This window comes from Streptomyces sp. NPDC056296 (assembly GCF_042268605.1).
Lineage (GTDB): Bacteria > Actinomycetota > Actinomycetes > Streptomycetales > Streptomycetaceae > Streptomyces.
Genome location: NZ_JBHJRX010000015.1, coordinates 1 through 56,391 on the forward strand (window position 1 = coordinate 1; position 56,391 = coordinate 56,391).

Annotated in this window: 49 protein-coding genes and 1 pseudogene (1 of these 50 only partly in view); 25 read left to right on the forward strand and 25 right to left on the reverse strand. The window is 71.3% G+C overall.

The features are described from left to right. The 3 genes from ACFCZF_RS13540 to ACFCZF_RS13550 all read left to right on the forward strand — a co-directional run. Window positions 1-685: 3-hydroxyacyl-CoA dehydrogenase family protein (locus ACFCZF_RS13540; RefSeq protein WP_376671784.1), on the forward strand; the 685-nt coding region annotated here is incomplete at its 5' end. Between the two features lie 174 nt (window positions 686-859). Further along, window positions 860-1,183 (forward strand): STAS domain-containing protein, encoded by a 324-nt coding sequence (locus ACFCZF_RS13545; protein ID WP_003973611.1) that lies wholly within the window; start codon window positions 860-862, stop codon window positions 1,181-1,183. 279 nt (window positions 1,184-1,462) lie between these two features. Continuing rightward, on the forward strand, window positions 1,463-4,117 hold the full coding sequence (locus ACFCZF_RS13550; RefSeq protein WP_376671785.1) for an ATP-binding protein: 2,655 nt from the start codon (window positions 1,463-1,465) through the stop codon (window positions 4,115-4,117). A gap of 85 nt (window positions 4,118-4,202) precedes the next feature. On the opposite strand, the gene nucS is transcribed toward ACFCZF_RS13550, so the two are convergent. After that, the gene (gene nucS / locus ACFCZF_RS13555; protein ID WP_375914539.1) at window positions 4,203-4,874 is read right to left on the reverse strand and encodes an endonuclease NucS; all 672 of its coding nucleotides are present in this window, start codon (window positions 4,872-4,874) and stop codon (window positions 4,203-4,205) included. Window positions 4,875-5,153: 279 nt separating this feature from the next. On the opposite strand from nucS, the gene ACFCZF_RS13560 reads away from it, so the two are divergent. Further along, window positions 5,154-5,546, forward strand: coding sequence for an SCO5389 family protein (locus ACFCZF_RS13560; protein WP_055421911.1), 393 nt, complete (start codon window positions 5,154-5,156; stop codon window positions 5,544-5,546). A 79-nt stretch (window positions 5,547-5,625) separates the two neighbouring features. Here ACFCZF_RS13560 and ACFCZF_RS13565 read toward each other — a convergent pair whose 3' ends face one another. Continuing rightward, entirely contained in the window at window positions 5,626-6,654 is a 1,029-nt protein-coding gene (locus tag ACFCZF_RS13565; RefSeq protein WP_376671786.1) for an LLM class flavin-dependent oxidoreductase, read from the reverse strand. Window positions 6,655-6,907: 253 nt separating this feature from the next. Between ACFCZF_RS13565 and ACFCZF_RS13570 the strand changes: the two genes are divergently transcribed. Next, window positions 6,908-7,240 (forward strand): ATP/GTP-binding protein, encoded by a 333-nt coding sequence (locus ACFCZF_RS13570; RefSeq protein ID WP_375914545.1) that lies wholly within the window; start codon window positions 6,908-6,910, stop codon window positions 7,238-7,240. A 6-nt stretch (window positions 7,241-7,246) separates the two neighbouring features. Here the strand turns inward: ACFCZF_RS13570 and ACFCZF_RS13575 are convergent, their stop codons facing one another. The 7 genes from ACFCZF_RS13575 to mce all read right to left on the reverse strand — a co-directional run bounded on the left by ACFCZF_RS13575 (window position 7,247) and on the right by mce (window position 17,289). Next, a complete protein-coding gene (locus ACFCZF_RS13575) occupies window positions 7,247-8,116 on the reverse strand; it encodes an ABC transporter permease (protein WP_376671787.1) in 870 nt (289 codons plus the stop codon). Beyond that, window positions 8,113-9,399, reverse strand: a complete 1,287-nt coding sequence (locus ACFCZF_RS13580; protein ID WP_376671788.1) for an ABC transporter ATP-binding protein — start codon at window positions 9,397-9,399, stop codon at window positions 8,113-8,115. Before ACFCZF_RS13580 ends, ACFCZF_RS13575 begins: the two co-directional genes overlap by 4 nt. A gap of 142 nt (window positions 9,400-9,541) precedes the next feature. Then, entirely contained in the window at window positions 9,542-10,318 is a 777-nt protein-coding gene (locus tag ACFCZF_RS13585) for an ABC transporter permease (protein ID WP_376671789.1), read from the reverse strand. Next, window positions 10,315-11,292: an ABC transporter ATP-binding protein gene (locus ACFCZF_RS13590; protein WP_376671790.1), complete on the reverse strand. Its 978-nt coding sequence runs from the start codon at window positions 11,290-11,292 to the stop codon at window positions 10,315-10,317. Before ACFCZF_RS13590 ends, ACFCZF_RS13585 begins: the two co-directional genes overlap by 4 nt. 96 nt (window positions 11,293-11,388) lie before the next feature. Beyond that, window positions 11,389-12,324, reverse strand: coding sequence for a cellulose-binding protein (locus ACFCZF_RS13595; RefSeq protein WP_121749238.1), 936 nt, complete (start codon window positions 12,322-12,324; stop codon window positions 11,389-11,391). Window positions 12,325-12,532: 208 nt separating this feature from the next. Beyond that, window positions 12,533-16,615, reverse strand: coding sequence for a polarized growth protein Scy (scy, locus tag ACFCZF_RS13600; protein WP_376671791.1), 4,083 nt, complete (start codon window positions 16,613-16,615; stop codon window positions 12,533-12,535). 233 nt (window positions 16,616-16,848) lie between these two features. Beyond that, on the reverse strand, window positions 16,849-17,289 hold the full coding sequence (mce, locus tag ACFCZF_RS13605) for a methylmalonyl-CoA epimerase (RefSeq protein WP_121749240.1): 441 nt from the start codon (window positions 17,287-17,289) through the stop codon (window positions 16,849-16,851). A 149-nt stretch (window positions 17,290-17,438) separates the two neighbouring features. On the opposite strand from mce, the gene ACFCZF_RS13610 reads away from it, so the two are divergent. The 3 genes from ACFCZF_RS13610 to ACFCZF_RS13620 all read left to right on the forward strand — a co-directional run bounded on the left by ACFCZF_RS13610 (window position 17,439) and on the right by ACFCZF_RS13620 (window position 21,301). Beyond that, window positions 17,439-18,662 carry an acetyl-CoA C-acetyltransferase gene (locus ACFCZF_RS13610; protein ID WP_376671792.1) on the forward strand — a complete coding sequence of 408 codons (1,224 nt, stop codon included), beginning with the start codon at window positions 17,439-17,441 and terminating at the stop codon, window positions 18,660-18,662. Window positions 18,663-18,717: 55 nt separating this feature from the next. Further along, entirely contained in the window at window positions 18,718-19,674 is a 957-nt protein-coding gene (gene meaB / locus ACFCZF_RS13615; protein ID WP_376671793.1) for a methylmalonyl Co-A mutase-associated GTPase MeaB, read from the forward strand. A 214-nt stretch (window positions 19,675-19,888) separates the two neighbouring features. Next, window positions 19,889-21,301, forward strand: a complete 1,413-nt coding sequence (locus tag ACFCZF_RS13620; RefSeq protein ID WP_376671794.1) for an MFS transporter — start codon at window positions 19,889-19,891, stop codon at window positions 21,299-21,301. Here ACFCZF_RS13620 and ACFCZF_RS13625 read toward each other — a convergent pair. Next, window positions 21,259-21,900: pseudogene (locus ACFCZF_RS13625) on the reverse strand (PepSY domain-containing protein); the annotation flags it as partial. The gene ACFCZF_RS13620 and the pseudogene ACFCZF_RS13625 sit on opposite strands and share 43 nt — an antisense overlap. A gap of 134 nt (window positions 21,901-22,034) precedes the next feature. Between ACFCZF_RS13625 and ACFCZF_RS13630 the strand changes: the two are divergent. Next, on the forward strand, window positions 22,035-22,703 hold the full coding sequence (locus tag ACFCZF_RS13630; protein WP_376671795.1) for a response regulator transcription factor: 669 nt from the start codon (window positions 22,035-22,037) through the stop codon (window positions 22,701-22,703). Continuing rightward, complete coding sequence (locus tag ACFCZF_RS13635) at window positions 22,700-24,136, forward strand: ATP-binding protein (RefSeq protein WP_376671796.1); 1,437 nt, start codon at window positions 22,700-22,702, stop codon at window positions 24,134-24,136. The genes ACFCZF_RS13630 and ACFCZF_RS13635 overlap by 4 nt, the downstream gene beginning before the upstream one ends. 25 nt (window positions 24,137-24,161) lie before the next feature. Here ACFCZF_RS13635 and ACFCZF_RS13640 read toward each other — a convergent pair whose 3' ends face one another. The 4 genes from ACFCZF_RS13640 to ACFCZF_RS13655 all read right to left on the reverse strand — a co-directional run bounded on the left by ACFCZF_RS13640 (window position 24,162) and on the right by ACFCZF_RS13655 (window position 26,798). Then, entirely contained in the window at window positions 24,162-24,638 is a 477-nt protein-coding gene (locus ACFCZF_RS13640) for a MarR family winged helix-turn-helix transcriptional regulator (protein WP_375914843.1), read from the reverse strand. A 101-nt stretch (window positions 24,639-24,739) separates the two neighbouring features. Then, the gene (locus tag ACFCZF_RS13645; RefSeq protein WP_376671797.1) at window positions 24,740-25,516 is read right to left on the reverse strand and encodes an AIM24 family protein; all 777 of its coding nucleotides are present in this window, start codon (window positions 25,514-25,516) and stop codon (window positions 24,740-24,742) included. After that, window positions 25,513-26,163 carry an AIM24 family protein gene (locus tag ACFCZF_RS13650; RefSeq protein WP_376671798.1) on the reverse strand — a complete coding sequence of 217 codons (651 nt, stop codon included), beginning with the start codon at window positions 26,161-26,163 and terminating at the stop codon, window positions 25,513-25,515. The genes ACFCZF_RS13645 and ACFCZF_RS13650 overlap by 4 nt, the downstream gene beginning before the upstream one ends. A 2-nt stretch (window positions 26,164-26,165) precedes the next feature. Then, entirely contained in the window at window positions 26,166-26,798 is a 633-nt protein-coding gene (locus tag ACFCZF_RS13655) for an AIM24 family protein (RefSeq protein WP_310871187.1), read from the reverse strand. A 165-nt stretch (window positions 26,799-26,963) separates the two neighbouring features. Between ACFCZF_RS13655 and ACFCZF_RS13660 the strand changes: the two genes are divergently transcribed. From ACFCZF_RS13660 to ACFCZF_RS13680, 5 genes are all read left to right on the forward strand, one after another. Next, window positions 26,964-27,308: a DUF3817 domain-containing protein gene (locus tag ACFCZF_RS13660; protein ID WP_376671799.1), complete on the forward strand. Its 345-nt coding sequence runs from the start codon at window positions 26,964-26,966 to the stop codon at window positions 27,306-27,308. Next, the gene (locus tag ACFCZF_RS13665) at window positions 27,305-27,598 is read left to right on the forward strand and encodes an MTH1187 family thiamine-binding protein (RefSeq protein ID WP_375914831.1); all 294 of its coding nucleotides are present in this window, start codon (window positions 27,305-27,307) and stop codon (window positions 27,596-27,598) included. The genes ACFCZF_RS13660 and ACFCZF_RS13665 overlap by 4 nt, the downstream gene beginning before the upstream one ends. A 76-nt stretch (window positions 27,599-27,674) precedes the next feature. Continuing rightward, window positions 27,675-28,184 carry a MarR family winged helix-turn-helix transcriptional regulator gene (locus tag ACFCZF_RS13670; protein ID WP_121749250.1) on the forward strand — a complete coding sequence of 170 codons (510 nt, stop codon included), beginning with the start codon at window positions 27,675-27,677 and terminating at the stop codon, window positions 28,182-28,184. Between the two features lie 99 nt (window positions 28,185-28,283). Next, on the forward strand, window positions 28,284-28,625 hold the full coding sequence (locus ACFCZF_RS13675; RefSeq protein ID WP_376671800.1) for a DUF3817 domain-containing protein: 342 nt from the start codon (window positions 28,284-28,286) through the stop codon (window positions 28,623-28,625). Between the two features lie 132 nt (window positions 28,626-28,757). Next, the gene (locus tag ACFCZF_RS13680) at window positions 28,758-30,458 is read left to right on the forward strand and encodes a methylmalonyl-CoA mutase (protein ID WP_376671801.1); all 1,701 of its coding nucleotides are present in this window, start codon (window positions 28,758-28,760) and stop codon (window positions 30,456-30,458) included. 93 nt (window positions 30,459-30,551) lie between these two features. Here ACFCZF_RS13680 and ACFCZF_RS13685 read toward each other — a convergent pair whose 3' ends face one another. Continuing rightward, on the reverse strand, window positions 30,552-31,187 hold the full coding sequence (locus ACFCZF_RS13685; RefSeq protein WP_376671802.1) for a TetR/AcrR family transcriptional regulator: 636 nt from the start codon (window positions 31,185-31,187) through the stop codon (window positions 30,552-30,554). A gap of 239 nt (window positions 31,188-31,426) precedes the next feature. On the opposite strand from ACFCZF_RS13685, the gene ACFCZF_RS13690 reads away from it, so the two are divergent. From ACFCZF_RS13690 to ACFCZF_RS13705, 4 genes are all read left to right on the forward strand, one after another. Then, window positions 31,427-32,404 (forward strand): tetratricopeptide repeat protein, encoded by a 978-nt coding sequence (locus tag ACFCZF_RS13690; protein ID WP_376671803.1) that lies wholly within the window; start codon window positions 31,427-31,429, stop codon window positions 32,402-32,404. 653 nt (window positions 32,405-33,057) lie between these two features. Further along, window positions 33,058-33,702 carry a DUF6230 family protein gene (locus tag ACFCZF_RS13695; RefSeq protein WP_376671804.1) on the forward strand — a complete coding sequence of 215 codons (645 nt, stop codon included), beginning with the start codon at window positions 33,058-33,060 and terminating at the stop codon, window positions 33,700-33,702. Window positions 33,703-33,819: 117 nt separating this feature from the next. Then, window positions 33,820-34,440, forward strand: a complete 621-nt coding sequence (locus ACFCZF_RS13700) for a DUF6114 domain-containing protein (RefSeq protein WP_376671805.1) — start codon at window positions 33,820-33,822, stop codon at window positions 34,438-34,440. Further along, window positions 34,430-35,896, forward strand: a complete 1,467-nt coding sequence (locus ACFCZF_RS13705) for a hypothetical protein (protein ID WP_376671806.1) — start codon at window positions 34,430-34,432, stop codon at window positions 35,894-35,896. The genes ACFCZF_RS13700 and ACFCZF_RS13705 overlap by 11 nt, the downstream gene beginning before the upstream one ends. A gap of 144 nt (window positions 35,897-36,040) precedes the next feature. Here ACFCZF_RS13705 and pyk read toward each other — a convergent pair whose 3' ends face one another. The 3 genes from pyk to pta form a co-directional block, all read right to left on the reverse strand. Then, window positions 36,041-37,471, reverse strand: coding sequence for a pyruvate kinase (gene pyk, locus ACFCZF_RS13710; protein ID WP_376671807.1), 1,431 nt, complete (start codon window positions 37,469-37,471; stop codon window positions 36,041-36,043). Window positions 37,472-37,587: 116 nt separating this feature from the next. Next, window positions 37,588-38,793 (reverse strand): acetate kinase, encoded by a 1,206-nt coding sequence (locus ACFCZF_RS13715; RefSeq protein ID WP_376671808.1) that lies wholly within the window; start codon window positions 38,791-38,793, stop codon window positions 37,588-37,590. Next, entirely contained in the window at window positions 38,790-40,883 is a 2,094-nt protein-coding gene (gene pta, locus ACFCZF_RS13720; protein ID WP_376671809.1) for a phosphate acetyltransferase, read from the reverse strand. The genes ACFCZF_RS13715 and pta overlap by 4 nt, the downstream gene beginning before the upstream one ends. A 239-nt stretch (window positions 40,884-41,122) precedes the next feature. Here pta and ACFCZF_RS13725 point away from each other — a divergent pair, with 239 nt between their 5' ends. After that, the gene (locus tag ACFCZF_RS13725; RefSeq protein WP_376671810.1) at window positions 41,123-42,148 is read left to right on the forward strand and encodes an ATP-dependent 6-phosphofructokinase; all 1,026 of its coding nucleotides are present in this window, start codon (window positions 41,123-41,125) and stop codon (window positions 42,146-42,148) included. 329 nt (window positions 42,149-42,477) lie between these two features. Beyond that, window positions 42,478-42,990, forward strand: coding sequence for a hypothetical protein (locus ACFCZF_RS13730; RefSeq protein WP_376671811.1), 513 nt, complete (start codon window positions 42,478-42,480; stop codon window positions 42,988-42,990). Window positions 42,991-43,032: 42 nt separating this feature from the next. On the opposite strand, the gene ACFCZF_RS13735 is transcribed toward ACFCZF_RS13730, so the two are convergent. The 6 genes from ACFCZF_RS13735 to ACFCZF_RS13760 form a co-directional block, all read right to left on the reverse strand. Further along, on the reverse strand, window positions 43,033-43,746 hold the full coding sequence (locus tag ACFCZF_RS13735; protein ID WP_376671812.1) for a helix-turn-helix domain-containing protein: 714 nt from the start codon (window positions 43,744-43,746) through the stop codon (window positions 43,033-43,035). A 123-nt stretch (window positions 43,747-43,869) separates the two neighbouring features. Then, complete coding sequence (locus ACFCZF_RS13740; RefSeq protein WP_376671813.1) at window positions 43,870-44,727, reverse strand: carbohydrate ABC transporter permease; 858 nt, start codon at window positions 44,725-44,727, stop codon at window positions 43,870-43,872. 1 nt (window position 44,728) lies between these two features. Next, window positions 44,729-45,727, reverse strand: coding sequence for a carbohydrate ABC transporter permease (locus ACFCZF_RS13745; protein ID WP_376671814.1), 999 nt, complete (start codon window positions 45,725-45,727; stop codon window positions 44,729-44,731). Then, window positions 45,724-47,094 carry an ABC transporter substrate-binding protein gene (locus ACFCZF_RS13750; RefSeq protein ID WP_376671815.1) on the reverse strand — a complete coding sequence of 457 codons (1,371 nt, stop codon included), beginning with the start codon at window positions 47,092-47,094 and terminating at the stop codon, window positions 45,724-45,726. Before ACFCZF_RS13750 ends, ACFCZF_RS13745 begins: the two co-directional genes overlap by 4 nt. Window positions 47,095-47,210: 116 nt before the next feature. Then, window positions 47,211-47,912, reverse strand: a complete 702-nt coding sequence (locus ACFCZF_RS13755) for a response regulator (RefSeq protein ID WP_376671816.1) — start codon at window positions 47,910-47,912, stop codon at window positions 47,211-47,213. After that, entirely contained in the window at window positions 47,909-49,801 is a 1,893-nt protein-coding gene (locus ACFCZF_RS13760) for an ATP-binding protein (RefSeq protein ID WP_376671817.1), read from the reverse strand. The genes ACFCZF_RS13755 and ACFCZF_RS13760 overlap by 4 nt, the downstream gene beginning before the upstream one ends. Before the next feature lie 154 nt (window positions 49,802-49,955). Between ACFCZF_RS13760 and ACFCZF_RS13765 the strand changes: the two genes are divergently transcribed. The 4 genes from ACFCZF_RS13765 (at window position 49,956) to ACFCZF_RS13780 (ending at window position 54,609) form a co-directional block, all read left to right on the forward strand. Beyond that, on the forward strand, window positions 49,956-51,353 hold the full coding sequence (locus tag ACFCZF_RS13765) for a cation:dicarboxylate symporter family transporter (RefSeq protein ID WP_376671818.1): 1,398 nt from the start codon (window positions 49,956-49,958) through the stop codon (window positions 51,351-51,353). 137 nt (window positions 51,354-51,490) lie between these two features. After that, complete coding sequence (locus ACFCZF_RS13770) at window positions 51,491-51,889, forward strand: MerR family transcriptional regulator (RefSeq protein ID WP_376671819.1); 399 nt, start codon at window positions 51,491-51,493, stop codon at window positions 51,887-51,889. A gap of 11 nt (window positions 51,890-51,900) precedes the next feature. After that, entirely contained in the window at window positions 51,901-52,215 is a 315-nt protein-coding gene (locus ACFCZF_RS13775; protein ID WP_376671877.1) for a thioredoxin family protein, read from the forward strand. 177 nt (window positions 52,216-52,392) lie between these two features. Continuing rightward, window positions 52,393-54,609, forward strand: coding sequence for a HelD family protein (locus ACFCZF_RS13780; protein WP_376671878.1), 2,217 nt, complete (start codon window positions 52,393-52,395; stop codon window positions 54,607-54,609). 12 nt (window positions 54,610-54,621) lie between these two features. On the opposite strand, the gene glgB is transcribed toward ACFCZF_RS13780, so the two are convergent. Further along, window positions 54,622-56,391, reverse strand: the 3' portion of a protein-coding gene (gene glgB, locus ACFCZF_RS13785; protein WP_376671820.1) for a 1,4-alpha-glucan branching enzyme. Its footprint extends 738 nt past the window's final position; only the last 1,770 of its 2,508 coding nucleotides appear in the window; its start codon lies off the right edge, out of view; the stop codon is at window positions 54,622-54,624.

Below are 56,391 nucleotides of genomic sequence, written 5' to 3' on the forward strand. Positions count from 1 at the left end.
GGGGAAGCTCGCCGCCGACGACGCCGAGGCCGCCCTCGCGCGCATCACGGCGACCACCGACATGGACGCCGTCGCCGACGCGGACGTCGTCGTCGAGGCCGTCTTCGAGAAGCTGGAAGTCAAGCACGAGATCTTCCGCGCCCTCGACAAGCTGGTGAAGGACGAGGCGATCCTCGCGTCCAACACCTCCGCCATCCCGATCACCAAGATCGCGGCCGTGACGGAGCGCCCCGAGCGGGTCGTCGGCGCCCACTTCTTCTCGCCGGTCCCGATGATGCAGCTGTGCGAACTGGTGCGCGGCTACAAGACCAGCGACGAAACGCTCGCCACCGCGCGGGAGTTCGCCGAGTCCACCGGCAAGACCTGCATCGTCGTCAACCGCGACGTCGCCGGCTTCGTGACCACCCGCCTCATCTCCGCCCTCGTCGTCGAGGCCGCGAAACTGTACGAGTCGGGCGTCGCCACCGCCGAGGACATCGACCTCGCCTGCAAGCTGGGCTTCGGCCACGCCATGGGACCGCTGGCCACCGCCGACCTGACGGGCGTCGACATCCTGCTGCACGCCACCGGCAACATCTACACCGAGTCCCAGGACGAGAAGTTCGCCCCGCCGGAGCTGATGCGCCGGATGGTGGACGCCGGTGACATCGGCCGCAAGAGCGGGCAGGGCTTCTACAAGCACTGAGGTCGCATCGGCCCCGGGAAACGTCACACGCCGGGGTGAATTCGGTATCGGTTCGCTTACAGGCGGCAACCTCCGATCGTTTCGGCCAGTCAGAGGTTGCAACACCTGATATCGCCGAGAGACCACAACGAAGAAACGAAGAGACGACAAAAAGACGCACGCCGGGGAGCGCATATGCACATCAGGGGCGACCACGTCGAGCTGGTCGTCGGGGGCCGCCTCGACGTCCGCAGCGCGGCGGACGCCCGTACGGTCCTGCACTCGGCCGTCGACGACGGAGTCGGCGACCTGGTGCTGGACCTGTCCGAACTGGACTCCTGGGACGCCACCGGACTCGGCGTGATCATGGGGGCCCACCGGCGGGCCGGCCGCTGCGGCCGGCGGCTGGTGCTGCGCGGCGTACCGCCGCAGATGCAGCGCCTGCTGGTGGCCACCCGGCTGCACCGGATCCTGGCCATCGAGGGCGGCATCGGCGTGGAGACCCTGCCCAGGGTGTGACGCCACGGGCCGGTGCGGCCCGGTGGACCGGGGAGACCCGGACACCGCTCGGCGAAACGCCCGGCGCACGCAATCCTCACGAGACTGTGACGTCTCGGACGGGTCGGCACCCCGGACTGTCGGAGATACTGAGCAAAGGTTTAGGGTCTGGCTGCCCGCCCTCTTGCGAACCCATCTGGCGGGCCCGGACCAGAAGCGACAGCGCGGTGTGCGGCAAGGCCGGGAGAGGGTGGTCCCGACCGGGGCCCTGCACACGACGCTTTTGGGGGGCTTGAACCTATGGACCCGAACAACCGGGGACCCGAGGAGCACGGCCAAGACGGCGACCACCAGGCGCCGCGCCCACGCCCGCCCAGGGACCCCCTCACCACCGACTTCGGACAGCCCGCGCTCGCCCGCACGGTGCAGCTGGTGTCCGGCGACTTCCTGCTCACCGTCAATCCCGTCGACGGCAGCGAGATCGAGGTCTGCCCGCCCGGCGAGCGGCCCGCCCGGCCCGAGAAGCTCACCGCGGCCGAACGCGCCGAGGCGGAGCGCGCCGCGAGGCCGCCCGTCCCGCCGGGACCGGTGCGGACCGTGCTCGGCCTGCTGGCCCGCGAGGACGAACGCGAACGCCTGGTGCGGCTGCTCGCCCGCGGCCGTTCCGTCCGCCTCACCGGCCCCGCCGGCTCCGGCCGCACCAGCCTCCTCGACGTCGTCGCCGAGGACTGCGCGGGCCTCGCACCCGACGGCGTCGTCCGGCTCAGCGGCTTCCGCCGCACGGCCGACGACCTCCTGTACGACCTCTTCTACGCCGTCCACCGCGCACCCCTGCACCGCCCGGACCGGGAGGAACTGCTCGGCCACCTGAGGGAGGTCGGCGCGGTCGTCGTCCTGGACGACGTCGAGTTCGGCGGCAGCGCCCTCGACGAGCTGCTGGACGCCACCCCCGAGTGCGCCTTCCTCATCGGCGCGACCCCGGACGTGCCCGCGCCCTTGGCCGACTCGGCCGTGGAGGAGGTCTTCCTCACCGGCCTGGACCGCTCGGACGGCGTGGAGCTGCTGGAGCGCGCCGCCGGCCGGACCCTCACCGAGGAGGAGGCGAACTGGGCCGGCGACCTCTGGTTCGAGTCCGAGGGCCTGCCGCTGCGCTTCGTCCAGGCCGGTGCCCTGCTGCGCCGGCGCGACCGGCAGCGGGCGGGTGCCGACGCCGTCGACGAGTTCGGTGTCTTCGTCGACGCCCGTCCGGCCGACGACACGCCCTACGACGCCGCCGAGGCCGACGACGTACCCCTGCCGTCCCTCGGTGAGGCCGCCGCGCCCGCGCCGCTGCTCGCCTCCCGGCTCAGCGCCTCCGCCCGCACCACCCTGGAGTTCGCCGTCGCGCTCGGCGGCGAGGTGCCGCACCAGGCGCATCTGCCCGCGTTGGTCGGCGACACCCACGCGGACGCCGCCCTCGGCGAGCTGGCCGACTGCGGACTGGTCTCGCCGGTCGGCTCCCGCTACCGGCTCGCCGCCGGGGTGCTCACCCAGCTGGAGAGCGCCGGATACGCCGACGACGTACGGGAACGGGCGCTGGCCGCCGCCCAGCACTACGCCTGGTGGGCCGGGCACCCCTCGGTCACCCCGGAGCGGGTCTGCGCCGAGGCCGACGCCGTGCTGGCCGCCCTGGCGGTGCTGGTGCCGGCGACGACCCCGCCGGCGGACGACGAGGAGAGCCCCGCCGTCCAGCTGGCCCGCACCGCGGCACCGGCGTTCGCCGCCGGGCTGCACTGGAGCGCCTGGGAACGGACGCTGCGTTCCGGCACCGAGGCCTCCCGGCTCGCCGGTGACGTCGCGGAACAGGCCTACTTCCACCACGAGCTCGGCGTCCTCGCGCTGTGCGAGGGATACCTCGACCGGGCGCGCGCCGAGCTGGAGGCCTCCATCGGGCTGCGCGGCGCGCTCTCCGACAAGCGCGGCGCCGTCGCGGGCCGCCGTGCCCTCGCGCTGGTCGCCGACCGGACCGGGGACACGCCCGGGCTCGGCACCGGCGCGGGTGCGTTCGGTGGAGCGGGGGCCGTCGCCGGACTCGGCGTCGTGGGCCTCGGCCCGACCGCGGGGGAGGAGGTGCCCGACGCCCGGAACGAGGAGTCGGCGTCGCCGCCCGCGGGCGTACCCGCGCCCTTCCCGCCCCTCCAGCCGCCCCCGCAGTCGCCGACCCTGGTCACCAGCCGGGAGGCGTCCACCGGGCCGTCCCGCAAGGCGGGCGTCGGCATCAAGGGCTTCGCGCGGCGCAACCTCGTCGCCGCCGGGGCGGGCGCGCTGCTCGTCGCCGTGCTCGGCACGGTGGTGACCCTCGGCGCCACGTCGGAGAACGACGCCGGCGATCCCTCGGACCAGGTCGGTGTCAACCCGTCGGCCAGCCAGGGTGTCGACGACGGCAGCCTGGGCGCGGACCGGCCGTCCGACGACGGCGCGAACCCGGGAGACACCGGCCGGCCCACCGACCCCGGCCCGGACGGCACCGTCGGCACGTCGGACGACCCGACGCCGAGCGAGTCGGCGAGCCCGTCGGACGGCCCGAGCGACTCGGGCGAGCCCGACGACCCGAACTCACCGGACCCGGGGGACTCGGACGAGCCGGACGACCCGTCCTCGTCGTCCAAGCCGCCCACGTCCAGCGAGCCGCCGCCGGACCCGTCCTCGCCGGATCCCACCGACAGCGAGCCGGACCCGGACCCCACCACGCCGACCGGCGACCCCAGCCCCAGCCCCAGCCCCAGCCAGACGGAGACGGACGATCCGTCGACCACCCCGTCCACGTCCGACACGGCCAGCGGCCCCGGCACGCCCACCACCACCGCCGGCTCCCCCGCGGGCACCGCGACCGCCTCGCAGAGCAGCACCGCGACCAGCGGCACGGGCACGGGCACGCCGAGCGGCTCGGGTCCGGAGACGGGTCGGATCATCTGACGCCGCGGATCCACCGACGCAGCGAGAGGGCCGAGTCCGCACACACACGGACCCGGCCCTCTCGTACGTCGTACGTGACGCCCGCTCAGAACAACCGCAGCTTGTCGTCCTCGATGCCCCGCATGGCGTTGTAGTCCAGCACCTGGCAGCCGATGCCGCGGTCCGTGGCGAGCACGCGGGCCTGCGGCTTGATCTCCTGGGCGGCGAAGACGCCGCGCACCGGGGCGAGGTGGGGGTCGCGGTTCAACAGCTCGAGGTAGCGCGTGAGTTGCTCCACGCCGTCGATCTCGCCGCGCCGCTTGATCTCGACCGCGACGGTCCGGCCCTCGGCGTCCCGGCACAGGATGTCGACGGGGCCGATGGCGGTCATGTACTCGCGGCGGATGAGGGTGTAGCCCTCGCCCAGCGTCTCGATACGGTCGGCGAGCAGCTCCTGGAGGTGCGCTTCCACGCCGTCCTTGATCAGGCCCGGATCGACGCCCAGCTCGTGCGAGGAGTCGTGGAGGACCTCCTCCATCGTGATGATGAGCTTCTCGCCCGCCTTGTTGACGACGGTCCAGACGCCCTCCTCCTCGCCCGTGCCCTCCTTCAGGGTGCAGGGCGGCGACATCCAGTTGAGGGGCTTGTAGGCCCGGTCGTCGGCGTGGATCGAGACGCTGCCGTCAGCCTTGACCAGGATCAGCCGGGGAGCCGAGGGCAGGTGGGCGGTGAGCCGCCCGGCGTAGTCGACGGAGCAGCGGGCAATGACGAGACGCATGGTCGGCAACGCTACTCGACGTGCCCGGCCCGACGCGATTCGCCCGTGCCCCGGTGGCCCCGGGTGCTGTCCCACTTCTCCCATTGGCCCCGTCTTGCGCACTGGCCGATTGTGCGCCTACCGGATGGTGCCCATATGGGCATTCTCCTGGTGCGGTCACGATCGGTTGCTTACGGTATTGAACGGGAGGTCGCGAGGTGTGTACGCAGCGTGTTCAAATTCGCCCTCCCTCTAACTGTCCGGCAACCCCTGCCAGTCGGGGGTGCGAGAGGAGAACCCATGTCGCTCGACGTCTCACCGGCCCTACTCGAACAGGCCGAGCGAGGCGAGGTCGACGAAGCAGCCTTCGTCGACTGCGTCCGGACTTCCCTGCCTTACGCATGGGAGATGGTCAGCTCCCTGGTGGCACAGCTGAAGGTCGACGGCGGAGCGTTCGCCGACAACCAGACGCCCCCGCCGGACGAGCAGGCGCGCGGCCAGTTGCTGCGTGCGCTGGCGAGTGACGCCATCCGCGGTGCACTGCAGCGGCACTTCGGGGTGCGGCTGGCCTTCCAGAACTGCCACCGGGTGGCGGTGTTCCCGTTGGACTCCTCCGTCGACGAGAAGCTGACCCGCTTCACCTCGGTACGCAGCCAGGTGCTGAACCAGTCGCCCGAGTTCCGCGACTGCTGACGCCACGGTCGTCCGCTTGCCGTTCCGTACGCGGGAGGTGCAGTTCTGTACCGGAGCGGCAAGCTCCCCGCCCACTGCCTCAGCGGAGCTGGGGGAGGACCTCGGCGCCGAGCCGCCGTACGTTCTCCTCGGTCGCCGCGAGGTCGCCGGACCCCTCGACGAGCAGGGCGAAGCGGTTGATGCCGGTCCGCTCGCCGGTCGCCGCGAGCCGGTCCGCGCACAGCCGGGGCGGGCCCACCGGGTGCAGTCCGCAGAGCAGTTCGGTGTACGCGTGCGGGTCGCGCATCTGCCGGGCGCGGCCGTCCACCGTGACGTGGGCGCCCAGGCCCTGACGCAGCCAGCCGGGCATCGCCTTGAGCAGGGTCTCCGCCGCGTCGACGCGCCGGTCCGCGATCTGGCAGACGCCGGCCGAGACATGGGCCGCGCCGTGGATCTCCGCCGCCGGCCGCCCGGCCGCGCGTGCGTGCTGCCGCCACAGGGCGACCATCTCGGCCTTCTCCTCGTCCCCGACGTGCATCCCGAGCAGCATCGGCAGCCCCCGCTCGGCCGCCATGCGCACGCTCGCCGGGGACGTGCAGGCGACGACGACCTCGGGGCCCGCGCCCTCCGTCAGGGACTCCGACGGGCGCGGTACGACGGGCACCTCGCGGAACCGGAAGCGTTCGCCCGAGGCGCCGACGGCTGGTTCGCGCAGCCAGCGGACCAGCAGATCGAGTGACTCCGGAAAGTCCTTCTCGTACGCCTCGAGGCCCGCGCCGAACACCTCCAGGTCCACCCACGGGCCGCCCCGGCCCACGCCCAGCGAGAACCGGCCGCCGCTCGTGACGTGCAGCAGCGCCGCCTGCTCGCCGAGGGCCACGGGGTGGACGGTGGGCAGCACGCTGACCGCGGTGCCGACCCGGATGCGACGGGTGCGGCCCAGCAGCAGCGCGGCCAGGGTCACGGCCGACGGACACGTGCCGTACGGCACGAAGTGGTGTTCGGCCAGCCAGACCGTGTCCAGCCCCGCCTCCTCGGCGACCTCGGCCGAGCGGACCGCGCGGTGCAGCGCCTCCCCCTGGCCCTGGCCCGGGAACTGGGCGCCCAACACGAAACTTCCTACACGCATTGCTTTTCCTGCTTCCTCGGCTCCGACCCGGAGCTCCCCCACAGGGCATAACCGTCTGACACGTGCCGAGGACACGGCCGGGCAGAGAGATTTGCGGATTGTCTGCAGAATCAGCCGTTGTCGAGGGCCGGTGACGCCCCCCGCAACGGCCCCGCACGGGGGAGATACGGCGGTTGACGGCGTACGCGTACCCCTGTCCGTGCCGCGTAGGCTGGACGCGCCCTATTCCCTGTATAGCTCCGTGAGGTGTCCTGTGTCCCCGCGTCGCAACCGACCCAAGGGAGCCGGTTCGTCCGGCCGGAGCGCCGAGGACGACGGCTCCGGCCGCTACGGCGGCTGGCAGTCGTCGGAGAGCTGGCAGGGCGAGGAGTGGAGCGTACGGCACGTGGCGGGCTCGAGCGCGCAGGGGAAGTCGTACCGCTGCCCGGGCTGCGACCAGTTGATCCCGGACGGTGTCCCGCACGTGGTGGCCTGGCCGGCGCACTCGGGCGTCGACGACCGCCGGCACTGGCACAAGTCCTGCTGGAACGCGAAGGACCGCCGCACCACGCGGGTGCAGCGGTCCCGTAACGCGCCGAAGTTCTGAGCCCTCCTACACGTCCCGCTTCTCCAGCAGCGCGAACGCGCCGGCGAACGCGGCGGCCGTCACGCCGAGCATGATCCACAGCGGGTCCCAGCCGGACGGGCCGGACTCGCTGAGCGAGTTGGCGTAGAAGATGCTCATCTGGTTGGGGATCGAGTACTCGAACAGCGCCTGCTGCACGTCCTTCAGCGACTCCGAGAACATGAACAGCGCGATCACCAGCGGGGCGAGCAGGAGCCCGATCATGATCGTGATGGCACCCGCCGAGTGGCGGATGATCGAGCCGATGGCCAGCGAGAGCAGCCCGAGCAGCGCCACGTACAGAGAGACGCCGACGGTGCCCTTGAGCCACTCCGCGCCGGTGGGGTCCGTGGCGCCGTTGCCCTCCAGCATGGCCACGTGCAGCAGGCCGATGAGGGAGACGGACACCAGCGTCACCACGAAGGCCACCAGGAAGAACACGATCCCCTTGGCGGCGAGGACGCGGCCGCGGCTGGGGCAGGCGGTCATCGTGGTCCGCACCATGCCGGTGCCGTACTCCGAGGCGGTGGTCAGCACGCCGAGGGTGATGAGGCAGATGCAGCCGAGCAGCAGGCCGAAGAAGCCGAGGCTGAGCGCGGGCTCGCCGGCCAGGTCGGACGAGGAACTCGCCACCACCAGACCGGTCAGCAGGCCGATGCCGACGACCAGCAGGACGAACACGCCCAGCGTCCAGATCGTCGAACGCACCGACTTGATCTTCGTCCACTCGGAGGCGAGCGCGTGCCCCAGGTGCGTGCGCACCACCGGGATCGGTGACGTGTACGTGGGGTACGGCGACCCGGGCGCCGCCTGCCAGTCGGGTGCGGCCTGCTGCATCGGGGGCTGGGGCGTGCTCATCGGGCGTCCTCGGGCTTGGTCGGGTCGGTGACGGGCGCGGGGGCGGGAGTGGGCGAGGGGGCGACACCGGGCGGCGCGGGGACCGGAGCGGGCGCCTGCGGCGCCTGCGGGGCCTGCGGCGCCTGCGGGGCCTGCTGTGCCGCGTACGGGTTGACGGGCTGAGCGCCCGGCACCGCGCCGGGCACGGCCGGGGCGCCGTACGGTCCCGCCGGGGCCTGGCCCGGCGCGCCCTGGGGCGCCGGGAAGGGCTGACCGCCCTGCTGGGGCGGCGGCGGGGCGTACCAGCCGGGCTGGCCCTGCCCGGGCACCGGCATCGGCGGCTGCGCGCCGGGCGGCAGCGGCTGCTGGAGCCCGGCCTTCTGGTCGGCGGTCGACCGGTAGTCGACGGCGCCCTGCGTCATCCGCATGTAGGCCTCCTCCAGCGAGGCCTGGTGCGGCGACAACTCCCACAGCCGTACGTCACTGCCGTGCGCGATGTCGCTGATCCGGGGGAGCGGCAGCCCGGTCACCCGGAGCGCGCCGTCCTGCTCGGACATGACGTGCCCGCCCGCCTCGGTCAGCGCGGACGTCAGCTTCTCGCGCAGCTGCGGATCGCTGTCCGGCGTCCGCACGCGCGCGAAGTCGGCCGAGTTGGCCGAGATGAAGTCCTTCACGCTCATGTCGGACAGCAGCTGACCGCGCCCGATGACGATCAGGTGGTCGGCGGTCAGCGCCATCTCGCTCATCAGGTGCGAGGAGACGAAGACGGTACGGCCCTCCGCCGCGAGCGCCTTCATCAGGTTGCGCACCCAGTGGATGCCCTCGGGGTCGAGGCCGTTGACCGGTTCGTCGAACAGCAGCACCTGGGGGTCGCCGAGCAGCGCGGCGGCGATGCCGAGCCGCTGGCCCATGCCGAGGGAGAAGCCCTTGGAACGCCGCCTGGCCACGTCCTGGAGGCCGACCACGCCGAGCACCTCGTCCACGCGCCGGGCCGGGATGCCCGAGAGCTGGGCCAGGCTCAGCAGGTGGTTGCGGGCGGCCCGGCCGCCGTGCACCGCCTTGGCGTCGAGCAGCGCGCCGACCTGGCGGGCCGCGTTGGGCAGCTTGCGGTAGGGGTGGCCGCCGATGGTCACGTGCCCGGCGGTGGGGTTGTCCAGGCCGAGGATCATGCGCATCGTCGTCGACTTGCCCGAGCCGTTGGGCCCGAGGAAGCCGGTGACGGCGCCGGGCCGTACTTGGAAGGAGAGGTTGTACACAGCGGTTTTGTCGCCGTAGCGCTTGGTCAGGCCGACAGCCTCGATCATGCTCCGCACCCATCGGAAGGTTCAGGACAGCAGGGCACACGCCCCCGTAAGGGTTAGGAGGATATCGAGGCGCTGACGGTTCCGTTCAAGCCCGGGCAAAATCCGGGCGTGAAACGGAACCCTTCCAGCGTCTGCCCGATCCTCAGGCGTCCCGCCTCTTCAGCACAACGTACCCGCCGACGAGGGCCGCGATCACCCACAGGGCCATGATCCCGAGGCCGCCCCACGGGCCGTAGGGGACGTCGTCGTCGATCGGCGCGACCACCTGCATGATCTTGCTGCCGGCCTGGTCGGGCAGGAACCGGCCGACCTTCTCCGTCGCCGGGACGTTGCCCAGGATGTTGGAGATCAGGAAGAAGAAGGGCATCAGGATGCCCAGCGACAGCATCGGCGAGCGCAGCATCGCGGCGACGCCCATCGAGAACACCGCGATGAGCGTCATGTACAGGCCGCCGCCGATGACCGCGCGCAGCACGCCCGGATCGCCGATCGACGCCCTGAGGTCGCCGAGCATCGCCTGGCCGAGGAAGAAGGTGGCGAAGCTGGTGATCATGCTCACGATGAGGGCGAGCCCGGTGGCCACCGCGATCTTGCTGAACAGGAAGGTGCCGCGCCGCGGGACGGCGGCCAGCGAGGTGCGGATCATGCCGGAGCTGTACTCGTTCGCCACGACCAGCACCCCGAACACGATCATCGCCAGCTGGCCGAGGCTCGTTCCGGCGAAGCTGATGAAGGTCGGGTCGAAGGTGAGCTGGTCCTGCTCGCTCATGTTGCCGAACTCGCTCTTCGACAGCGCCGAGATCAGCATGCCGAGGGCGATGGTGACGACCACGGCGAGGCCCAGCGTCCACACGGTGGACGCGACCGACCGGATCTTGGTCCACTCGGACCGTACGGCCTGTGTCGCCGCCATGCTCATCCCTTCCTCCAGTCGCTGCCCCACTGCTGTTGCTGCTGCTGCGGTGGCGGCACCGCAGCGGGCGGCTGCCCGTCGTGCGCGTGGTACTCCACGGACTCCGCGGTCAGCTGCATGAACGCCTCCTCCAACGAGGCCCGCTGCGGACTCAGCTCGTGCAGCACGATCTGGTGCCGCGCCGCCAGCTCCCCGATCGCCTCCGACTTGTCGCCGTCCACCTCCAGGACCTCGGACCCGGTCTCCACGACCGTGATGCCGTCCCCGTGCAGTACGTCGAGCAGCCGCTCGCGCTGCGGAGTGCGGATCCGGACGTAGCTGCGCGAGTTCTCCGCGATGAAATCGGCCATCGAGGTGTCCGCCAGCAGCCTGCCCTGGCCGATGACCACCAGGTGGTCCGCCGTCAGCGCCATCTCGCTCATCAGGTGCGAGGAGACGAAGACCGTACGGCCCTGGGAGGCCAGCGTCTTCATCAGATTGCGGATCCAGTGGATGCCCTCGGGGTCGAGGCCGTTGACCGGCTCGTCGAACATCAGGATCCGCGGGTCGCCGAGCAGCGCGCCGGCGATGCCGAGCCGCTGGCCCATGCCGAGGGAGAAACCCTTGGTCTTCTTCCGGGCGACCGCAGAGAGCCCGACCGTGTCCAGCACCTCGCGCACCCGGTTCGCCGGAATGCCGTTGCTCTGCGCGAGGCACAGCAGGTGGTTGTAGGCGCTGCGCCCGCCGTGCCAGGCCTTGGCCTCCAGCAGCGCGCCGATGTACGTCAGCGGGTCCTTGAGCTGGTCGTAGTGCTTGCCGTCGATCCGGACGTCCCCGGCGGTGGGCCGGTCCAGGCCCAGCACCATCCGCATGGTGGTCGACTTGCCCGCGCCGTTCGGTCCGAGGAAACCTGTGATGATGCCGGGTCTGACGGTGAAGGAGAGATTGTTGACCGCCACCTTCTCGCCGTACCGCTTGGTCAGCCCCTCGAGCTCGATCATGGCGCCCACGCTAGAACGGGACGAAGCCCTCTGCCACCCCAGTGACAGAAGGCTTCGTCTTTGTTCCGTACTTGTTCGGCCGGCGTAGGCGTGGGGTCAGCGGGACTGCTGGGCCGGCACCCCGCGGGAGACCGGCTCGTCCTCGGCCGGCGTACCGGCGGCGGCCACCGCGGCGCCCGTGAGGGTCGCCAGCATCTCGCGCACGTTGGTCAGCTGCGCGTTGATGGAGTCGCGGCGGTTGGTGAGGGCCGCCAGCTCGCGCTCCGATTCCGAACGGATCCGGTCCGCCTTGGCGTTGGCGTCGGCCACGATGTCCTCGGCCTGGCGCTGCGCCGTCTCGACGGTCTGGCGGGCACGGCGCTCGGCGTCCGTGCGCAGCTTCTCCGCCTCCAGGCGAAGCTGCTCCGCGCGGTGCTCGATCTCCGCGAGGCGCTTCTCGGCCTTGGCCTGACGGGAGGCCAGGTCGCGCTCGGACTGCTCGCGGCGCTTGGCGAGGTTCGTCTCGAAGTCGGCGGCGGCCTGCGCGGCCTTGGCGCGGGTCTCCTCGAAGAGGGCGTCCGCCTCCTCGCGCTTGGACTGCGCGTCCTTCTGCGCCTCGGAACGCAGCTGCGAGGCGTCGCTCTTGGCCTTCTCGACGATCCGGACGCCCTCGTCCTCGGACTTGGCCTTGCGCTCGGCGGCGTACGACTCCGCGTCGTTGCGCACCTGCTGGGCCGCCGACTCGGCGAGCTCGCGGTGCTGCTCGGCCGCGCGCCGGGCCTCCTCGCGCAGGTCCTTCGCCTCTTCCTCGGCGAGACGCAGGATCTTCTCGACCCGGGCGCCGAGCCCGGCGTACGACGGCTCGGCGTCGTTGACCTGGGCCTGGGCGTTCTGAGTCTCGAGGTGGAGCTCCTCGATGCGCTTTTCCAGAGCGGTGATGCGGGCGAGAGCGCTGTCACGGTCGGAGACGAGCTTGGAGATACGTTCGTCCACCTGAGCGCGGTCGTACCCACGCCGCACAAGCTCGAAGCCGTAGGGGGAAGTGTCGCTCATGGGGTTCCTGTCGAAAGAGACCGGTGAGGTGATAGAGGGAATCCTAGGCGCCAATGCGGTGTGTCATCGAGCGGATGCACGTTTGATACGGAGAATGACACCTCTTTTGGGTGGCAGGCCCACGGATGGCTTGCCAAAATTCAGGACAAGGGTCTGGTCAGGGCTCCGGTCAAAGATCTCCAGCAGATCATCGAATCCGCCCCGGGCGCTAGCCGTCTGACGACTTGCCACCCGAACGTGGGGCGCCCACCGTGGCGCCGGCCTTGACCCCGTTGTCCTTGCCGCCGCCCGTCGGCGCCTCGAAGGACTCCAGCGCCTCCAGCACGTCCTGCACCCGGGAGATCTCCGCGTTGATGTCCTCGCGGCGCCGCACCAGGATCTCCAGCTCGCGCTTGCCCTCCTCGACCGTGCGCCGGGCCTCGCGGACCGCCTCGGCCTTGAGCTCCTCGGCCTCCCGGACCAGGGAAACCTTCTTCTGCTCGGCCTCCTTGAGCAGCCCCTCCGCCTTCTTGACGGCGGCGATGCGCACCTTGCCGGCCTCGGAGTTGGCCTCCGACACCAGCTCCTTGGCCTTCGCCTCCGCCTTGGCGAGCTGCTCCTCGGCGGCCTTGATGAGCGCGTCGCAGCGGTCGCCGGCCGACTTCATCGTCTCGGCGGCCTCGCGGCGGGCCCGCTCGTGCAGTTCCTCGATCTCGGAGGTGAGCCGCTCGCGCAGCTCCTCCGCGCGCTCCCTGATGGCGGTCGCGTCCCGGCGGGCGCCGACCAGCAGCTCGTCCGCGTCCGTACGGGCCTTCTCCACCCGGGTGTTGCCCTCGACCGTCGCCTGCGCGACGATCCGGTCGGCCTCCGTGCGGGCCGCGCCGACCATCGTGTCGGCCTGCGACTCGGCCTCCGCGGTGGCCTTCTGGGCCTGCTGCTGGGCCTCGGTGAGCAGCTTGTCGGCCTCGGCCGTGGTCTCCGTGATGAGCGTGTCGACCTGCTCGGCCGCCTCCGAGCGCCGCTTGTTGGCGTCCTTGCGGGCCTCGTCGAGGGTGCGCTCGGCCTCCTCGCGGGCGGCCGCGGTGACCCGCTCGGCCTCCGCCGCCGTCTCGGCCTGGACACGCTCCGCCTCGGTGCGCACGCGCTCGGCGTGCTGCTGCGCGGAGCCGACCGTCTCGGCGGCCTCGGCCCGCAGCCGCTCCGCCTCGCCGGTGGCGTCCGAGACCAGTTGCTCGGCCCGGGCACTCGCCTCGGTCCGGACCCGGTCGGCCTCGGCGACCGTCTCGGTCCGCAGCCGCTCCGCCTCGCCGGTGGCGTCCGAGATCAGTTGCTCGGCCCGGGCACTCGCCTCGGTCCGGACCCGGTCGGCCTCGGCGACCGTCTCGGTCCGCAGCCGCTCCGCCTCGCCGACGGCCTCTGCCGTGACCCGCTCGGCCTCGTTCGCCGCCTCGGTGCGGACGCGCTCCGCCTCGGTGACCGTCTCCGTCCGGATCCGGTCGGTCTCGGCCGCGGTCTCCGTGGTGAGCCGCTCCGCCTCGGAGCGCGCCTCGGTGATCAGGGTGTCCGCCTGCGTCGCCGCGTCGGACCGGATGCGGTTGGCGTCCTCGCGGGCGTCCGCCCGGGTACGCGACGCGGACTGCTCGGCCTCGGCGATGGCGTCGGAGGCCTCCGTGCGCACCCGCTGGGCGTGCTCGGAGACGTCCGTACGGATCCGCTCGGCCTCGGTGATGGCCTCGGACATCGTCCGCTCGGCCAGCGCCTTGGCGGCCTCCGTCTCCTCCTGCGCCTCGCGCCGCAGCCGCCCGGAGTCCTCGCTCGCCCGCTCCCGCTCCGCGTAGGCGTCGGCGCGGACCCGGTCCGCCTCCTCCTCGGCCTCGCGCCGGGTGCGCTCCGCCACGTGCTCGGCGGCGCTGCGCAGTCCGGTGATCTCCTCCTGGGCCTGCTCGTGCAGCCCGGCGACCGAGTCCCGTACCTGCTGCGCGTGCTGCTCGGCGGCCGACACCATCTCGGTCGCGCGCCGGTCGGCCTCCTCGACCAGCCGGACCGCCTCGGCCTGCGCCTCCTCCACGCGGTTGCGCGCGGAGGCCAGCAGCTCCTCGCTCTGCTCGCGGGCCCGCTCGCGCTCCTGGTCCGCCTCCTGCCGGGCGTCGCCGAGCAGCTCCTCGGCCTCGCGGCGGCGCCGGGCGGCCTCCTCCTGCGCGGCGGCCAGCGCCTCCGACGCCTCGGCGGCGATGCGCTCGGCGGCGCTCTGCGCCTCCGCCCGCACCCGGTCGGCGCTCTCCTGCGCCTCCGACTTCAGCCGCTCCGCCTCGCTGGCGGCCTCCGACCGCAGGCGTACGGCGACGTTCTCGCCCTCCGCGCGGGAGGCGGAGGCGTCCGCGGCGGCCTCGGTGCGCAGCCGCTCGGCCTCCGTCTCGGCCTGCTGCTGGAGCGTACGGATCCGCTCCGCCGCCTCCGTGCGCAGCCGCTCGCTCTCCTCGGCCGCCTCGCGGCGGATCCGCTCGCCCTCCTCACGGGCCCCGGCCAGCGCCTCCTCGGCGGCGGTGCGGCGCTCCTCCGCCTCGGTGTGCAGCCGCGTCAGCTCCTCGGCGGCCTCCGCCTGCCGGGCCTCGACGGCGCGCTCGGTCTCCTCGCGCAGCTCGCGGGCGGCCCGCTCGGCGTCCGCCTGGAGCTCCTCGGCGCGCTCGGCGGCCTCCGTGCGGTGCCGCTCGGCCTCCGCGCGGGTGCGCTCCAGGGTCTCCTCGGCCTGCCGGCGCAGGGTCGTCGCCCGCTCGATGGCCTCGGCGCGGACCTTCTCGCCGTCCGCCGTCGCGGTCTGCCGCAGCTCGTCGGCGTCCGCCTTGGCCTTGGCGAGCAGCTCCTCGGCGGTCTTCGCCGCCTCCTCGATCTGCGCCACGGCCTCCTTGCGGGCCTCGGCGCGGATCTTCTCGCCCTCTTCGACCGCGTCGGCCCGCAGCTGCTCGGCCTCGCCGCGCAGCCGGCGCGCCTCCTCCTGCAGCTCGACCGTCTTGGCGCGGTACTCCTTGGTGTCGTCCTTCGCCGCGCCCTTGAGCTGCTCGGCGATGTCGTGCGCCTCGCCGCGCAGCCGGTCCGCCTCGGCCTCGGCCTCGGTGCGCAGCCGCTCGGCCTCCTCGGCGGCGGCCTTCGTGGTCCGCTTGGCATCCTCGGACGCCTTGATCAGCACGTCCTCGGCCGTCTTGGCCGCCTTGGACAGCTGGGTGGCCGACTCCTCGGCGGTGAGCGTACGGGCCTTCTCGGCCGCCTCGGCGACGATCTTCTCGGCCTCGGCGCGGGCGTCCGCGACCAGCTGCTCGGCCTCGCTCTTGGTGGACTCGGCGTCCTTGGTGGCCTCGCCGACCAGCCGGGCGACCTGCTCCTTGGCGGTGCGGGTGCGCTGCTCGTTGGTCTGCTCGGCGCTCGCGAGCGCCTTGGCCGCGGACTCCTTGGCCTCGGCGACCACCTTCTCGGCCTCGGTCTGCGCCTTGCGCAGCGCCTCCTCGGCCTCGGACATGCGCTGCTCGGCGGCCCGGCTCAGCTCCTGGACCTGGCGGCGGGTCGACTCCGACTCGGTGGCGGTGGAGCTGCGCAGCTGCTCGGCGTGGTCGGTGGCCTCCTGTGCCTGCGTGGAGGCGGCGTTCAGCAGCCGCTCGGCGTCGGTGCGGGCGCGGCGCAGGATCTGCTCGGCCTCGCCGCGGGCGCTCTCGGCGTCGCTCTGCAACCGCTGCCGGGCCTCGGTGGTCAGCCGCTCGGCCTCCGCGCGGGCCGCGGCCAGGGACTGCTCGGCCTCCGCGCGAGACTCGTCGAGCAGCCGGCGGGCCTGCTGCTCGGTGCGGGCGCGCAGCTGCTCCGCCCACGCCACGTTCTCGTTGACGTGCGACTCGACGGTCTGCCGGCGTTCGGCGAGCTCCTGGTCGAGCTGCTGGCGTCGGGTCACCGCCTCCTGGTGCAGCTCCGACTGGAGCCGGGCGGAATGCTCGGCGTGCTCCTGGAGGATGCGCTGCGTCTGCGCCCGGGCCTGGCTCAGCTCCCGCTCGGCGTCCGCGCGCAGCTGGTCGGCCTGCGTCTGCGCGTTGCGCAGCAACTGCTCGGCCTGGTACCCGATGTCGCCGCCGTCGAAGGCGGGCCGGGACATGATGGTGCGCCGCGCCTCGTGCAACTTGGCGCGCAGCACCTCGACCTGGTAGCCGAGGTCCTCGGCGTGCTGGATCGCCTTTTCCCGCTCGGTCTTCAGCCGCTTCATCTCGGCCTCGAACCGAGAGAGGTGGTCGACGTCAGCCGCCGGCTCTCGCTCCTGGCTCTCGTAGCCCCGCACTGCGCGGTCCCATCCGTCCCCTGGTCGCAAATCTTCCCGAACGAGCTCCGTCCGTCCAACGGACGGGGCCCCCGGGGAATGGTGTCAGATCAACGGCGGAGCATGCGCTTCTGCCCCGGCGTTCGCCCCCCGAAACACGACCCCGGCGGTCCCGCCACCACAGACGACAGGACCGGGTCACCCTGGACTGAGCGGCGACCGCACTCAACCCTACCGGCCCATATGTACGAGAGTCAGTGCTCAGGTGACTCAACGGCCGCCGAAGTGACCAGTTCTGTCAGTACGCCATGGCAGTCCTTGGGGTGCAGGAAGGTGATCCGGGACCCCATGGAACCGCGCCGGGGCTCGTCGTACAGAACGCGTACGCCCTTGTCCCGGATGTCCGCGGCGTCCGCGTCCACGTCCGCCGTACCGAACGCGATGTGGTGGACGCCCTCGCCGTTCTTGGCGAGCCACTTCCCGACCGCGGAGTCCTCCCGGGTCGGCTCCAGGAGCTGGAGGTACGAGGCCCCGCCGTCCGACGTATCGTTGATCTTGAGCATGGCCTCACGCACGCCCTGCTCCTCGTTGACCTCGGTGTGGAACACCTCGAAGCCATAGGTGGCACGGTAGAACTCGACGGTCGTGTCGAGGTCGCGGCAGGCGATTCCGATGTGGTCGATTCGCGTCAGCATGAATTCAGTGCAGCGCTCCGGAGGTGGTTACGCAACGTGCGCGCGATCACACCGACCGCCGGGTGACGGGCGGGATACCGCTCAGTACATTCGAGTAAACCCTCGTTCACTCCTCGGCCTGTGCGGGCCGGAAAAGGGGATCGCAGCTCATGTCTTCCGGAATCTCTGAAACCGCTGGAACGAACGGCACGACCTCCGTCATCGTCGCGGGTGCCCGCACCCCGATGGGGCGGCTCCTCGGCTCGCTGAAGTCCTTCTCCGGGGCCGACCTCGGCGGCTTCGCGATCAAGGCCGCCCTCGACCGCGCGGGGATCGGCGGCGACCAGGTCCAGTACGTGATCATGGGCCAGGTGCTCCAGGCCGGTGCCGGGCAGATCCCGGCCCGCCAGGCCGCCGTCAAGGCCGGCATCCCCATGAACGTCCCGGCGCTCACGATCAACAAGGTCTGCCTCTCCGGTCTCGACGCCATCGCCCTCGCCGACCAGCTCATTCGCGCCGGTGAATTCGACGTGGTCGTGGCCGGCGGCCAGGAGTCCATGACCAACGCGCCGCACCTGCTGCCGAAGTCCCGCGAGGGCTACAAGTACGGCGCGGTCCAGATGATCGACGCCATGGCGTACGACGGTCTGACCGACTCCTTCGAGGGCGTCGCCATGGGCGAGTCCACCGAGAAGCACAACACCCGCCTCGGCATCGAGCGCGGCGTCCAGGACGAGATCGCCGCCCTCTCCCACCAGCGCGCCGCCGCTGCCCAGAAGAACGGCGTCTACGAGGCCGAGATCACCCCGGTCGAGATCCCGCAGCGCAAGGGTGACCCGGTGCTGTTCAGCAAGGACGAGGGCATCCGCGGCGACACCACCGCCGAGTCGCTCGGCAAGCTGCGCCCGGCCTTCTCGAAGGACGGCACGATCACCGCGGGCTCCGCCTCGCAGATCTCCGACGGCGCCGCGGCCGTGGTCGTCATGAGCAAGGCCAAGGCCCAGGAGCTCGGCCTGGAGTGGATCGCGGAGATCGGCGCCCACGGCAACGTCGCGGGCCCGGACAACTCTTTGCAGTCGCAGCCGTCCAACGCCGTCCGGCACGCCCTGAAGAAGGAGGGCCTGGAGGTCGAGGACCTCGACCTGATCGAGATCAACGAGGCATTCGCGGCCGTCGCCGTGCAGTCAATGAAGGACCTCGGCGTCTCCACCGAAAAGGTGAACGTCAACGGCGGTGCCATTGCCCTCGGCCACCCCATCGGCATGTCCGGCGCCCGGCTCGTGCTGCACCTGGCGCTGGAACTGAAGCGGCGCGGCGGTGGGGTCGGCGCGGCGGCGCTGTGCGGCGGCGGCGGTCAGGGTGACGCGCTGATCGTGCGGGTACCCAAGGCCTGACCCCGGATCACCGGGTTCCGACCCGGGTTACGACATCTCACTGAACGGAGCTGTGATGCAGGACGTCTCCTCGCTGGTCGCCCAGGCCAGGGAAGGCCGGCCGCGGGCCGTGGCCCGGCTGATCTCCCTGGTGGAGGGGGCGTCCCCGCAGCTCAGGGAGGTCATGGCGGCCCTGGCGCCGCTCACGGGGAACGCGTACGTGGTCGGTCTGACCGGCTCGCCGGGCGTCGGCAAGTCCACGTCGACCTCGGCGCTGGTGACGGCGTACCGCAAGCAGGGCAAGCGGGTCGGCGTGCTCGCCGTCGACCCGTCCTCCCCCTTCTCCGGCGGCGCCCTGCTCGGCGACCGCGTCCGGATGTCGGAGCACGCGTCCGACCCGGGCGTCTACATCCGCTCGATGGCGACCCGCGGCCACCTCGGCGGTCTCGCCTGGGCGGCCCCACAGGCGATCCGCGTCCTCGACGCGGCGGGCTGCGACGTGATCCTGGTCGAGACGGTGGGCGTGGGCCAGTCGGAGGTCGAGATCGCCTCCCAGGCCGACACCTCCGTCGTCCTCCTCGCCCCGGGCATGGGCGACGGCATCCAGGCGGCCAAGGCCGGAATCCTGGAGATCGGCGACGTCTACGTCGTCAACAAGGCCGACCGCGACGGAGCGGACGCCACCGCCCGCGAGCTGAACCACATGCTGGGCCTCGGCGAGTCCCGCGGCCCCGGCGACTGGCGCCCGCCCATCGTCAAGACGGTCGCCGCGCGCGGCGAGGGCGTCGACGAGGTCGTCGAGGCCCTGGAGAAGCACCGCGCGTGGATGGAGGAACGGGACGTCCTGGCCGAACGCCGCCGCACCCGCGCCGCCCGCGAGGTCGAGACGATCGCCGTCACCACCCTGCGCGAACGCATCGGCGACCTGCACGGCGACCGCCGCCTGGGCGCGCTGGCGGAACGCATCGTGGCGGGCGAGCTGGACCCGTACCGCGCGGCCGACGAACTGGTGGCCGGGTTGACGAGCGGCTGACGCCGAAGCGCCGAAGCGCCGAAGCGCCGAAGCGCCGAAGCGCCGAAGCGCCGAAGCGCCGAAACAGAAAAGACCGGTGCGGCCGCAGCGCCGCGCCGGTATGTTGACCCGCATGTTCCTCCTCTTGGCCTAGGGCCCGCCCCGCACGCGACCGCCGCATCCGGCCGTCGCGTGCTTCGGCGTCCCCTCGTTGCCTTCCTCTGAGGAACCTTCCGTGTCCACGCATGCTCCGCGGCCCTCGTATGCCGCCGTCCTCCGCGTCCCCCATGCCCGCCGTACCTTCGCCGCCGCTCTTGTCGGCCGACTGTCGTACGGCACGGTCTCCCTCGCCCTGATGCTCTCGCTGACCCGGTCCACCGGGTCGTACGCCGTGGCCGGCACGGTACTGGCGATCTTCGGCGCCACGGGCGTCTTCCTTTCCCCCTACCGCGCGGCCCTGGTCGACCGGCACGGCCCGCGCCGAGCCCTGCTCCCCATGGCCCTGCTCTACGCCGCCCTGCTCTGCACGCTGGCGGCGGTCTGCCGGCAGCCGGGCACGCCCGCGGCCGTCCTCGCGGCGACCGCCGCGTTCGCGGGCGCCTGCACGCCCCCGCTCGGGCCCACGATGCGCGCGGTGTGGGCCGAACTGCTGCCCGACCGGGCCATGCTGCAGCGCGCCTACAGCCTGGACGGCGTCGCCGAGGAACTGCTCTTCGTCTCGGGCCCGCTCCTGGTCGGCGTGGTGATCGGGGTCGCCCCGCCGACCGTCGGCGTCGTGCTCAGCGCGGTGCTGGTGGCGGTGGGCACCCTCGCCTTCGTCACGTCACCGGCGGCGGGCGTGCTGCGTCCGGCGGGGCGTGCGAAGGACGACTCCGCGCCGTCCGGCCGAGGGGGAGCGGGGCAGGGACGTGCCCTGCTGCAGCCCGTCGTCGTCGCCGCGTGCGTCGGCATCTCGCTGAGCGCCGTCGACCTTCTCGTCGTCGCCTTCGCGGCGCAGCGCGGACTCGGCGGCGGCACCGTCGCCTGGGTGCTCGCGGCGCTGTCGGCGGGCAGTGCGGTCGGCGGGCTCCTGAACGGCGCCATCACCTGGAGCTCGTCAGCCCGTGCCCGGCTGCCGTTCCTCGCGGCCGGCCTCGGTGTCTGCCTGGTCGCCGCGGGCCTCGCGTCCGGCGTCGGCACGCTCGTCGTGGCCGTCGTATGCGCCGGCCTGTTCGTGGCACCGGCACTGACGACGGCTTACCTGATCGCCGACGAGAGCGCGGCGCCCGGCTTCCGGATCCGGGCGGGAGCCTGGTGCAACACGGCCGTGAACGCCGGCGGTGCCGCCGGTGCCGCGGCGGTGGGCCTGCTGGTGGAACGGCTGCCGCTGCCGGTGTGCTTCGCGGTGTCCGGCGCGGTCGCCGTGGCGGCGGCGCTGGTGCCGGGGCGCCGCCGCGCTCGGGTCCGTCGTGCGGCCGGGACCGCTCAGTCGACGTCCGAGCCGGAGTCGTCCGAGTCGGAGCCGGAGTCGTCCGAGTCGGAGTCCGAGTGCGAGTCGTCCGAGCGGTCGGCCGTGACCTTCCCGGTCTTCAGGTCCACCCGCCAGTCCTGCTCGGCCTTGCCGGAGGACCGCGTCTCGACCTCCCAGGCCGCCTCGCCGTCGCCGTAGTGGCCGTCGTCGTCCAGCTCCACGGAGGTCACGGTGCCGTGGCCGGCCGCCGCCTTCGCGGCCTCGGCGGCGTCCACGGACGAGCCCTTCAGGGCGGCCCGCACCTCGTCGGTGTCGTCCTCGTCGTCCGTCTCCGAGCCGAGGACCTTGCCGTCGGCCGGGTCGATCCGCACGCTGTGCCAGGTGCCGTCACCGGCGAGGACGTCGACCTCCCAGGCCGCGCGCTCACCGTCGTCGTCGCCGTCCTCGTCGTCCAGTTCGGCGGAGACGGCGGTGCCCGGCGTCTTCTTCAGGGCGGAGGCGATGGCGTCGGCCGCCGTCACCTTCGCGGAGGACACGCGGGCGTCGTCGTCATCGCGGTCGCGGGAGTCGTCCCGGTCATCGGCGTCATCGGCGTCGTCGTCCCGCGTGCCGTCGTCATCCGCCCGGTCGCCCGCGTCGTCGTTCCCGTCGTCGTTCGCGTCGTCGTCCGAGGCGCGGACGTCCGCCTGACGCGTCGTACCCGGGTCGTCGTCGCCCGTGGTCGCCAGAGCCGTCGCCGTGCCGCCTCCGATCAGTGCGGCGGCGGTGACGACGGCGATCACGATGTTGCGCTTCATGCGGTTTCCTCCCGAGTCGTACAAAGTCGTTCGAGTCGATGTGATTTCGACGCCTTCACTGTCCCGGACCGACGCTGAGGCCAACCTGAAGCCGCCTGAAGGGATCTTCAGCTTGGTTTTGCGACTCTTTACGCATGCGCCTGTTGATCGTGGAGGACGAGAAGCGTCTCGCCGTGTCGCTCGCCAAGGGCCTCACCGCCGAGGGCTACGCCGTGGACGTCGTCCACGACGGCCTGGAGGGCCTGCACCGGGCCGGCGAGGGCGCGTACGACCTCGTCATCCTCGACATCATGCTGCCCGGCCTCAACGGCTACCGGGTCTGCGCCGCCCTGCGCGCCGCCGGGCACGACGTGCCGATCCTGATGCTCACCGCCAAGGACGGCGAGTACGACGAGGCGGAGGGCCTGGACACGGGCGCGGACGACTACCTCACCAAGCCCTTCTCGTACGTCGTCCTGGTCGCCCGCGTGAAGGCCCTGCTGCGGCGCCGGGCGCAGGGCGCGGGGGCCTCGCCCGTGCATGTCCACGGCGACCTGAAGGTCGACACCGCCGCCCGCCGGGTCTTCCTGGGCGAACGCGAAGTCGACCTCACCGCGAAGGAGTTCGCCGTCCTGGAGCAGCTCGTGGTGCGGCCCGGACAGGTCGTGTCCAAGGCGGAGATCCTGGAACACGTCTGGGACTTCGCCTACGACGGCGACCCCAACATCGTCGAGGTGTACGTCAGTGCCCTGCGGCGCAAGCTGCGCGCCGGTCTCATCCGCACCGTGCGCGGCGCCGGATACCGGCTGGAGGTCGAGCGATGAGCCGCCTCCTCGGGTCGGTCCGGGCCCGCGCCACGCTCGGCGCCACCCTGGTGGTCGCCGTCGCCCTCGTCGCGGCCGGCACCGCCGTCCTGCTGTCCCTGCGCTCCAACCTGCTCGGCGAGGCCGGCACCCAGGCGGAGCGCTCCGCGCGGGAGGTGGCGACCGCGCTGGCCGTCGGAACGCGGTACACCGAACTGAACCTGGACGACGACGACCGTCCGGTGCAGGTCGTCGACGAGGCGGGTACCCTCGTCGCCGCCAGCGACGACCTGGAGCGGATCACCGGCACCGGCGTCGACACGGTGCGGCCCCAGTGGGACACCGCGGACGATCCCGACGGCGCCGACGACGGCAACCCGGACGACGACGAGGACGGCGACGCCTCGCTGGAGGCCGGTGAGATCGGCGAGCCGGCCACCGCCGGCGACGGCACCGCGACCGTGGACGGTGACACGGAGGACTACCGCTTCGTCTCCGTCCCGGTGGAGACCCGGAGCGGCGACCAGCTCACCGTCTACGCCGGCGCCCCGCTCTCCGCCGAACACGGCGCCGTGAACACCGCGCTGACCGTCATGCTGATCGGCTTCCCGCTGCTGCTCGCGGTCGTCGGCTGGGTGACCTGGCTGGTCACCGGCCGCGCGCTGCGCCCCGTGGCGGGCATCCGCCGCGAGATGGCCGCGATCACCGCCAGCGAGGACCTGGCCCGCCGCGTCCCGGTGCCGGACACGCACGACGAGGTCGCCCGGCTCGCCTCGACCACCAACCGGACGCTGGCCGCCCTGGAGTCCTCGGTGGAGCGGCAGCGGCGTTTCGTCGCCGACGCCTCGCACGAGCTGCGCAGCCCGATCGCCTCGCTGCGCACCCAGCTGGAGGTGGCCGCCGCCCACCCGGAGCTGCTGGACCTCGACGGCGCCGTGGAGGACACCGTACGGCTGCAGCGGCTCGCCGCCGACCTGTTGCTGCTGGCCAGGCTGGACGCGGGGGAGCGGCCCGCCGACGCGCGTGTCGACCTCGCGGCGCTCGCGCGGGAGGAGGCCGGGGGCCGGAGCGGGGTGAGCGTGCGGGCCGGGGGCGAGGTCGCGGGCGAGCTGACGGTGGCCGGGTCGCGGGGGCAGCTCGGGCGGGTGCTGGCCAATCTGCTCGACAACGCGCAGCGGCACGCCCGCTCGGCGGTGGAGGTGTCCGTCCGGCGGGACGGCGACGCGGCCGTGGTCGCGGTGGCCGACGACGGGGAGGGCGTGCCGGCGGCCGACCGGGAGCGGATCTTCGAGCGGTTCGTACGGCTCGACGCCGCCCGCAGCCGCGACGACGGCGGGGCGGGGCTGGGGCTGGCCATCGCCCGTGACGTCGCCGTACGGCACGGCGGCACGCTCACCGTCCACGAAGCACCGGCAGGCGGCGCCCTGTTCGAGCTCCGCCTGCCGGGTGCCTAGGCCTCCGCGGCCCCGGCGGACGTGATCAGGGGCGTCCTCGCTGCCCGCGCAGGTGCTCCGCGATCGGCTTGAGCGCCTTGTCGAGCTCCGTCAGGGCCTCGGGGGCCAGCAGGTCGATGAAGTGCCTGCGGACGGACGCCACGTGGTGCGGCGCGACCTTCCGCATCGTCTCCAGACCGTGCTCGGTGAGGACGGCGTAGAGCCCGCGGCGGTCGGACTCGCAGTTCTCCCGCCGGACCAGGTCCGCGTTCTCCATGCGGGTGATCTGGTGGGAGAGGCGGCTCTTGGACTGCATCGTGGCGGTGGCCAGGTCGCTCATCCGCATTCTGTCGCCCTCCGACTCGGAGAGGTTCACCAGGATTTCGTAGTCGTTCATTGTCAGGCCGAACGGATGCAGGTCCTTCTCGAGCTGGTGCGTCAACAGCCTGTTGACCTCCAGGTGGGTGCGCCAAGCACACTGCTCCGTATCGGTCAGCCAGCGGGTGGCCGTCTCGGTCTCCATGAATGAAGTCTACCTAAAAGGTTGAAAGGTGAACTAGTGAGGGGTTTTCCGTGACGGTGACGGTGCGCACGCGTTCGATGTCACACTCCGCAGATTACCGCTCACAGCCCGAAGCGGCGCTGGAGGTCCCCCAGCTGTCCGGGAAGCCCCGGTACCCCGGACCGGCCTCCCGGCGCTCCGGACGCGCCACCGCCGGGCACCCCCGCCTGCTGCGGAGCGGCCCCCGTGGCCTGCTCCGCCATCAGCGCCTCGCTCGACTGCAGCAGCACCGTCCCCGCCCCCACGAACTCGAACTGGTGCTCCTCCCCGGAGGCCCCGCCGAGGCCCGTCATCGCACGTAGACCGCCCATCAGGCCGGTCATGTACCCGTGGTCGTAGTGATGGCACGGTGACGGGCAGTCGGCCCAGCCGACCAGGGCCTGGGGGTCGACCCGGATCGGGGGTTCCATGAACACCACCGGACCGTTTGACGCGGCCACGAACTTTCCGGTTCCGATCAGTGTCAGAAAACCCGGCACGATCGACTGCTTGAGGGCGAGACTTGGCTGAAAAGCAAGCAAGTTGCCCGAGCGAATGGTCAGGTTGCCGTCTTCCAGGTCATACGAATTCACATCGAAGGCCCGGTCGGCGAGGAGCATCTTGCCCGAGCCCTCGGCCACGACCCAGTCGCTCGCGTGCAGAGGCGAATGGAAGGACGTGCGCATCAGACGGTCCAGCCGACCGTGCCCGACTCCGTTGAACTCGATCGTCCCGTAGTAGGCGATCATCTTCCCCTTCTGCAGGAACCACTGGCTCCCCTTGAGCTCCACGCAGAAGGTGTACGCGTTGACGTTGTCGTCGGCCGGCAGCGTCGCCGGGTCGTGGTGGACCGTGCTCACAGCTTCTCCTCCGACGCCTGGACGAACACCGTGCCGCTGCCGCTGAGCTCCAGCTGGAACGCCTCGCCGGAGCCGCGCCCCACCATGTCCCGCCAGCCCATCGCCGTGGACAGCTTGTTGCGTACGTCGCCGTGGTGGGCGACGTAGGCCTGCGGATCGACGCGCACCGGGCGCTGCGGGGTGATGGGGATCTCGAAGACGCCCCCGTGGGCCATCACCGCCACCGAGCCGTGACCCTTCAGCGTCGTCGTGAACAGCCCCTGCCCGCTGACCTGTCCGCGCACCATGCCCATGGCCCCGCCCTGCGAGCCCAGGAACACCGTGCCCTGCTCCAGGGTGCCCTCGAAGGCGAGGAGGCGGTCCGCCTCGACGTACAGGGTGTCCCCGGCGAGGCCGATCACCTGCACATGGTGGCCGCCGTGCCCGAAGAGCACGGTGCCGCTGCCCTCGACGGTCATCAGCGGCGTGTCCTCGTTCGCCACCCGGCGGCCGATCATCGACATGACGCCGCCCTGGCCGCCCCGCACGTTGGGGGTGAAGGACACCTCGCCCTGATAGGCGAGCATCGCGCCGCGCTGACTGAACAGCCGCTGCCCGGGCGCGACGGTCGCCTGCACCATCTTGGAATTGATCTCCTGGAAGGCCATGGTCAGACATCCCCCGCGATCGTGTTCCGCTCGCTCGGCTGCACGTACACCAGGCCGTCGCCCTCGAAGCGGATCTGGAAGGCCTCGCCGCCGCCCTCCCCGAACAGCGTGCGGAAGGTCACACCCGACTGGAAGGACTGCCGCAGATTCCCCTGGTGCGCGACATACGCCCCCGGGTCGACCGTCAGCGGGTACTGGGCGCTGACCCGCAGCACCACCGCCGGCCCGTCCGACATGATCGCCACCTGCCCGTGCCCCTCCACGGTCGTGGTGAACAGCCCGTTGCCCTGAGAGGCCCCGCGCGTGCCCGTGAAGCTGGTGCCCGTCCGCAGCCCGGCGTCGGCCGCGAGGAAGTTGCTGGACTCGACGTACAGCGTGTCGCCCTGGAGACCCACGAGGTTGATCTCCGACGCCCGGTCCGCGAACCAGCAGGTCCCGTGCCCCTTCACCTCCATCACCGTCATCTGCTCGCCGGTGATCCGCCGGGTCACCATCCCCCGGATGCCCTCACCGCCGCCGCTCAGCTTCTTGAAGGCCATCTCTCCGTCGTACGCGACCATCGAGCCGTTCTTCGCCTTCACGGCGTCCCCGGTCATGTCGACGGCGAGTACCTTGCTGTCTTGAAGTCGGAACATCGCCACAAATGCGAAGGTAGCCCGCCGAGCGGGCCCGCCGACAGGTTCCCGCCCCCCTCGCCCGGGCGCGTCGGGGGTTTGCCACAATGGACGCGCGCTTGTGCGCACGTTCACAAACCCCCAGCTCGTCGTGATGCACGGCGACTCTCCCACCGAAGGTGACCCGTGGACCTCAAGACCGCCTCCGCCCTCCGCCGCCTCCGCCTGGTCTCCGGCCCCGAGGCGATCTCGTTCCTCCTGCTGCTGGTCTGCTCCGTGCTGAAGCGGACCACCGACTTCAACGCGGTGCCCGTGATGGGCGCGGTCCACGGCTTCCTCTTCGTCGTCTACGTGCTCTTCTGGGCGGACGCCTGGAACCGCGCCAAGTGGTCCTTCGGCACCGCCGCCTTCTACTTCGTGATGTCGGTCCTGCCGACCGGCGGCTTCTTCGCCGACCGCAGGCTCAAGCGCGAGGCCGAGAGCGCGGTCATCGCCTCCCGCGCCCGCCAGGAAGGCGTCGTCGGAGCATGATCGTCGCCTTCTCCATCACACCGCTCGGCGTCGGCGAGGACGTGGGGGAGTACGTCGCCGACGCCGTCCGGGTGGTCCGCGAGTCGGGCCTGCCGAACCGCACCGACGCGATGTTCACGTCCGTCGAGGGCGAGTGGGACGAGGTCATGGACGTCGTCCGGCGGGCCGTCGCCGCCGTCGAGGCGCGGGCGCCGCGCGTCTCCCTGGTCCTCAAGGCGGACATCCGCCCCGGCGTGACGGACGGCCTCACAGCGAAGGTCGACACGGTGGAGCGGCATCTCGCGCAGTAGCCGTGCGCGGGGGCGGTGGTATCGAAAGGCGAGACGGGGCTGACCGGCATGTGACCGGCCGGTATGGTCTGTTGCCGTGCCGAAGCCCCTCAGTCTCTCCTTCGATCCCATCGCCCGTGCCGACGAACTCTGGAAGCAGCGCTGGGGCGGCGTGCCCTCCATGTCCGCCATCACCTCGATCATGCGGGCGCACCAGATCCTGCTGGCCGAGGTCGACGCCGTGGTCAAGCCGTACGGGCTGACCTTCGCGCGCTACGAGGCGCTGGTGCTGCTCACCTTCTCCAAGTCGGGCGAGCTGCCGATGTCCAAGATCGGCGAACGCCTCATGGTGCACCCCACCTCCGTCACCAACACCGTCGACCGGCTGGTGAGATCGGGCCTGGTCGACAAGCGCCCCAACCCCAACGACGGCCGCGGCACGCTCGCCACCATCACCGACAAGGGCCGTGAGGTGGTCGAGGCGGCCACCCGCGACCTCATGGCGATGGACTTCGGCCTGGGCGCGTACGACGCCGAGGAGTGCGGCGAGATCTTCGCGATGCTCAGGCCGCTGCGGGTCGCCGCGGGGGACTTCGAAGAGGCCTAGGTGTATTGACCCGCGTGAACAACCCCGCGGGTCAATACACCTAGCGAGTCGCCGGGCCCGCCCGAAGATCGCGCGAATCGGACGGTTACGCTCGTACGCATGAAAAAGAGCGTGCTGACCCGCTACCGGGTCATGGCGTACGTCACCGGTGTGCTGCTGATCCTGCTCTGCCTCGGCATGATCGCCAAGTACCTGCTGGACATGGACGGTGCCGCCGACTTCACCCGCATCGTCAGCATCGCGCACGGCTGGCTGTACGTCGTCTACCTCGTCTTCGCCTTCGACCTGGGCGCCAAGGCGAAGTGGAAGGTCAGCAAGCAGCTGTGGGTGCTGCTGGCCGGGACCATTCCGACCGCCGCGTTCTTCGTGGAGCGCAAGGTCAGCCAGGAGCTGGACGCCAAGGTCGCCGCGACCGAGGCGCCCGCGGTCGCCAAGGCCTAGACAGCGCTGGCGGGCGCTGCCAGGTCCTGACCGGCCCCGACCGGCCCTGTCAAGCCCTCTCACCGCCGTACGGGAACCCGTACGGCGGTACCCCATCGACATTTACTTGGACGTCCTAGTAAATTCGAGGGTATGGACGCTCACGCCATAGAGGAGGGCCGCCTTCGCTGGCAGGCCCGGTACGACGCGGCGCGCAAGCGCGACGCGGACTTCACCACGCTCTCCGGCGATCCCGTGGAGCCGGTGTACGGGCCCCGGCCCGGGGACGCCTATGAGGGCTTCGAGCGGATCGGCTGGCCGGGGGAGTACCCCTTCACCCGCGGTCTGCACGCGACCGGCTACCGAGGGCGGACGTGGACCATCCGGCAGTTCGCCGGGTTCGGGAACGCCGAGCAGACCAACGAGCGCTACAAGATGATCCTCCGCAACGGCGGAGGCGGGCTCTCGGTCGCCTTCGACATGCCGACGCTGATGGGCCGCGACTCCGACGACCCCCGCTCCCTGGGCGAGGTCGGGCACTGCGGGGTGGCCATCGACTCGGCCGCCGACATGGAGGTGCTGTTCGAGGGCATCCCGCTCGGGGACGTCACGACCTCCATGACGATCAGCGGGCCCGCCGTGCCCGTGTTCTGCATGTACCTGGTCGCCGCCGAACGGCAGGGCGTGGACGCCTCCGTGCTCAACGGCACGCTCCAGACCGACATCTTCAAGGAGTACATCGCCCAGAAGGAGTGGCTCTTCCAGCCCGAGCCGCACCTGCGCCTGATCGGCGACCTGATGGAGTACTGCGCGGCCGGCATCCCCGCCTACAAGCCGCTCTCCGTCTCCGGCTACCACATCCGCGAGGCCGGGTCGACGGCCGCGCAGGAACTGGCGTACACGCTGGCGGACGGCTTCGGGTACGTGGAGCTGGGTCTGTCCCGCGGGCTGGACGTCGACGTCTTCGCGCCCGGCCTCTCCTTCTTCTTCGACGCGCACCTCGACTTCTTCGAGGAGATCGCCAAGTTCCGCGCGGCCCGGCGCATCTGGGCCCGCTGGATGCGCGACGTGTACGGCGCGAAGACCGACAAGGCGCAGTGGCTGCGCTTCCACACGCAGACCGCGGGTGTCTCGCTCACCGCCCAGCAGCCGTACAACAACGTGGTGCGTACGGCGGTGGAGGCGCTGGCGGCGGTGCTCGGCGGGACGAACTCCCTGCACACCAACGCACTGGACGAGACCCTCGCCCTGCCCAGCGAGCAGGCCGCCGAGATCGCCCTGCGCACCCAGCAGGTGCTGATGGAGGAGACCGGCGTCGCCAACGTCGCCGACCCGCTGGGCGGTTCCTGGTTCGTCGAGCAGCTGACGGACCGGATCGAGGCGGACGCGGAGAAGATCTTCGAGCAGATCAAGGAGCGGGGGCTCAGGGCCCACCCCGACGGACGGCATCCGATCGGGCCGATCACCTCCGGCATCCTGCGCGGCATCGAGGACGGCTGGTTCACCGGCGAGATCGCCGAGTCCGCCTTCCGCTACCAGCAGTCCCTGGAGAAGGACGACAAGAGGGTCGTCGGCGTCAACGTCCACACGGGTTCCGTCACCGGTGACCTGGAGATCCTGCGGGTGAGCCACGAGGTGGAGCGCGAGCAGGTGCGGGACCTGGGCGAGCGCAAGGCCGGCCGCGACGACGCGGCCGTACGCGCGGCTCTGGACGCGATGCTCGCCGCGGCCCGCTCCGGGGGCAACATGATCGAACCGATGCTGGACGCGGTGCGGGCGGAGGCGACGCTCGGGGAGATCTGTGGCGTGCTGCGGGACGAGTGGGGGGTGTACACGGAACCGGCGGGGTTCTAGGCGCACGGTGCCGGTGCGGGCGTCGCCAGGGGGATCCGCCCCCTGGCCCCCCTGCCTATGCCCACCGACCATCCGACTCGGTCGGCCGGAAGGTCACCCGCCGGACGGCTCGGTCGGCTGAGAGGCCAGCCCCCACAGCAGCACCTGCGTGAAGCCCCGCACCCACTCCCCGTCCGCCGGTTCCGCGCTGACCAGGGTGCGGTGGACCACCGCACCCGCCACCACGTCGAAGATGAGGTCCGCGGTGCGGGCGGCCTCGGCCGGGTCGGTCTCGGGGGGCAGTTCGCCGCGTGCCTGGGCGCGGGCCCGGCCCTCCAGGACCAGGCGCTTCTGGCGTTCCACGATCGACGCGCGGATGCGCTCGCGCAGCGCGTCGTCCCGCGTGGACTCGGCGACCACCGCCATCAGGCCGCTCTTTGCCTCCGGGCGGGCCAGGATCGCCGCGAACTGGAGCACCACGCCCTCGATGTCGGCGGCCAGGGAGCCGCGGTCGGGGAGCCGGAGCTCGTCGAAGAGCTCGGCGACCGCGTCGACCACCAGCTCGTTCTTGCCCGCCCAGCGGCGATAGAGCGTCGTCTTGGCAACCCCGGCCCGCGTCGCGACGTCTCCCAGGGTGAGCTTCGACCAGCCCAGATCGACCAGGGCCGCCCGCGTCGCGGCCAGGATCGCGGTGTCCGCCGCGGCGCTGCGGGGGCGCCCGGTGCGGCCGGCGGAGGTACTGCTCTGCATTCCCCGACCTTAACCGGCGGGTAACCCGCGGGTGGCCGTGAGGGAGATCACGGGGGAGGGGTGTTCCCGCGGCCCGTCGTGGCATTACGCTACGGGTCGTAGCGAAAGCGCGGGCCCCGCACGCCCGTGCCCAGCGACGACCACGGGCGCGGGTGGGGACCCGGCGCCGGCAGAACACTTCAGGGCGGGCTTTCGACCCGCTTTTCACGCACGCGCGGAGTACGGGGGAGGATAGGCCCATGCAGCCACGGAACATGTCCATGAGCGGGGTCGTCGACCTCGCCGCGGTGAAGCAGGCCCAGGAGGCCAAGGCCAAGGCGGAGCAGGCGCGCGCCGAGGCGGCCCGGCACGGTGGGACGGGGGCCGTCTCCCCGGCCGATCTCGTCATCGACGTCGACGAGGCCGGCTTCGAGAGCGATGTCCTGCAGCGGTCCACCGAGGTCCCGGTCGTCATCGACTTCTGGGCCGAGTGGTGTGAGCCCTGCAAGCAGTTGAGCCCGGTCCTCGAGCGGCTCGCCGTCGAGTACAACGGCCGTTTCCTCCTCGCCAAGATCGACGTCGACGCCAACCAGATGCTGATGCAGCAGTTCGGTGTCCAGGGCATCCCGGCCGTGTTCGCGGTCGTGGCCGGACAGGCGCTGCCGCTCTTCCAGGGCGCCGCCAGTGAGACGCAGATCCGCCAGACCCTGGACCAGCTGGTGCAGGTCGCCGAGGAGCGCTTCGGCCTGACCGGTATCGCCGTCGACCCCGAGGCGGAGCCGGGCGCGCAGCCCGCCGCCGCCCCCGAGCGTCCGGCCGGGCCGCACGACGCGGCCCTGGAGGCCGCCGTACAGGCGCTGGACGCGGGCGACCTGGCCGGAGCCGTCCAGGCGTACAAGAACGTGCTCGGCGAGGACCCGGGCAACACGGAGGCCAAACTGGGCCTGGCCCAGGCCGAGTTGCTCCAGCGCGTGCAGAACGCCGACCCGCAGCGGGTCCGTCAGGACGCGGCCGACAAGCCGGGCGACGCCCAGGCGCAGATCGCCGCCGCCGACCTGGATCTGGTGGGCGGTCACGTGGAGGACGCCTTCGGGCGCCTCATCGACGCGGTGCGTGTCACGGCCGGGGACGACCGGGACGCCGTACGGCTGCGGCTGCTGGAGCTGTTCGAGGTGGTCGGCGCCGACGATCCGCGGGTGGCCGTGGCGCGCAGGGCGCTGGCCCGCGCCCTGTACTAGAGGGCGGTTCGGGCTCCCTTCGCCGAGCGGTCGCCGACCGTTCGTCCGGGTGGTGCCCGTGTGAAAGAGCTGTCGACGGGACGCCAGTGCGGCCGCGCTTTGCCAAAACTTGGTAATCGCGGCCGCTGTTACTGCCAGTAAGTCGGCGGCGTCGATGTGTCGGATTCTGTCCAGCGATCAATAGTTTTGTTCCGCCCCCATGGCGCACCCAGCGTCGCCGTTCGGGGTCGGTGCGTCGTCCCGCGGTTATCCGGCCGTTACTAGTGAGTAACGAACCCCCTTGTGTCGACGGCGAGAATGCACCACGATCGGCGACGCTCGGTCCATTCCCGTACCCCGAAAGCCAGTCGGGTCGCGGGGGTTCCTGGGTCCCCACCGAGCAGAGCCGGCGGCAGTGGAGCCGGCTCTTGGGCAGGGGGGTCTTCGTCCACCCGGCGAAGCCTGTCCAGCAGGGTTGTGCGTGATGCGTGTCAGGCGCGACCAGTGGTTGTCGCTCGGGGGTGATCGCCGGTGATTCGGGCGCGTTGTACGCGCCGCCGAGTGCGGGCGCTCTCCTTCCCGAGGACGTAGCACTTCTCCCATCCCTGCCAGGCCGAGCCGCCGCTCCGGGGGCCGGCCGAGGCCAGGAGATGTACGTCCGAGAAGGAGGAAATATGGAGTCCCAGGTGCGTGGCGGGACCAGATGGAAGCGGTTCGCTGTGGTGATGGTGCCCAGCGTGGCCGCCACGGCTGCGATAGGCGTCGCGCTGGGGCAGGGTGCCCTGGCCGCGTCGTTCAGCGTCTCCGGCCAGTCGTTCAAGGTGACGGCGGACCGGCTCGACGGTACGGGCTTCTCCCAGTACGGGGCCATTGACTCGGGTTACACGCTGAAGGGCGAGAAGACGGCTCACCCCGTGGCCGTTTCGGCGTTCAAGAGCGCGAAGATCACGAACATGTGCCAGTCCGTGGTCACCCCGGACGTCCCGTTCTTGGGGTCGGTCAGTCTGTTGCTGAAGGCTGGCGGAGGCGGCACGCCGGTCAGGGCCGAGAACCTGTACATCGACGTCGAGCAGCTTGAGGCCGACGCCACGTTCCGCGGCATCGACATCGGCGTGGCCGCCAAGGACGCCAACAAGGGTCCAGGCATCAAGCAGTCCGAGGTCGCGAACAAGCAGGTGAACCCGAACGGATTCGCCCAGCAGGCCGACTCGGCCACGCTGACCGACGTGAAGCAGACGGCGTGGGCCACCACTGCCGGAACCTTCAAGCTCAGCGGACTGAAGATGTCGCTGTCCAAGGGTGTCAAGGAGTGCTACTAAGCACTCGCTGACGGGCGGGGGAGCCGGTGGCGCCCCCGCCCGTCCACTCTCCGGCCACGCCTTCACGCGCGGCCCACATCTCCACCACAGCAAAGCCGTACCAGGGAGCTGTTTTCCATGAGCGCCGAGACTCCTGTCGCAGCCGGCCAGTTCACCCGCCGGAGGCTGCAGTTCCGTGCCTGGCGAGGCGCGCGGCCGTTCTGGGCCGGCCTGTTCGTCGCGCTCGGCGGACTCCCCATCGCCTACTTCCCGTACGCGAATCTCCAGATCGGGCACCTGACGCTGGCGATGGCCACCACCGCGGGTGCCGGATCCCTGATCATCGGCGTGCTGCTGGTCGTCCTGGGCGTCAGCCTGTGGTTCCAGAAGCACGTCCGGGTCTTCGCGGGCGTGGCGGCGATCCTGCTGGCGCTGGTGTCCCTCCCCGTGTCCAACCTCGGCGGCTTCTTCATCGGCTTCCTGCTCTCGCTGATCGGCGGGGCGATGGCCGTGTCGTGGGTGCCGGGTGAGCCGCCGCGGGCCGAGCCGCCTGTGGAGGGCAAGGGAAGGGGCGACGCGCCGGAGGGCGTGGACCCCGGCACCGACGTGCCCGGCACCGACGTGCCCGGCACCACCGTGCCCGGAACTCCGGTGCCCGACGCCTCGATTCCGCAGCCGCGGGACCGGGTGGAAGAGCCGAATGACCTGTCAGGAACGAGCCCGGCCAACGGGGCGAACGGGAGGCACAGTGCCGGCTGACGAGGTGACCCGCGGGACTGACGTGGAGTCGTCCCGTGTGAGAACCGGGCCGCGCCACGCGGCACCCAAGAAGCCGTTGTTCACCAGGTTCCACATGCCGGCCGGGAAGGCGATAGCCCTGGCGGCGATGCCCACGGCCGTCCTCATGGGGATGGGGTTCACGCCGACGCTGGCCCTCGCCGACGGCAACGACTCGGCGAAGCCGACCTCCAACAGCCTGACGGCCGACGAGTACAAGGACTGCGTGGCGGCCCTGGAGGACGCCGAGAAGGGCACGTCCGAGTCGCCCACGCCGTCGCCCTCGGCGACCGACGGGGCCGACGGGGCCGACGAGGACAAGGCCGACGAGACGGAGCCCAGCCCCTCGGACTCCGGCAAGGACGACTCCGGCAAGGACACGGACGCGGGTGAGTCCTCTTCGTCGGATTCAGGTTCCGACGACAAGGGCGACACGGCAGACACCGGCGACAAGGGCGGCACTGGCGGTACGGGCGACAAGACCGACCCCGCCCCGAGCCCCTCCGCGTCCCAGGAGTCGCAGAGCAAGGAGCCGCAGGGCGAGGAGGCGGCCGGCGCGGGCGCCGCGGAGCCCTCCCCGTCCGAGTCCGGCGGTGGTGTGCTGGAGGGCATCGGCGACGCCATCGAGGGCATCTTCACCGGCGGCGAGAAGGCCGAGGAGAGCCCGAGCCCCACGCCGACCCCCTCGGCGTCGGACGGCGCCGGCGACGACGCGTCCGACCCCGCGAAGGACACCACGGGCAAGGACACGGGCGAGGACACGGGCAAGGCCGCCGACAAGGCCGCCGACACGGCGAAGGACGCCGTCGAGGACACGACCGACGCGGCGTCCGGGGCGGCCGAGGACACCGAGGAGTCGGTGGACGAGGCGGCCGAGGAGGCGAAGGAGGCGGCCGGTGAGGCCACCGCCTCGCCCAGCCCCACCCCCACCCCGAGCGCCTCCGAGAGCGCCGGCACGGACGTGGACGACTGCCCGGTCGCCACGGACGAGGAGGGCGGCGTCGACAACGCGGTGCCGCTGCCCGACGACCCCTGGCAGCTCAACGCCAGCTCGCTGCTGCTGAAGGGCGCCTCCTACAAGGGCGTCGTCGAGGTGAAGACGGCCAACGGCACCACCAAGAAGGTGCTGAAGTACGTCATATCCAACGGCACCGACATCGGCGACCTGCACCAGACGGTGAAGGACGAGCAGGCCGGCAAGACGTACCACGTGCAGGCGGCCGAGGGCTCCACGTCCACGATCCGCGACGGCGACACGGTGATGTACACCGAGAGCATCTCGGGCAACCTGCTCGGGCTGATCCCGATCACCTTCGACCCGGAGCACCCGCCGCCCCTGGACATCCCGCTCATCTACTTCACGAAGGTGACGGTCGTCCAGGCCGGTCAGTTCGGCGGCACGCTCCACATCCCGGGGCTGCACCAGTACACGACCTGACCGAACGCGCCCACGGACCCGTTCGGGAGCCGCGACAAGCGCCGAGGGCGCCCCCTGCGCGCAGGGGGCGCCCTCAGCGCCGTACGGAAGCCGGCGGCAGCCGGCGGCAGCCGGGTGCGGGACCGGCAGCCGGGTGCGGGACCGTCAGGCGCGGCGGGTCTCGCCCAGGTGGTGCACGCGGACCATGTTGGTGGTGCCCGGTACGCCGGGGGGCGAACCGGCGGTGATCACGACGACGTCGCCGTCGTTGAACCGGCCGAGGCGGACCGTCTCCTGGTCCACCAGGTCGACCATCTCGTCGGTGCTGTTCACGAACGGCACCACGTGCGGCTCCACGCCCCAGCTGAGCGCCAGCTGGTTGCGGGTGGACTCGTCGGTGGTGAAGGCGAGGATCGGCTGGGCCGCGCGGTAGCGGGACAGCCGGCGGGCGGTGTCACCGGACTGGGTGAAGGCCACCAGGCCCTTGCCGCCCAGGAAGTCGGCGATCTCGGCGGCGGCACGGGCCACCGAACCGCCCTGCGTGCGCGGCTTCTTGCCCGGGACCAGCGGCTGCAGACCCTTGGACAGCAGCTCCTGCTCGGCGGCGGTGACGATCTTCGACATCGTCTTGACCGTCTCGATCGGGTACGCGCCCACCGACGACTCCGCCGACAGCATGACCGCGTCCGCGCCGTCCAGGATCGCGTTGGCCACGTCGGAGGCCTCGGCGCGGGTCGGGCGCGAGTTGGTGATCATAGACTCCATCATCTGGGTCGCCACGATCACCGGCTTGGCGTTGCGCCGGCACAGTTCGATCAGGCGCTTCTGCACCATGGGGACCTTCTCGAGCGGGTACTCGACGGCCAGGTCGCCACGGGCGACCATGACGGCGTCGAAGGCCGCAACGACGCCCTCCATGTTCTCCACCGCCTGCGGCTTCTCCACCTTGGCGATGACGGGGACCCGGCGGCCCTCCTCGTCCATCACGCGGTGCACGTCGGCGACGTCCTTGGCGTCCCGGACGAAGGAGAGGGCGACCAGGTCGCAGCCCATCCGCAGCGCGAACCGGAGGTCGTCGATGTCCTTCTCGCTCAGCGCGGGCACGTTCACGGCCGCGCCGGGCAGGTTGATGCCCTTGTGGTCCGAGATGACGCCGCCCTCGATGACGATCGTCTTCACCCGGGGGCCCACGACCTCGGTGACCTTCAGCTCGACGTTGCCGTCGTTGATGAGCACCTGGTCGCCCTTGGTGACGTCACCGGGCAGGCCCTTGTACGTCGTGCCGCAGATCGTCCGGTCACCCGGTACGTCCTCGGTGGTGATGGTGAACTCGTCACCGCGCACCAGCTCGACGGGACCCTCCGCGAAGGTCTCCAGGCGGATCTTCGGGCCCTGCAGGTCGGCGAGGACGCCGATGGCGCTGCCGGTCTCCTTGGCGGCGGCCCGGACACGGTCGTAACGCCCCTGGTGCTCCGCATGGGTGCCATGGCTGAAGTTGAAGCGGGCCACGTTCATGCCGGCCTCGATCAGCGACACGAGCTGCTCGTGGGAGTCGACCGCGGGGCCGAGAGTACAGACGATTTTCGAACGGCGCATGGGGCGATCCTATCGGTTTGTTTCGCTGCGGAATATTCCGTCTGGCGGAAGATACAAATGGGCGCCTCGGTGCTCACAAGAGAATTATTCAGCCGTCCTCGGGTGCCCTCACCCCCTCACCTTTCCTTTTCGACCAGAGCGTAGGTCTGTGTCGCGATCTCCATTTCCTCGTCGGTCGGCACCACGGCCACCGCCACCCGCGCGCCCGCGGGCGAGACCAGCCGCGCCCCGTCCCCGCGTACGGCGTTCAGCTCGCCGTCGACCGCCAGGCCGAGCCCCTCCAGGCCCGCCACGGCGGCCTCCCGCACCGGCGCCGCGTTCTCCCCGACCCCGGCCGTGAAGACCACGGCGTCCACCCGTCCGAGAACGGCGTAATAGGCGCCGATGTACTTCTTCAGCCGGTGAATGTAGATGTCGAAGGCCAACCGCGCCCGTTCGTCGCCGGCGTCCACACGGCGGCGGATCTCCCGCATGTCGTTGTCGCCGCACAGACCGATCAGACCGCTCCTCTTGTTGAGAAGAGTGTCGATCTCGTCGGCGGACATTCCACCAACACGCATCAAATGGAAGATGACGGCCGGATCCATGTCACCCGAGCGCGTACCCATCACGAGCCCCTCCAAGGGCGTCAGTCCCATGGAGGTGTCCACGCAGCGACCGCCCCGCACCGCCGAGGCGGACGCCCCGTTGCCCAGGTGCAGCACGATGACGTTCACGTCCTCGGGCGCCCGGCCCAGCAGCCTCGCGGTCTCCCGCGAGACGTACGCGTGCGAGGTGCCGTGGAAGCCGTAGCGCCGGATGCGGTGCGCGTCGGCGGTCTCGACGTCGATCGCGTAGCGGGCCGCGGACTCCGGCATGGTCGTGTGGAAGGCGGTGTCGAAGACGGCGACCTGCGGCAGGTCCGGGCGCAGCGCCCGCGCGGTGCGGATGCCGGTGAGGTTGGCCGGGTTGTGCAGCGGGGCGACCGGGATCAGCCGCTCGATCTCGGCGAGCACGGCGTCGTCCACGACGGTCGGCTCGGTGAAGTGCTTCCCGCCGTGCACCACCCGGTGCCCTATCGCGGCCAGCTCGGGCGAGTCCAGGCCGAGGCCGTCCTTGGCCAGCTCGGCCGCCACGGCCTTCAGCGCCGCGTCGTGGTCGGGGACGGACCCGTTCCACTCACGGCTCTCACCGCCCGCCGGGGTGTGCTTGAGCCGTGAGGTCTCCTCACCGATCCGCTCGACGAGGCCGACCGCCAGCCGGTCGCTGCCGCGCATGTCGAGCAGCTGGTACTTCACCGACGACGAGCCGGAGTTGAGGACGAGGACACGCGTGGAACTCACTGGTCGGAAGCCTTCTCGGTGGGGGACTGCTGGGCCTGGATCGCCGTGATGGCGACGGTGTTGACGATGTCCTGGACGAGCGCGCCCCGGGACAGGTCGTTGACCGGCTTGCGCAGACCCTGGAGCACCGGGCCCACCGCGATGGCGCCGGCCGAGCGCTGCACGGCCTTGTACGTGTTGTTGCCGGTGTTCAGGTCCGGGAAGATCAGCACGCTGGCCTGCCCGGCGACCTCGGAACCGGGCAGCTTCGTCGCGGCCACCGACGGCTCGACGGCGGCGTCGTACTGGATGGGCCCCTCGATCCTGAGGTCCGGGCGGCGCGAGCGGACCAGCTCCGTCGCCTCGCGCACCTTGTCGACGTCCGCGCCGGAACCGGACGTGCCCGTCGAGTACGACAGCATCGCGATCCGCGGATCCACCCCGAACCGCGCAGCCGTGGACGCCGACTGGGTCGCGATGTCGGCGAGTTGCTCGGCGTTCGGGTCGGGGTTGACCGCGCAGTCGCCGTAGACCAGTACCTTGTCGGCCAGGCACATGAAGAAGACGGACGAGACGATGGACGCCTCCGGCTTGGTCTTGATGATCTCGAAGGCCGGCCGGATCGTCGCCGCCGTCGAGTGCACCGACCCCGACACCATGCCGTCGGCGAGACCCTCCTGCACCATCAGCGTGCCGAAGTAGTTCACGTCGGAGACCACGTCGTACGCCAGCTCCACGGTGACGCCCTTGTGGGCGCGCAGGGCGGCGTACTTCTCGGCGAAGGAGTCGCGCAGCTCGGAGACCGCCGGGTCGATCAGCTGCGCGTTCTCCAGATCGATGCCCAGGTCGGCGGCCTTCTTGCGGATCTGCTCGACGGGGCCCAGCAGCGTCAGCTCGCACACGCCCCGGCGCAGCAGCACCTCCGCCGCGTGCAGCACCCGCTCCTCGGTGCCCTCCGGGAGGACGACCCTGCGCAGGTCGGAACGGGCCTGCTCCAGCAGCGTGTGCTCGAACATCATCGGCGTGACGCGGTCGCTGCTCGGGGCGGAGACCCGCTTGCTGAGGTCGGCGGTGTCGACGTACCGCTCGAAGAGGCCGAGGGCGGTCTCCGCCTTGCGCGGGGTGGCCGCGTTGAGCTTGCCCTCCAGGGAGAACAGCTGCTCGGCGGTGGGGAAGCTGTTGCCGGTCACCGAGAGCACCGGCGTGCCGGGGGCCAGGCGGGCGGCGAGGGTGAGGATGCCGTCGCCGGGCACCTCGTTCAGGGTCAGCAGGACGCCGGCTATCGGCGGGGTGCCGGCGCTGTGCGCGGCCAGCGTGCCGATCACCAGGTCGGCGCGGTCGCCCGGGGTGATGACCAGGCAGCCCGGGGTCAGGGCGCTGAGCAGGTTGGGCAGCATGGCCCCGCCGAAGACGAAGTCCAGCGCGTCGCGGGCGAGCCCCGAGTCGTCGCCAAGGACCACCCTCGCGCCGAGGGCGTGCGCGATCTGCGAGACGGTCGGCGCGGACAGTGCGGGCTCGTCGGGCACGACCCAGCACGGCACCGGCAGCCGGTTCGCGAGCCGCTCGGCGATCTGGTCCCGGTCCTCGCGGGCCACCCGGTTGGTCACCATGGCCAGGACGTCGCAGCCCAGCCCGTCGTAGGCGCGGAAGGCGTTGACGGTCTCGGCCAGTACGGACTCCGCGGTCTGCTTGCGGCCGCCCACCACCGGCAGTACCGAGGCGCCGAACTCGTTGGCGAGCCGCGCGTTCAGCGACAGCTCGTCCGGGAACTGGGTGTCGGCGAAGTCGGTGCCGAGGACGAGGACCACGTCGTAGTCCCGGGCCACCAGATGGAACCGGTCGACCAGCGCGGACACCAGTTCGTCCGTGCCCTGCTCGGCCTGGAGGGCGGACGCCTCCTGGTAGTCCATGCCGTACACGGTCGCCGGGTCCTGCGCGAGCCGGTAGCGGGCGCGCAGCAGCTCGAAGAGCCGGTCGGGCCCGTCGTGGACCAGGGGACGGAAGACGCCGACCCGGTCGACCTGCCGGGTCAGGAGCTCCAGGACCCCCAGTTCGACGACCTGGCGGCCGTCGCCGCGGTCGATACCGGTCACGTACACGCTGCGCGTCACGCGTGCTCTCCGTTTCGTCTGGTGGTTTCGTCCGGCGGCGGCTGTCCCGTGCACACGAAATCGCCCACCGGGGTGAGCAGAACCCTCTTGACAATACCTCCGGCGGTGGCTAAGGCGCCCGTCAGTGTCCGTCGGCGCCCGCCGGTGCCCGGCAGGGCTCGTCAGTGCCCGCCGGGGGTCCGGCCGTGAAACAATTGGATCGGTCACCGGTGTCAACAGCGAGCAGGAGACACAGCACGATGCGTATCGGAGTTCTCACCGCAGGCGGCGACTGCCCCGGCCTGAACGCAGTGATCCGGTCGGTCGTGCACCGAGCGGTCGACAACTACGGCGACGAGGTCATCGGCTTCGAGGACGGCTACGCGGGCCTGCTGGACGGCCGCTACCGCACCCTCGACCTGAACGCGGTCAGCGGCATCCTGGCCCGCGGCGGCACCATCCTCGGCTCCTCCCGGCTGGAACGCGACCGGCTCCGCGAGGCCTGCGAGAACGCCGGCGACATGATCCAGAGCTTCGGCATCGACGCGCTCATTCCGATCGGCGGCGAGGGCACGCTGACGGCCGCCCGGATGCTGTCGGACGCCGGCCTGCCGGTGGTCGGCGTGCCGAAGACCATCGACAACGACATCTCCTCCACCGACCGCACCTTCGGCTTCGACACGGCGGTCGGCGTGGCCACCGAGGCGATGGACCGCCTCAAGACCACCGCCGAGTCCCACCAGCGAGTGATGGTGGTCGAGGTCATGGGCCGGCACGCCGGCTGGATCGCTCTGGAGTCCGGCATGGCCGCCGGCGCCCACGGCATCTGCCTGCCCGAGCGCCCCTTCGACCCCGCCGATTTGTTCAAGATGGTCGAGGAGCGGTTCTCCCGCGGCAAGAAGTTCGCCGTCGTCTGCGTCGCCGAGGGCGCCCACCCCGCCGAGGGCTCCATGGACTACGGCAAGGGCGCGATCGACAAGTTCGGCCATGAGCGCTTCCAGGGCATCGGCACCGCGCTCGCGTACGAGCTGGAGCGCAGGCTCGGCAAGGAGGCCAAGCCGGTCATCCTCGGCCACGTCCAGCGCGGCGGCGTGCCCACCGCGTACGACAGGGTGCTCGCCACCCGCTTCGGCTGGCACGCGGTGGAGGCCGCGCACCGGGGCGACTTCGGCCGGATGACGGCGCTGCGCGGCACGGACGTCGTCATGGTGCCGCTGGCGGAGGCCGTGACCGAGCTGAAGACGGTGCCGAAGGACCGGATGGACGAGGCGGAGTCGGTCTTCTGAGACCGTGTTCCGTGTGGTGAGCGGACGGCCGTAGGGAAGATCTCAATCATGGCCACGGCCGGCGGGCGCTTGTTGTATGAGTATGCATACTCATGCGGAGCGCGCGGCACCGGCCGGAGACTGCGTCCATGACATGGATCTCCGCTTCCATCAGCCCGCTTGCCCGCCCCCGGCGTGCCCTAGCGGCAACCACCCTCGCTGCGCTGGCACTTGCCGGCTGCGGGAGCGAGAGCCCGAGTGACGGTGGGTCTCCGGGCAAGCCGGGTAGCAGCGTCGGCGCCAAGGAGAGTGCCACACCGTCGGGTCCCGAGCAGGCGGGGTTCACGGCGATGCTCGACAAGGTTGCGCAGCCGTGTTCTTTGACGGGCGGGACGGCGACCGAGAGTGAGACCGGGCCGGGCCCGACCGACAGGAGGCCGACCGGCCCGGCGGAGAAGGGGCAGGAGAGCCTCGCCCCCGGCGAGACCCCTCCGGCCGAACCGATCGAGCCCGGCGCCCCCACGGGTCCCGCGGCGGAGTTGAACGACCGTGACTGGTGCGCGAGCGTCCAGCATGAACAGCGCATTGTGCAGGCGCTGCAGACGGTTCCGGAGCCCAGCCCCGCCAAGGTCAGGAAGACCCTGAACGACCTCGGTTACATCGACGAACGCATCCACGGCCTCAAGCAGGACGGCAAGATCACGCGCTTCTACCTGGACCTGCGCGAGAAGGGCGGCCGCCTCTGCGAGGAAGGCTTGGCGGCGGGTGAGGAAACGGACATCTTCGCGTGTGTCGCCCCCGCTGCTGGACCTTTCACTGTTGCGATTCCAGGTGACAGTGACTCGGCTTCGGGCCGGGCATGACGTACCCCGGCTCAGTGATCCAACCAGCGCACTGCCGTCCCCTCACGGGTGCTTTTCGACCGCCGTCCAGAAGTGCTCCACGATCCGGTCGAGGAAGTCGCGGCCCGCCTCGTGGGAGTCGCCGCTGCCGCCGCCCCAACTGAGGGTGGCGGTCATGTGCCCCTGGTAGTCCTGGTGGAGCACCTGGAGGACGTTCTCCAGTACCCGCCGGTCCAGCGGTGCCACCTTGGCGACCGGGCGCACGTAGCCCTGCCAGCGGGTCGTCACGGCGCTCGTCAGCAGTTCGGCGAGCTTCTCCTCGCGCCCCGTGACGGTCACGAAGTCGGGCAGGTCGAGGCCGAGCACGTCGGCGAGCGCGGCCGACTGGCGGTCGTTGCCGCGCCAGTCGTCCGTCTCCTCCATCCGCAGGTACGCCTGGAGCGCGACCCCGACGGCACGGGCCACGTCCTCCGGCGCCAGGGAACGGGCGATGCGGTGCTCGCGCAGGGTCTGCGGCCGTCCGATCAGATCACCGGGCGAGCACCACAGCACCCCCGCGAGCGCGGTCAGCTCGGGGTTGTGGGGGGAGGCGACGCCCCGCTCCCAGGCGATGACGAGATCCGGGGTGACGTACGGCAGGCCGTACGAGACCCGCATGCCGTGGGCGACGTGCTCGGGCCCCATGTTGAGGGCGGCACGGAGCCGGCGGGCGGCGAGGGCGTTGAACGGGGGACCCGACTGGTTCGGGTGAGGTGAGGGTCGGCGCACGGGCCACACCGTAGGGGTCCGGTGCGGCGCTGACTACGGGCTGTTCAGCCAGCGATACGGATTGTACGAACCTACGGGCGTGTGACGGGCATTCAGCCGACATATTGCGGGCGCAAGTGGACGCCGCCCCGCTCACCCCTTCACCGCCCCGCCCAGCGCGAACCCCCCGCCCAGCCGCCGGGAGATCAGCACGTACAGCAGGATCACCGGCGTCGAGTAGACGATCGAGAACGCCGCCAGCTGCCCGTACGCCACCATGCCCCGGTTGCCGAAGAAGTCGTTGATGCTGACCGACGCGGGCATCTGGTCCGGGGTGAGCAGCAGCATGAAGGGGACGAAGAAGTTCCCCCACATCATCACGAACGAGAACACCGTCACGACCGCCACCCCCGGCCCCATCAGCGGCAGCACGATCCGCAGCAGTGACTGGAACGACGACGCCCCGTCCGTCCAGGCGGCCTCCTCCAGCTCCTTGGGCACGCCGTCCATAAAGTTCTTCATCAGCCAGATCGCGAAGGGCAGCTGGGAGGCGGCGAAGAAGAAGATCGTCCCCTGCATGGTGTCGATCATGTTCACCCGCACGAAGAGGGCGTAGACCGGCACCATGATCGCGGTGATCGGCAGGCTGGTCGCGAACAGGATGGTCAGCAGGAACGGCCGGTTCAGCCGGGACCGGAAACGGGAGAGCGGATACGCCGCGAGCGCCGCGCACACCACCGTCAGCAGGGTGGCGCCGCCGCACAGGATCAGGCTGTTGAGCAGCGGGGTGAAGGTGATCTCCGGCGTGAGGATCGCGTCGAAGTTCTCCAGCGTCAGTCCGTCGGGGACCTTCACCCTGAGGTTCGCGCGCGGGTCCAGGGCGGACAGCACCACCCAGGCCAGCGGCAGCACGAACGCGGCGGCGGCCACCAGCAGCCCGGCGTCGGCGGCCAGCCGGCGCCGGTTGCGCCGGGAGGCGGGGGCGCGGCGGGACGCGAAGGCGGATGCCATGTCAGACCTCCGTTCGCAGCAGGCGCAGGTACACGACCGAGAACAGCGAGCCGATCAGCAACAGCAGCAGGGCCACCGCCGTGCCATAGCCGATCAGGCTGTTCTGGAAGGCCTGCTCGTACATGAACAGCGGCAGTGTCTGGCTCTTGCCGCTCGGACCGCCCCGCGTCATCACCCAGATCAGGCCGAAGACCGACAGGGTCTGCAGGGTGTTCAGCATCAGGTTGGTGCCGATGGAGCGCCGGATCATCGGCAGCGTGATGTGCCACATCCGGCGCCAGCCGCTCGCGCCGTCCACCTCGGCTGCCTCGGTGACCTCTTTCGGGATCTCGTTCAGGGCGGCCGAGTACACCAGCATCGAGAACGCCGTGCCCCGCCACACGTTGGCGAAGGACACCGCCAGGATCGGCAGCGTGAACAGCCAGTTCTGGGACGGCAGATGGAGCCAGTCCAGGATGGCGTTGAGGGTGCCCTCGCGGCGGAAGAAGGCGTAGAGCAGGAAGCCCGCCACCACCTCCGGCAGCACCCACGCCGTGACGACGATGCCGCCGGTGAGCGTACGGACCGGCTTCGAGGCCCGCTGCATCAGCGAGGCCAGCGCGAGCCCCAGGGTGTTCTGCCCGATCAGCGACGACAGCACCGTGAACACCAGGGTCAGCCACACGGCGTTGAGGAACGCCTCGTCCTGGAACGCGCGGGTGAAGTTCTCGAAGCCGACGAAGGACGACTCGGCCTGCCCGGTGAGCTGGAGGTCGGTGAAGGCGATGACGACGCAGTACGCGATCGGGCCGGCGAGGAAGAGCAGCAGCAGGACGACGGCGGGGGAGACGGGCAGGGCGCGGAAGAGGGCGCGGCGAGTGGTGGCGGACCTCGCGCGACGGGCCGGGTCCGGGCCGGGCGGACCGGGCGGCACTTTGAGGACTTCCGGCCCCGGCCCCGGTCCCGGTCCCGGTCCCGGTCCCGGCCCCGGATCCGCGTGCTGCGGCGTGGCCGCCATCACTTGCGGACCACCTGGTTGTCGGTGGCCTCCTTGAGCGCCTCGTCGTAGCCGCGCGCCGCCTCCTCGACCGACTTGTCGCCGGTCGTCACGCCCTCCATGGCCTCCTGGATGGCGACGGAGACCTTCGGGTACGCCGGGTAGGCGGGCCGGTAGTGCGTGCTCTCGACGAGGTCGGTGAAGAACTTGATGCCGGGCTGGGCGTCGACGTACGCGGGATCGTTCGCGACGTCCTCGCGGACCGCGATGCCGGAGTTGGCGATGTACCACTTCTGGGCGTTGGCCTTGGTCTGCATCGTCTTGATGAACTCGAAGGCCAGGTCCGGGTTGCCTGCCTTGGCCGGGATCGACCACGTCCAGCCGCCGGACATGCTCACCTTGCCGGGAGCCTGCCCGTTCTGCGTGGGCATGGCCGCCAGCCCCAGCTCCTTCGACCACTCGGGCCACTCGTGCCCGCTGCCCTCCAGCCAGTCCTGCGGCAGCCAGGAGCCGTCGAGAGCGATGCCGAGCTTGCCCTGCGGCAGCAGCTCACCGCGGATCTTCGTGGAGAAGTTGGGGTCGAGCGCGTCGGAGACCTCCGGACCGAGCTTCTCCTTGTACACGGTCTCGACGAAGGCGAGTGAGTCCTTGAACCCCTGCCCCGCAGTGATCCATTTCTTGCTGCCCTTGTCGTACAACGGGTCGGCACCGCCGTCACCCGTGCCGTACAGCAGCATCTCGAAGCCCTGCATGGTGGCCATCTCACCGGCGGGCTTGCCCGTGTAGACGTTGATCGGCGTGATGCCCGGCACCTTCTCCTTGATGGTGCGGGCGGCGTCCAGGACCTCGTCCCAGGTCTTCGGCTGCCAGTCGGCGGGCAGGCCCGCCTTGGCGAACACGTCCTTGCTGAACCACAGGCCCCGGGTGTCCGTCCCGTCCGGTACGCCGTACGTCTTGCCGTCCTCGCCCTTGGCCGCCGCCTTCGCGGTGTCGATGAACTGGTCCCAGTCCTGCCACTTCGCCAGGTACTCGTCGAGGGGCTTCAAGTACCCGCTGGTGATGTCGGAGTTGATGAGGAAGGTGTCCTCGTAGACCAGGTCCGGCGCGGTCTTGGGGGAGCGGAGCATCTGCTGGAGCTTGGTGTAGTACTCCGAGTCCGGGGCCTTGATGGGGACGAGCTCGACCTTCTTGCCCGGGTTGGCCTTCTCGAACTGCTTCTTGATGTCGCCGAGATAGGTGTCCATCACCTTGATGGAGTTGTCCGTCGACTGCTTGAAGGAGACCTTCACCGTGTCCGGCTCACTGCCGGAGCCGCTTCCGCAGGCGGCGAGGGTGGTGGAGGCGAGCGCGGTGAGGGTGAACAGAGTGGTGAACCGGACGGTGGGACGCACGGGCACGACCTCCTACGGGCACGACGCTGTGGCCGGGACGGCTGCTCGGCGACGGTAAGAGGACTGGTCTAGTCAGGTCAATGCGTGTGCGGTGGACAACCTGTGTTCATCGGTGTTCAGCGGCCCCGCTCGGCCTCGCGGACCCACCGGTACACCAGCTCCGGCCGCCCCACCTGCCCGTAGAGCGGGCTGCGTCCCGCTCGCCCCGCGTCCACCAGATGTTCCAGGTAACGCCGGGCCGTGATCCGCGAGATGCCCACGGCCTCGGCCACCCCGGCCGCCGTGAGCCCTTCTTCGGTGCCGCGCAGTGCGCCCGTCACCCGCTCCAGTGTCGGCCCGCTCAGGCCCTTCGGCAGGGCGGCCGGGCCCGGAGCCCGCAGGGTGGCCAGTGCCCGGTCCACCTCGTCCTGGCCGCTCGCCTCGCCGGCGGCGCCCCGGAACTCGGCGTACCGCACCAGCCGGTCCCGCAGGGTGGCGAAGGTGAACGGCTTCAGCACGTACTGGACGACGCCCAGTGAGACCCCTTCCCGCACGACCGTCAGGTCCCGCGCCGACGTCACCGCTATCACGTCGGTGTGATGCCCCGCCGCCCGCAGCGAACGGGCCAGTTGCAGCCCGTGCACGTCCGGGAGGTGCAGGTCGAGCAGGAGCAGATCCACCGGCGTACGGTCCAGCACGCGCCGGGCCTCCGCTCCCGTGTGCGCCTTGCCGACGGCCGTGAACCCCGGCACCCGGCCGACGTACATCACGTGCGCGTCGGCGGCGACGGGGTCGTCCTCGACGACCAGGACACGGATGGGCTGCTCGGCGGGGCTCATACGGCGCTCCCGGACTCACGTCTGCTCGCCAGGGCGTCCGGGGGCGGCGCGTGGCCCCCGGCGTCGTCCAGCGGCAGCCGGGCCTCGAAACGGGCGCCGCCGCCCTCGGCCTCGGTCACGGTCAGGGTGCCGCCGTGCCGCTGCACCGCCTGACTGACCAGCGCCAGCCCCAGGCCACGGCCGCCCTCACCGGCCGGCTTCGTCGAGAAACCCCGCTGGAAGACCAGGTCGGCATGGGCGGGATCGACCCCGGCACCCGTGTCCGACACCCGCAGCACCAGCTCGGAGCCGTCCGCCGCCGTGCCGCCTACGGCCGTGCCACCCGCCGCCGAGCTGCCCGTCGCCGTGCCACCCGCCGCCGAGCTGCCCGTCGCCGTGCCACCCGCCGCCGAGCTGCCCGTCGCTGTGCCACCCGCCGCCGTGCCGTCCGCCGCCGAATCCGCGCCGGAGACGTCCGCGCCGGAGACGTCCTCGCCCCCGGCCGTCCGCCGTCCGCCCCTCGCCTCCGTCCGCCGTCCGCCGGTCGCCTCCGTGTACGCCGCCACCGTCACCCGCGAGGGCACCCCGCCCTGGGCCGCGTCCACCGCGTTGTCGACCAGGTTGCCCAGGATCGTCACCAGGTCCCGGGCGGGCAGGGACGGCGGCAGCAGCCCGTCGTCCAGTCGGCTGTCCTGCGACACCACCAGCTCCACTCCCCGCTCGTTGGCCTGCGCCGTCTTGCCCAGCAGCAGCGCGGCCAGCACGGGCTCGCCGACCGCCGCCACCACCTGGTCGGTGAGCGCCTGCGCCAGCTCCAGTTCGGCCGTCGCGAAGTCCACGGCCTCCTCGGTGCGGCCCAGCTCGATCAGCGAGACGACCGTGTGCAGCCGGTTGGCCGCCTCGTGCGCCTGCGAGCGCAACGCCTGGGTGAAGCCGCGCTCGGAGTCCAGCTCGCCCGTCAGCGACTGCAGCTCGGTCACGTCGCGCAGGGTCACCACCGTGCCCCGGTGCTCGCCGCCGGAGACCGGCGAGGTGTTCACCACCAGCACCCGCTCCGCCGCCAGATGCACCTCGTCCACCCGCGGCTCCGAGGCCAGCAGCGCCCCCGTCAGCTGCGCCGGCAGCCCCAGGTCGGCGACCGAGGCGCCCACCACGTCACCGGTCACCCCGAGCAGCTCCCGTCCGCCGTCGTTGATCAGCGCGACACGGTACTGCCCGTCCAGCATCAGCAGACCCTCCCGCACCGCGTGCAGCGCCGCCTGATGGTAGTCGTGCATCCGGCTCAGCTCGTCCGCGTTCATACCGTGCGTGTGCCGGCGCAGCCGCGCGTTGATCACGTACGTGCCGACCGCGCCGAGCAGCAGCGCCCCGGCCGCCACCCCGAGCAGGGCCGTCAGCTGCTCCTGCGCCCGCTTGCTGATCTCCTCGACCTTGATCCCGGCACTGACCAGGCCGACCACCCGCCCGGCGTTCTCCACGGGCGTCACCGCCCGCACCGACGGCCCCAGCGTGCCCGTGTAGGTCTCGGTGAACGTCTCGCCCCGCTGCGCGCGCTCGATGTGACCGCGGAAGAGATGGCCGATTTGCTTCGGGTCCGGGTGGGTCCAGCGGATGCCCTCCGGATTCATGATCGTCACGAAGTCCACGTCGGTGTCCCGCATGACCCGCACCGCGTACGGCTGGAGCTGCGCCGTCGGGTCGGGCGTGCGGATCGCCTCCAGCACGGACGGCGAGTCGGCGATGGCCAGCGACACCGACCTGGCCTGACGCCCGGCCGCCTCCTCCGCCTGCCGCCGGTCGCTGACGTACGTGAACAGCGCGTACCCGGCGACCACGACCGCTATCAGCACGGCCTGCATGGCGAACAGCTGACCGGCCAGGCTACGGGGTCCAGGGACGCGGAGGTGCATGCCGTCAGTCTCCCTCCTGGCTTGATTGTGAACGAAATGAACGCAAGGGTGACCGCGCTCACAGCGCGGGAGATAGTCACCGCATCCCCGAAACAAACTCCCGGACGTGAGCCGCACGCCGGTGATGCCGACGACGTCGTCAAGGAGGGCCGCCGTGACCAGCAAAGCCGCTACGGCAGCTGCCGCACCCAAAGCCAAGCGGGATCGCACGCACTATCTCTATATCGCGGTGATCATCGCGGTCGCCCTCGGTATCGCCGTCGGTCTGATCTTCCCGGACTTCGCGACCGAGCTGAAGCCACTGGGCACCGGCTTCGTGAACCTGATCAAGATGATGATCTCGCCGATCATCTTCTGCACGATCGTGCTGGGCATCGGTTCCGTCCGCAAGGCCGCCAAGGTCGGCGCGGTCGGCGGTATCGCGCTGGGCTACTTCCTGGTGATGTCGCTGGTGGCCCTCGCCATCGGCCTGGTCGTCGGCAACATCCTCGACCCGGGCACCGGCCTCGCGGTGACCGACGCCGTCAAGGAGACCGGTCAGGCACAGGTCGACGCGGAGGCCAAGGGCACCGTCGACTTCCTGATGGGCATCATCCCGACCACGATCGTGTCGGCGTTCACCTCCGGCGAGGTCCTGCAGACCCTGCTCATCGCCCTGCTGTGCGGCTTCGCCCTGCAGGCCATGGGCAACGCCGGGCAGCCGGTGCTGCGCGGCATCGAGCACATCCAGCGGCTGGTCTTCCGCGTCCTGGCGATGATCATGTGGGCCGCTCCGGTCGGCGCCTTCGGTGCCATCGCCGCCGTCACCGGCTCGGCCGGCGTCGACGCCCTCAAGAGCCTGGCCGTCCTGATGCTCGGCTTCTACGTGACCTGCGTCCTCTTCCTCTTCGTGGTGCTGGGCACGCTGCTGCGCGTCATCGCCGGCGTCAACGTCTTCTCGCTCTTCAAGTACCTGGGCCGCGAGTTCCTGCTGATCCTGTCCACCTCCTCCTCGGAGTCGGCGCTGCCGCGCCTCATCGCGAAGATGGAGCACCTGGGCGTCAGCAAGCCGGTGGTCGGTATCACCGTCCCGACCGGCTACTCCTTCAACCTCGACGGCACCATGATCTACATGACCATGGCCTCGCTGTTCATCGCCGACGCCATGGGCACGCCGATGTCGATCGGCGAGCAGATCCCGCTGCTGCTCTTCCTGCTGGTCGCCTCGAAGGGTGCGGCCGGTGTCTCCGGCGCCGGTCTCGCCACGCTGGCCGGCGGCCTGTCCTCGCACAAGCCCGCCCTGGTGGACGGCATCGGCCTGATCGTCGGCATCGACCGCTTCATGAGCGAGGCCCGCGCCCTGACCAACTTCGGCGGCAACGCCGTCGCCACCGTCCTGATCGGCACCTGGACCAAGGAGATCGACAAGGTCCGGGTGGACGAGGTGCTCGCCGGCCGCATCCCGTTCGACGAGAAGACCCTGCTGGACGACCACCACGGCTCCGACGACAACGCCGACGACGCGCCCGACCTGCCCGAGCAGGGCGGCGAGAAGGAGCTGGCGCGAGCCTGACCGCGCCGCACACCCCGGGCGGCCGAGGTGCTCCCCCCGTTGCTCAGCCGCCCGGTCCACCCCCCCCCGAGAAGCCCCGCGCCCCCGGCGCGGGGCTTCTTGCCTTGACGTCCGCGTCAAGGCTTACGTTCGTCTCCATGCGAATCGGCGAGCTGGCCGCACGGGCCGGGACCACGACGCGGACGCTGCGGTACTACGAGTCGCGGGGGCTGTTGTCCGCGCGGCGTACCGGCAACGGCTACCGGACGTACGACGAGGAGGACCTGAAGCTGCTGCGGCAGATCAGGACGCTCCAGGACTTCGGGTTCGACCTGGAGGAGACCCGCCCGTTCGTGGAGTGTCTGCGCGCCGGGCACCCCGAGGGCGACTCGTGCCCGGCCTCCCTCGTGGTCTACCGGCGCAAGCTGGCGGAGCTGGACGGGCTGATCGAGCAGCTCACGTCGGTGCGGGCGCAGGTCGGTGCGCAACTGGCGCGAGCCGAGGCGGCGGTTCCGGGGGGTCCGGAGCCCAAGTGCGAACTGGGAGGACACGCATGACGAGCAACGGGGTGCCCGAGGTGACGGACGCCGGGTTCGCCGGGGAGGTGCTGGGCAGTGAACTGCCGGTGCTGGTGGAGTTCACCGCGGACTGGTGCCCGCCGTGCCGGCAGATGGCGCCGGTGCTCAGCGCCCTGGCCGCGGAAGAGGGCGGCCGGCTCCGGGTGGTGCAGCTGAACGTCGACCGGAATCCGGCGACCACGAACGCGTACAAGGTGCTGTCGATGCCGACGTTCATGGTGTTCCGCGACGGTGAGCCGGTGAAGTCGATGGTGGGGTCCCGGCCCAAGCGGCGGCTGCTGGAGGAGCTGTCCGACGTGATCTGACCCGCGCCCGATACGAAGAAATCCCCCGAGCAATTGCGCTCGGGGGATTTCTATGCGTATATTCGTTGATTCGCGACTTCAGACAATCCAGAACAATGGAGTCGCGAAGAAGTTCAGTGAGCACAGTGTATCCGGGCGGGAGTGGAATTGTCAAACACCGAATTTCCGGACGATGAATTGCGGCACGAGCAGGAATTCATCGACGGACTGTACGCACGCGTGGACGCGCTGCGCGGCGACACCGAGGTCTCGGTGACCCAGGCGCTCGCGCAGGGCAACACCCCCCAGCAGGCCCGGCTGGAGCGGGACATCCTGGTCGCCGAGCGCTCCGGGCTGCTCGCCGCGCTCAACGCGGTGGACGGTTCCCTCTGCTTCGGCCGGATCGACCTCACCTCCGGTGCCGGACACCACATCGGCCGCATCGGCCTGCGCGCCGACGACGCCGAACGCACCCCGGTCCTGATCGACTGGCGGGCCGACGTCGCCCGCCCCTTCTACCTGGCCACCGGCCACACCCCGATGGGCCTGCGCCGCCGCCGGCACATCGCGAGCGAGGGCCGCACGGTCACCGCCCTGCACGACGAGATCCTCGACCTCGGCGACGAGACCCGCACCGGCCACGAGGACCCGTCCGGCGACGCCGTGCTGCTCGCCGCGCTGAACTCCGCGCGCACCGGCCGCATGGGCGACATCGTGCAGACCATCCAGGCCGACCAGGACCGCATCATCCGCGCCCCGCACCGCGGCGTCCTGGTCGTCGAGGGCGGCCCCGGCACCGGCAAGACCGCCGTCGCCCTGCACCGCGCCGCCTACCTCCTCTACGAGCACCGCGAGCTGCTCGCCAAGCGCGCCGTCCTCATCGTCGGCCCCAACCCGGCCTTCCTCGGCTACATCGGCGAAGTGCTGCCCTCGCTCGGCGAGACCGGCGTGCTCCTGGCCACCGTCGGCGAGCTGTTCCCCGGCGTGAAGGCCACGGGGACGGACACGCCCGAGGCGGCGGCGGTGAAGGGCCGTGCCGACATGGCCGACGTCCTCGCCGAGGCGGTCCGCGACCGCCAGGCGCTGCCCGACCCGGTCATCGCGATCGAGCACGACCGCGAGATCCTCATGCTGGACGACGACCTGGTCAACGTCGCCCGCGAGCGCACCCGCGCCGCGAAGCTCCCGCACAACGCGGCCCGCGAGCACTTCGAGGGCCACATCCTCAACACCCTCACCGACATGGTCGCCGAACGCATCGGCACCGACCCCTACGACGGCTCCAACCTCCTCGACCCCAGCGACATCACCCAGATCCGCGACGAACTCGCCGAGAACCCCGAGGTCTGGTCCGCCATCGACCAGCTCTGGCCCCGGATCACCCCGCAGCGCCTGGTCGCCGACTTCCTCGCCGCACCCGAGGCCTTCCTCCCCGCCGGGGACGCCGCCGCCGTCCGACGCCCGGTCACCCGGCGCTGGACCGTCGCCGACGTGCCCCTCCTGGACGAGGCGGCCGAACTGCTCGGCGAGGACGACCGCATCGCCCGCTCCCGCGCCGAACGCGAGCGGCAGCAGCAGATCGCCTACGCGCAGGGCGTGCTTGACGTGTCGTACGCGTCCCGGACCTACGAGTTCGAGGACAAGCACGAGGAGGACGCGGAGGTGCTGTCGGCGCACGACATCATCGACGCCGAGCGCTTCGCCGAACGCCAGGAGGAGGACGACCACCGCAGCGCCGCCGAACGCGCCGCCGCCGACCGCACCTGGGCCTTCGGGCACATCATCGTCGACGAGGCGCAGGAGCTGTCCCCGATGGCGTGGCGGCTGCTGATGCGCCGCTGCCCGACCCGCTCGATGACCCTGGTCGGCGACCCGGCGCAGACCGCCGAGGCGGCCGGCGTCGGCTCCTGGTCGAAGATCCTCGCCCCCTACGTCGAGGACCGCTGGGAACACACCCGCCTGGGCGTCAACTACCGCACCCCGGCCGAGATCATGGACGTCGCGGCGGCCGTGGTCCGCGCCGACGACCCCGAGTTCGCGCCGCCGAGTTCGGTGCGCTCCACGGGCGTACGGCCCTGGATCCGCGCCACCGGCGACCTCCCGGCCGCCGTCGCCGAGGCCGCCCGGGAACTGACCCCCGAGGAGGGCCGCCTCGCCGTCATCGCCCCGCGCGAGCTGCACCAGGCGCTCGCCGCCCGGCTGGACGGCGTGACGGCGGGCGCCGAGCCGGACCTCACACGGAGCGTCGTCCTGCTCGACCCGCGCCAGTCCAAGGGCCTGGAGTTCGACTCCGTCCTGGTCGTCGAACCCGGCCGCTACGGCACGAGCGACCTGTACGTGGCCCTCACCCGGGCCACCCAGCGGCTCGGCGTACTGCACACCGGGCCGCTGCCGAAGGGGCTGGTGGACGCGTAACCCACGCCGCTCCTACGCCGGGCGCAGCCACACCGTCGACAGGGGCGGCAGGGTCAGCCGGACGCTCGCCGGCCGGCCGTGCCACCCCTGCGGCTCCGGCTTGACCGGGTCGGGGTTGCCCACGTCGCCGCCGCCGTACCGCGCGGCGTCGGTGTTGAGCACCTCGTGCCAGGCGGGGACGTCGTCGGGGACGCCGAGGCGGTAGTCGGGGCGGACGACCGGGGCGAAGTTCGACACGGCGAGCAGCGGGGTGCCGTCGGCGTCCAGCCGCATGAACGCGAGGACGTTGTCCTCGGCGGCGTCCCCGACGACCCAGGCGAAACCCGAGGGGTGGGTGTCGCGCTGCCACAGCGCGGGCGTGACCCGGTAGACGGTGTTCAGGTCCCGCACCAGATCGCGCATGCCCCGGTGGTCCGCCGCCGCCCCGTACTCCGGGTCGAGCAGCCACCAGTCGGGGCCGTGCGCCTCGGACCACTCCGCGCCCTGCGCGAACTCCTGCCCCATGAAGAGCAGCTGCTTGCCGGGGTGGGCCCACATGAAGCCCAGGTACGCCCGCTCGCCCGCGCGCTGCTGCCACCAGTCGCCGGGCATCTTCGACACCAGCGACTTCTTGCCGTGCACCACCTCGTCGTGGGATATCGGCAGCACGTAGTTCTCGCTGTACGCGTACACCATCGAGAAGGTCATCTCGCCGTGGTGGTACTTGCGGTGCACCGGCTCGTGGCTCATGTACTCGAGCGAGTCGTGCATCCAGCCCATGTTCCACTTCAGCCCGAACCCGAGCCCGCCGAACCCGCTCGGCCCCTTGTGGTGCGTGGCGCGCGTGACACCGTCCCAGGCCGTCGACTCCTCCGCGACGGTGACGACGCCCGGCACCCGTCGGTACACCGTCGCGTTCATCTCCTGGAGGAACGCCACCGCGTCCAGGTTCTCCCGGCCGCCGTGCTCGTTCGGCGTCCACTGGCCCGGCTCGCGCGAGTAGTCCAGGTAGAGCATCGAGGCGACCGCGTCGACGCGCAGCCCGTCGATGTGGAACTCCTCGCACCAGTACACGGCGTTGGCGACGAGGAAGTTGCGCACCTCCCGGCGCCCGAAGTCGAACTCCAGCGTGCCCCAGTCCGGGTGCGCGGCCCGGAGCGGGTCGGAGTGCTCGTACAGCGGACGCCCGTCGAACTCGGCCAGCGCCCAGTCGTCGCGCGGGAAGTGCGCCGGCACCCAGTCCATCAGGACGCCGATGCCGGCCTGGTGCAGCCGGTCGACCAGGTACTTGAAGTCGTCGGGGTCGCCGAGGCGGGCCGTGGGCGCGTAGAAGCCGGTGACCTGGTAGCCCCAGGAGCCGCCGAAGGGGTGCTCGGCGACCGGCATCAGCTCGACGTGCGTGAACCCCAGGTCCGCGACGTAGGAGGGGAGTTGATCGGCGAGCTGCCGGTAGGTCAGCCCAGGCCGCCAGGAGGGGAGGTGGACCTCGTAGACCGACATCGGTGCCTCGTGCGCGGGTGCCTGCGCGCGCCGGTCCAGCCACTCCTCGTCGCCCCACGTGTAGTGCGAGGTGTGTACGACGGAGGAGGTGGCGGGCGGTACCTCGGTACGGCGGGCCAGCGGATCCGCGCGGAACGTGCGCGAGCCGTCGGGCCGGGTGATCTCGAACTTGTACAGCTCGCCCGCGCCGATGCCGGGCAGGAACAGCTCCCACACGCCGGTGCCGCCCAGCGACCGCATCGGGTGCCCGGTGCCGTCCCAGAAGTTGAAGCCGCCGGCCACCCGGACCCCGCGCGCGTTCGG

What these genes read in the sequence shown, in the direction of transcription:
- ACFCZF_RS13545 (WP_003973611.1), top strand. Translation starts at nt 860, where the DNA reads ATGCACATCAGGGGCGACCACGTCGAGCTGGTCGTCGGGGGCCGCCTC.
- ACFCZF_RS13550 (WP_376671785.1), top strand. Translation starts at nt 1,463, where the DNA reads ATGGACCCGAACAACCGGGGACCCGAGGAGCACGGCCAAGACGGCGAC.
- nucS (WP_375914539.1), bottom strand. Translation starts at nt 4,874, where the DNA reads ATGCGTCTCGTCATTGCCCGCTGCTCCGTCGACTACGCCGGGCGGCTC.
- ACFCZF_RS13560 (WP_055421911.1), top strand. Translation starts at nt 5,154, where the DNA reads ATGTCGCTCGACGTCTCACCGGCCCTACTCGAACAGGCCGAGCGAGGC.
- ACFCZF_RS13565 (WP_376671786.1), bottom strand. Translation starts at nt 6,654, where the DNA reads ATGCGTGTAGGAAGTTTCGTGTTGGGCGCCCAGTTCCCGGGCCAGGGC.
- ACFCZF_RS13575 (WP_376671787.1), bottom strand. Translation starts at nt 8,116, where the DNA reads ATGAGCACGCCCCAGCCCCCGATGCAGCAGGCCGCACCCGACTGGCAG.
- ACFCZF_RS13580 (WP_376671788.1), bottom strand. Translation starts at nt 9,399, where the DNA reads ATGATCGAGGCTGTCGGCCTGACCAAGCGCTACGGCGACAAAACCGCT.
- ACFCZF_RS13585 (WP_376671789.1), bottom strand. Translation starts at nt 10,318, where the DNA reads ATGAGCATGGCGGCGACACAGGCCGTACGGTCCGAGTGGACCAAGATC.
- ACFCZF_RS13590 (WP_376671790.1), bottom strand. Translation starts at nt 11,292, where the DNA reads ATGATCGAGCTCGAGGGGCTGACCAAGCGGTACGGCGAGAAGGTGGCG.
- ACFCZF_RS13595 (WP_121749238.1), bottom strand. Translation starts at nt 12,324, where the DNA reads ATGAGCGACACTTCCCCCTACGGCTTCGAGCTTGTGCGGCGTGGGTAC.
- mce (WP_121749240.1), bottom strand. Translation starts at nt 17,289, where the DNA reads ATGCTGACGCGAATCGACCACATCGGAATCGCCTGCCGCGACCTCGAC.
- ACFCZF_RS13610 (WP_376671792.1), top strand. Translation starts at nt 17,439, where the DNA reads ATGTCTTCCGGAATCTCTGAAACCGCTGGAACGAACGGCACGACCTCC.
- meaB (WP_376671793.1), top strand. Translation starts at nt 18,718, where the DNA reads ATGCAGGACGTCTCCTCGCTGGTCGCCCAGGCCAGGGAAGGCCGGCCG.
- ACFCZF_RS13630 (WP_376671795.1), top strand. Translation starts at nt 22,035, where the DNA reads ATGCGCCTGTTGATCGTGGAGGACGAGAAGCGTCTCGCCGTGTCGCTC.
- ACFCZF_RS13635 (WP_376671796.1), top strand. Translation starts at nt 22,700, where the DNA reads ATGAGCCGCCTCCTCGGGTCGGTCCGGGCCCGCGCCACGCTCGGCGCC.
- ACFCZF_RS13640 (WP_375914843.1), bottom strand. Translation starts at nt 24,638, where the DNA reads ATGGAGACCGAGACGGCCACCCGCTGGCTGACCGATACGGAGCAGTGT.
- ACFCZF_RS13650 (WP_376671798.1), bottom strand. Translation starts at nt 26,163, where the DNA reads ATGGCCTTCCAGGAGATCAATTCCAAGATGGTGCAGGCGACCGTCGCG.
- ACFCZF_RS13655 (WP_310871187.1), bottom strand. Translation starts at nt 26,798, where the DNA reads ATGTTCCGACTTCAAGACAGCAAGGTACTCGCCGTCGACATGACCGGG.
- ACFCZF_RS13665 (WP_375914831.1), top strand. Translation starts at nt 27,305, where the DNA reads ATGATCGTCGCCTTCTCCATCACACCGCTCGGCGTCGGCGAGGACGTG.
- ACFCZF_RS13675 (WP_376671800.1), top strand. Translation starts at nt 28,284, where the DNA reads ATGAAAAAGAGCGTGCTGACCCGCTACCGGGTCATGGCGTACGTCACC.
- ACFCZF_RS13680 (WP_376671801.1), top strand. Translation starts at nt 28,758, where the DNA reads ATGGACGCTCACGCCATAGAGGAGGGCCGCCTTCGCTGGCAGGCCCGG.
- ACFCZF_RS13685 (WP_376671802.1), bottom strand. Translation starts at nt 31,187, where the DNA reads ATGCAGAGCAGTACCTCCGCCGGCCGCACCGGGCGCCCCCGCAGCGCC.
- ACFCZF_RS13690 (WP_376671803.1), top strand. Translation starts at nt 31,427, where the DNA reads ATGCAGCCACGGAACATGTCCATGAGCGGGGTCGTCGACCTCGCCGCG.
- ACFCZF_RS13695 (WP_376671804.1), top strand. Translation starts at nt 33,058, where the DNA reads ATGGAGTCCCAGGTGCGTGGCGGGACCAGATGGAAGCGGTTCGCTGTG.
- ACFCZF_RS13700 (WP_376671805.1), top strand. Translation starts at nt 33,820, where the DNA reads ATGAGCGCCGAGACTCCTGTCGCAGCCGGCCAGTTCACCCGCCGGAGG.
- pyk (WP_376671807.1), bottom strand. Translation starts at nt 37,471, where the DNA reads ATGCGCCGTTCGAAAATCGTCTGTACTCTCGGCCCCGCGGTCGACTCC.
- ACFCZF_RS13725 (WP_376671810.1), top strand. Translation starts at nt 41,123, where the DNA reads ATGCGTATCGGAGTTCTCACCGCAGGCGGCGACTGCCCCGGCCTGAAC.
- ACFCZF_RS13730 (WP_376671811.1), top strand. Translation starts at nt 42,478, where the DNA reads ATGCTCGACAAGGTTGCGCAGCCGTGTTCTTTGACGGGCGGGACGGCG.
- ACFCZF_RS13740 (WP_376671813.1), bottom strand. Translation starts at nt 44,727, where the DNA reads ATGGCATCCGCCTTCGCGTCCCGCCGCGCCCCCGCCTCCCGGCGCAAC.
- ACFCZF_RS13755 (WP_376671816.1), bottom strand. Translation starts at nt 47,912, where the DNA reads ATGAGCCCCGCCGAGCAGCCCATCCGTGTCCTGGTCGTCGAGGACGAC.
- ACFCZF_RS13760 (WP_376671817.1), bottom strand. Translation starts at nt 49,801, where the DNA reads ATGCACCTCCGCGTCCCTGGACCCCGTAGCCTGGCCGGTCAGCTGTTC.
- ACFCZF_RS13770 (WP_376671819.1), top strand. Translation starts at nt 51,491, where the DNA reads ATGCGAATCGGCGAGCTGGCCGCACGGGCCGGGACCACGACGCGGACG.